General features: G+C 71.0%; 46 protein-coding genes and 1 pseudogene (2 of these 47 running past the window's edge). 28 read left to right on the top strand and 19 right to left on the bottom strand.

Annotation, left to right across the window (positions count from 1 at the left end):
* From ACWD35_RS13560 to ACWD35_RS13575, 4 genes are all read left to right on the top strand, one after another.
* Positions 1-45, top strand: the 3' end of a protein-coding gene (locus ACWD35_RS13560) for a YtxH domain-containing protein (RefSeq protein ID WP_451351355.1). 261 nt of this gene lie to the left of the window's left edge; only the last 45 of its 306 coding nucleotides appear in the window; its start codon lies beyond the left edge, outside the window; the stop codon is at positions 43-45.
* A gap of 61 nt (positions 46-106) precedes the next feature.
* Positions 107-1,561: an FGGY family carbohydrate kinase gene (locus tag ACWD35_RS13565; RefSeq protein WP_451351356.1), complete on the top strand. Its 1,455-nt coding sequence runs from the start codon at positions 107-109 to the stop codon at positions 1,559-1,561.
* 129 nt (positions 1,562-1,690) lie between these two features.
* Complete coding sequence (locus tag ACWD35_RS13570; protein WP_451351357.1) at positions 1,691-3,424, top strand: ABC transporter ATP-binding protein; 1,734 nt, start codon at positions 1,691-1,693, stop codon at positions 3,422-3,424.
* Positions 3,424-5,352 (top strand): ABC transporter ATP-binding protein, encoded by a 1,929-nt coding sequence (locus ACWD35_RS13575; protein ID WP_451351358.1) that lies wholly within the window; start codon positions 3,424-3,426, stop codon positions 5,350-5,352. Before ACWD35_RS13570 ends, ACWD35_RS13575 begins: the two co-directional genes overlap by 1 nt.
* A 64-nt stretch (positions 5,353-5,416) precedes the next feature.
* On the opposite strand, the pseudogene ACWD35_RS13580 reads toward ACWD35_RS13575, so the two are convergent.
* From ACWD35_RS13580 to ACWD35_RS13600, 5 genes and pseudogenes are all read right to left on the bottom strand, one after another.
* Positions 5,417-6,611 (bottom strand): annotated as a pseudogene (locus ACWD35_RS13580) (RNA polymerase sigma factor).
* Positions 6,612-6,753: 142 nt separating this feature from the next.
* On the bottom strand, positions 6,754-8,658 hold the full coding sequence (dnaG, locus tag ACWD35_RS13585; RefSeq protein ID WP_451351359.1) for a DNA primase: 1,905 nt from the start codon (positions 8,656-8,658) through the stop codon (positions 6,754-6,756).
* 38 nt (positions 8,659-8,696) lie between these two features.
* Complete coding sequence (locus ACWD35_RS13590; protein WP_451351360.1) at positions 8,697-9,959, bottom strand: NAD(P)/FAD-dependent oxidoreductase; 1,263 nt, start codon at positions 9,957-9,959, stop codon at positions 8,697-8,699.
* 104 nt (positions 9,960-10,063) lie between these two features.
* Positions 10,064-11,338 (bottom strand): deoxyguanosinetriphosphate triphosphohydrolase, encoded by a 1,275-nt coding sequence (locus tag ACWD35_RS13595; RefSeq protein WP_451351361.1) that lies wholly within the window; start codon positions 11,336-11,338, stop codon positions 10,064-10,066.
* A 93-nt stretch (positions 11,339-11,431) separates the two neighbouring features.
* Positions 11,432-12,286, bottom strand: coding sequence for a sirohydrochlorin chelatase (locus ACWD35_RS13600; RefSeq protein WP_451351362.1), 855 nt, complete (start codon positions 12,284-12,286; stop codon positions 11,432-11,434).
* Positions 12,287-12,461: 175 nt separating this feature from the next.
* Here ACWD35_RS13600 and ACWD35_RS13605 point away from each other — a divergent pair, with 175 nt between their 5' ends.
* The 7 genes from ACWD35_RS13605 to ACWD35_RS13635 all read left to right on the top strand — a co-directional run bounded on the left by ACWD35_RS13605 (position 12,462) and on the right by ACWD35_RS13635 (position 21,374).
* Positions 12,462-13,142, top strand: a complete 681-nt coding sequence (locus ACWD35_RS13605) for a SanA/YdcF family protein (RefSeq protein WP_451351363.1) — start codon at positions 12,462-12,464, stop codon at positions 13,140-13,142.
* A 481-nt stretch (positions 13,143-13,623) separates the two neighbouring features.
* The gene (locus ACWD35_RS13610) at positions 13,624-14,559 is read left to right on the top strand and encodes a hypothetical protein (protein WP_451351364.1); all 936 of its coding nucleotides are present in this window, start codon (positions 13,624-13,626) and stop codon (positions 14,557-14,559) included.
* A gap of 110 nt (positions 14,560-14,669) precedes the next feature.
* Complete coding sequence (locus ACWD35_RS13615) at positions 14,670-16,790, top strand: molybdopterin oxidoreductase family protein (protein WP_451351365.1); 2,121 nt, start codon at positions 14,670-14,672, stop codon at positions 16,788-16,790.
* 109 nt (positions 16,791-16,899) lie between these two features.
* Positions 16,900-17,352: a hypothetical protein gene (locus ACWD35_RS13620; protein ID WP_451351366.1), complete on the top strand. Its 453-nt coding sequence runs from the start codon at positions 16,900-16,902 to the stop codon at positions 17,350-17,352.
* On the top strand, positions 17,352-19,568 hold the full coding sequence (locus ACWD35_RS13625; RefSeq protein ID WP_451351367.1) for a DUF6571 family protein: 2,217 nt from the start codon (positions 17,352-17,354) through the stop codon (positions 19,566-19,568). The genes ACWD35_RS13620 and ACWD35_RS13625 overlap by 1 nt, the downstream gene beginning before the upstream one ends.
* Entirely contained in the window at positions 19,565-20,515 is a 951-nt protein-coding gene (locus ACWD35_RS13630; protein ID WP_451351368.1) for a hypothetical protein, read from the top strand. Before ACWD35_RS13625 ends, ACWD35_RS13630 begins: the two co-directional genes overlap by 4 nt.
* Positions 20,516-20,543: 28 nt before the next feature.
* Positions 20,544-21,374, top strand: coding sequence for an arylamine N-acetyltransferase family protein (locus tag ACWD35_RS13635; RefSeq protein ID WP_451351369.1), 831 nt, complete (start codon positions 20,544-20,546; stop codon positions 21,372-21,374).
* A gap of 3 nt (positions 21,375-21,377) precedes the next feature.
* On the opposite strand, the gene ACWD35_RS13640 is transcribed toward ACWD35_RS13635, so the two are convergent.
* Positions 21,378-21,812, bottom strand: a complete 435-nt coding sequence (locus tag ACWD35_RS13640; protein WP_451351370.1) for a gamma-glutamylcyclotransferase family protein — start codon at positions 21,810-21,812, stop codon at positions 21,378-21,380.
* Between the two features lie 141 nt (positions 21,813-21,953).
* Between ACWD35_RS13640 and ACWD35_RS13645 the strand changes: the two genes are divergently transcribed.
* Positions 21,954-23,603, top strand: coding sequence for a M4 family metallopeptidase (locus ACWD35_RS13645; RefSeq protein WP_451351371.1), 1,650 nt, complete (start codon positions 21,954-21,956; stop codon positions 23,601-23,603).
* A gap of 11 nt (positions 23,604-23,614) precedes the next feature.
* Entirely contained in the window at positions 23,615-23,908 is a 294-nt protein-coding gene (locus ACWD35_RS13650; protein ID WP_451351430.1) for a transposase, read from the top strand.
* Here ACWD35_RS13650 and ACWD35_RS13655 read toward each other — a convergent pair.
* The gene (locus ACWD35_RS13655) at positions 23,835-25,337 is read right to left on the bottom strand and encodes an MFS transporter (RefSeq protein WP_451351372.1); all 1,503 of its coding nucleotides are present in this window, start codon (positions 25,335-25,337) and stop codon (positions 23,835-23,837) included. The genes ACWD35_RS13650 and ACWD35_RS13655 overlap by 74 nt on opposite strands.
* Positions 25,338-25,488: 151 nt before the next feature.
* On the opposite strand from ACWD35_RS13655, the gene ACWD35_RS13660 reads away from it, so the two are divergent.
* From ACWD35_RS13660 to ACWD35_RS13670, 3 genes are all read left to right on the top strand, one after another.
* Complete coding sequence (locus ACWD35_RS13660) at positions 25,489-26,217, top strand: TetR/AcrR family transcriptional regulator C-terminal domain-containing protein (protein WP_451351373.1); 729 nt, start codon at positions 25,489-25,491, stop codon at positions 26,215-26,217.
* A gap of 265 nt (positions 26,218-26,482) precedes the next feature.
* Positions 26,483-27,010 carry a hypothetical protein gene (locus tag ACWD35_RS13665; RefSeq protein ID WP_451351374.1) on the top strand — a complete coding sequence of 176 codons (528 nt, stop codon included), beginning with the start codon at positions 26,483-26,485 and terminating at the stop codon, positions 27,008-27,010.
* Between the two features lie 111 nt (positions 27,011-27,121).
* Entirely contained in the window at positions 27,122-27,742 is a 621-nt protein-coding gene (locus ACWD35_RS13670) for a class F sortase (protein WP_451351375.1), read from the top strand.
* 3 nt (positions 27,743-27,745) lie between these two features.
* Here ACWD35_RS13670 and ACWD35_RS13675 read toward each other — a convergent pair whose 3' ends face one another.
* Complete coding sequence (locus ACWD35_RS13675) at positions 27,746-28,090, bottom strand: winged helix-turn-helix transcriptional regulator (protein WP_451351376.1); 345 nt, start codon at positions 28,088-28,090, stop codon at positions 27,746-27,748.
* Between the two features lie 98 nt (positions 28,091-28,188).
* On the opposite strand from ACWD35_RS13675, the gene ACWD35_RS13680 reads away from it, so the two are divergent.
* The 6 genes from ACWD35_RS13680 (at position 28,189) to ACWD35_RS13705 (ending at position 34,937) form a co-directional block, all read left to right on the top strand.
* Entirely contained in the window at positions 28,189-29,073 is an 885-nt protein-coding gene (locus ACWD35_RS13680) for an NAD(P)-dependent oxidoreductase (protein WP_451351377.1), read from the top strand.
* A 142-nt stretch (positions 29,074-29,215) separates the two neighbouring features.
* Positions 29,216-30,430: an NAD(P)/FAD-dependent oxidoreductase gene (locus tag ACWD35_RS13685; RefSeq protein ID WP_451351378.1), complete on the top strand. Its 1,215-nt coding sequence runs from the start codon at positions 29,216-29,218 to the stop codon at positions 30,428-30,430.
* Positions 30,430-33,051, top strand: coding sequence for a nitrite reductase large subunit NirB (gene nirB / locus ACWD35_RS13690; RefSeq protein ID WP_451351379.1), 2,622 nt, complete (start codon positions 30,430-30,432; stop codon positions 33,049-33,051). Before ACWD35_RS13685 ends, nirB begins: the two co-directional genes overlap by 1 nt.
* The gene (gene nirD / locus ACWD35_RS13695) at positions 33,048-33,419 is read left to right on the top strand and encodes a nitrite reductase small subunit NirD (protein WP_451351380.1); all 372 of its coding nucleotides are present in this window, start codon (positions 33,048-33,050) and stop codon (positions 33,417-33,419) included. The genes nirB and nirD overlap by 4 nt, the downstream gene beginning before the upstream one ends.
* Before the next feature lie 55 nt (positions 33,420-33,474).
* A complete protein-coding gene (locus ACWD35_RS13700; RefSeq protein WP_451351381.1) occupies positions 33,475-34,059 on the top strand; it encodes a TetR/AcrR family transcriptional regulator in 585 nt (194 codons plus the stop codon).
* Positions 34,060-34,133: 74 nt separating this feature from the next.
* On the top strand, positions 34,134-34,937 hold the full coding sequence (locus ACWD35_RS13705; RefSeq protein ID WP_451351382.1) for an SDR family NAD(P)-dependent oxidoreductase: 804 nt from the start codon (positions 34,134-34,136) through the stop codon (positions 34,935-34,937).
* 10 nt (positions 34,938-34,947) lie between these two features.
* Here the strand turns inward: ACWD35_RS13705 and ACWD35_RS13710 are convergent, their stop codons facing one another.
* From ACWD35_RS13710 to ACWD35_RS13730, 5 genes are all read right to left on the bottom strand, one after another.
* The gene (locus tag ACWD35_RS13710) at positions 34,948-35,235 is read right to left on the bottom strand and encodes a hypothetical protein (protein ID WP_451351383.1); all 288 of its coding nucleotides are present in this window, start codon (positions 35,233-35,235) and stop codon (positions 34,948-34,950) included.
* 19 nt (positions 35,236-35,254) lie between these two features.
* Positions 35,255-36,088: a carbohydrate ABC transporter permease gene (locus ACWD35_RS13715; protein WP_451351384.1), complete on the bottom strand. Its 834-nt coding sequence runs from the start codon at positions 36,086-36,088 to the stop codon at positions 35,255-35,257.
* A complete protein-coding gene (locus ACWD35_RS13720) occupies positions 36,081-36,986 on the bottom strand; it encodes a carbohydrate ABC transporter permease (protein ID WP_451351385.1) in 906 nt (301 codons plus the stop codon). Before ACWD35_RS13720 ends, ACWD35_RS13715 begins: the two co-directional genes overlap by 8 nt.
* A complete protein-coding gene (locus ACWD35_RS13725; protein WP_451351386.1) occupies positions 36,983-38,263 on the bottom strand; it encodes an ABC transporter substrate-binding protein in 1,281 nt (426 codons plus the stop codon). Before ACWD35_RS13725 ends, ACWD35_RS13720 begins: the two co-directional genes overlap by 4 nt.
* Before the next feature lie 86 nt (positions 38,264-38,349).
* Positions 38,350-39,276: an oxidoreductase gene (locus ACWD35_RS13730; protein WP_451351387.1), complete on the bottom strand. Its 927-nt coding sequence runs from the start codon at positions 39,274-39,276 to the stop codon at positions 38,350-38,352.
* Between the two features lie 118 nt (positions 39,277-39,394).
* On the opposite strand from ACWD35_RS13730, the gene ACWD35_RS13735 reads away from it, so the two are divergent.
* A complete protein-coding gene (locus ACWD35_RS13735; RefSeq protein WP_451351388.1) occupies positions 39,395-39,961 on the top strand; it encodes a DUF4232 domain-containing protein in 567 nt (188 codons plus the stop codon).
* A 27-nt stretch (positions 39,962-39,988) separates the two neighbouring features.
* Here the strand turns inward: ACWD35_RS13735 and ACWD35_RS13740 are convergent, their stop codons facing one another.
* Positions 39,989-41,617, bottom strand: coding sequence for an IS200/IS605 family accessory protein TnpB-related protein (locus tag ACWD35_RS13740; RefSeq protein ID WP_451351389.1), 1,629 nt, complete (start codon positions 41,615-41,617; stop codon positions 39,989-39,991).
* Positions 41,618-41,792: 175 nt separating this feature from the next.
* Positions 41,793-42,494 (bottom strand): tyrosine-type recombinase/integrase, encoded by a 702-nt coding sequence (locus ACWD35_RS13745; RefSeq protein WP_451351390.1) that lies wholly within the window; start codon positions 42,492-42,494, stop codon positions 41,793-41,795.
* A 214-nt stretch (positions 42,495-42,708) separates the two neighbouring features.
* On the opposite strand from ACWD35_RS13745, the gene ACWD35_RS13750 reads away from it, so the two are divergent.
* Positions 42,709-43,329, top strand: a complete 621-nt coding sequence (locus ACWD35_RS13750) for a hypothetical protein (protein WP_451351391.1) — start codon at positions 42,709-42,711, stop codon at positions 43,327-43,329.
* A 1,265-nt stretch (positions 43,330-44,594) separates the two neighbouring features.
* Here ACWD35_RS13750 and ppdK read toward each other — a convergent pair.
* The gene (gene ppdK, locus ACWD35_RS13755; RefSeq protein WP_451351392.1) at positions 44,595-47,315 is read right to left on the bottom strand and encodes a pyruvate, phosphate dikinase; all 2,721 of its coding nucleotides are present in this window, start codon (positions 47,313-47,315) and stop codon (positions 44,595-44,597) included.
* Positions 47,316-47,756: 441 nt separating this feature from the next.
* Positions 47,757-48,977 (bottom strand): ROK family protein, encoded by a 1,221-nt coding sequence (locus tag ACWD35_RS13760; RefSeq protein WP_451351393.1) that lies wholly within the window; start codon positions 48,975-48,977, stop codon positions 47,757-47,759.
* Positions 48,978-49,097: 120 nt separating this feature from the next.
* Between ACWD35_RS13760 and ACWD35_RS13765 the strand changes: the two genes are divergently transcribed.
* The 3 genes from ACWD35_RS13765 (at position 49,098) to ACWD35_RS13775 (ending at position 54,679) form a co-directional block, all read left to right on the top strand.
* Positions 49,098-50,600 (top strand): MGH1-like glycoside hydrolase domain-containing protein, encoded by a 1,503-nt coding sequence (locus tag ACWD35_RS13765; protein WP_451351431.1) that lies wholly within the window; start codon positions 49,098-49,100, stop codon positions 50,598-50,600.
* Complete coding sequence (locus tag ACWD35_RS13770; protein ID WP_451351394.1) at positions 50,597-52,534, top strand: amylo-alpha-1,6-glucosidase; 1,938 nt, start codon at positions 50,597-50,599, stop codon at positions 52,532-52,534. The genes ACWD35_RS13765 and ACWD35_RS13770 overlap by 4 nt, the downstream gene beginning before the upstream one ends.
* A gap of 177 nt (positions 52,535-52,711) precedes the next feature.
* Entirely contained in the window at positions 52,712-54,679 is a 1,968-nt protein-coding gene (locus ACWD35_RS13775; protein ID WP_451351395.1) for a sulfatase-like hydrolase/transferase, read from the top strand.
* Positions 54,680-54,691: 12 nt separating this feature from the next.
* On the opposite strand, the gene dusB is transcribed toward ACWD35_RS13775, so the two are convergent.
* Entirely contained in the window at positions 54,692-55,858 is a 1,167-nt protein-coding gene (dusB, locus tag ACWD35_RS13780; RefSeq protein WP_451351396.1) for a tRNA dihydrouridine synthase DusB, read from the bottom strand.
* A gap of 98 nt (positions 55,859-55,956) precedes the next feature.
* Here dusB and ACWD35_RS13785 point away from each other — a divergent pair, with 98 nt between their 5' ends.
* On the top strand, positions 55,957-57,405 hold the full coding sequence (locus ACWD35_RS13785) for an MFS transporter (protein ID WP_451351397.1): 1,449 nt from the start codon (positions 55,957-55,959) through the stop codon (positions 57,403-57,405).
* A gap of 22 nt (positions 57,406-57,427) precedes the next feature.
* On the opposite strand, the gene ACWD35_RS13790 is transcribed toward ACWD35_RS13785, so the two are convergent.
* Positions 57,428-57,671 carry the final stretch of a helix-turn-helix transcriptional regulator gene (locus ACWD35_RS13790; RefSeq protein WP_451351398.1) on the bottom strand. Its footprint extends 653 nt past the window's final position, so 244 of the gene's 897 nt are visible here — the last part of the coding sequence; its start codon lies off the right edge, out of view — the gene reads right to left on this strand; the stop codon is at positions 57,428-57,430.

The raw sequence follows: 57,671 nt of genomic DNA on the forward strand, positions 1-57,671 counted from the left end.
CTCGACGGCACCCCCGAGGACGACTGGGGCACCAGCAACACCTGACACCGGACCCACACCCGCCCAAGGGCAAGAAACCCCACGACGATGCTGCAAAATTCTCGTTATGGGGATAGTCGCCGGGTTGGACAGCTCGCCCGATTTCACTCGCATCGTGGTCTGTGACACGGACACCGGTGCCGTCATACGGCAGGGATACGCGCCGCATCCGCTCGAGGCGCCGGACAGCGAGAAGCGTCCCAGCGACGTGGATCCGCAGGCCTGGCTGCTGTCCTTGGGCGAGGCCGCCGGCGGCGGACTGCTGGAGGGCGTGCAGGCCATCGGCGTCTCCGCGCAGCAGAACGCGCTGATCCCGCTCGACGCCCAGGGCGCCACCGTGCGCCCGGCGCTCGTCGGCGGTGACAAGCGGGCGCAGGTCGCCGCGGCCGACCTGGTCGAGGCGCTCGGCGGGCGGGAAGCCTGGGCGCAGGCCGTGGGCTGTGTACCGCAGGCCGCGCAGCCCGTGACCAAGCTGCGCTGGCTCGCCAAGAACGAGCCCGAGAACGCGCTGCGCACCGCGACCCTGCTCCAGGCCCACGACTGGCTGGTCTGGCAGCTGCTGGGCCGGCCCGTGCGCCGGACCACCGACCGCGGCGGCGCCTCCGGCACCGGGTACTGGTCCGCGGCCACCGGCTCCTACCGGCCCGACCTGGTCGAGCTGGCGCTCGGGCACCAGACGCTGCTGCCGGAGGTGATCGGCCCGTCGGAGGCGGCCGGTACGACCCCGGAGGGGCTGCTGATCTCGGCCGGGACCGGGGAGACCATGGCCGCAGCCTTCGGGCTCGGGCTCGGGCTGGGCGACGCGGTCGTGTCCCTCGGCGCCTCGGGCTCCGTGATGGCCGTCCACCCGGAGGCGCTGGCCGACCAGTCCGGGATGATCACGTCCCTCGCCGACGCCACCGGCATGCACCTGCCGGTCGTGACGACCCTCAACGCCGTACGGACCCTGCGCGGCACCGCCGAACTGCTCGGGCTGCCCGATCTGGAGAGCCTGTCCGAGCTGGCGATGAAGTCCACGCCGGGCGCCCACGGGCTCGTCCTCCTCCCCTATCTGGAGGGTGAGCGGACGCCGAACCTGCCGCACACCGCCGGGACGATCGCCGGGCTGCGGCGCGAGTCGATGAAGCCGGAGCATCTGGCGCGGGCCGCGTTCGAGGGCATGCTGTGCGGGCTCGCGGACGCGCTGGACGTGCTGCGCGGGCGGGGTGTGGAGGTGCGGCGGATCTTCCTGCTGGGCCCGGCCGCCGAGCTGTCCGCCGTGCAGGCCGCGGCGCCCTCGCTGTTCGGCGCCCAGGTCGTCGTACCGCAGCCCGCGGACTACGCGGCGATCGGCGCGGCCCGGCAGGCGGCGTGGGCGCTCGGGGTGTCGCAGGGCACCCTCGACCCGCGTACCCCGCCGGCCTGGCAGGGCGCGGCGGCGCAGGTCCTGGAGCCGGGCGACGACCTGCCCGTGGGGCAGGCGGTGCGGCAGCAGTACGTCTCGGTGCGCGAGCAGACCCACCCGGGGGCGTTTCGTCTCTGAAGCCCCTGATCACCCGGGGGTTGGGTGCACCGATTGGGTTAATCGGTTGAGGTAACGCCGGTGGAGTGTTCGACGATAGGGGCCAGGGGCAGTCGACCAGCCCCTACCGCCGACTCCGAGAGACGTAGCGTGCTCATACGACTTCTGCGGACCTATCTCAGGCCCTACAAGAAACCCATAGCCGCCCTGGTGGCGCTGCAGTTCCTGCAGACCTGCGCCACCCTCTACCTGCCCACCCTCAATGCCGACATCATCGACAACGGTGTCGTGAAGGGCGACACGGGTTACATCCTGTCCTTCGGCGCCCTGATGATCGGCATCTCGCTGGCCCAGGTCGTGTGCAACATCGGCGCCGTCTACTACGGCGCCCGGACCGCCTCGGCGCTCGGCCGGGACGTGCGCAGGGCCGTCTTCGACCGGGTCCAGGCCTTCTCCGCACGTGAAATCGGTCACTTCGGGGCGCCCTCCCTCATCACCCGTACGACGAACGACGTACAGCAGGTCCAGATGCTGGCCCTGATGACGTTCACACTGATGGTGTCGGCGCCCATCATGTGTGTGGGCGGCATCGTGCTGGCCCTCGGCCTGGATGTGCCGCTGTCGACGGTGCTCGTCGCCGTCGTCCCCGTGCTCGGCATCTCGGTGACGCTGATCGTGCGCCGGCTGCGCCCGCTGTTCCGGTCCATGCAGGTCCGCCTGGACACCGTGAACCGGGTGCTGCGCGAGCAGATCACCGGCAACCGGGTGATCCGCGCCTTCGTCCGGGACGAGTACGAGCAGGGGCGGTTCAGGAAGGCCAACGCCGACCTGACCGAGATGCAGCTGGCCACCGGCCGGATGCTCGCGCTGATGTTCCCGATCGTGATGACGGTGGTGAACCTGTCGTCCGTCGCGGTGGTGTGGTTCGGCGCGCACCGCATCGACAGCGGCGGGATGCAGATCGGTGACCTGACCGCGTTCCTCGCCTATCTGATGCAGATCGTCATGTCCGTGATGATGGCCACCTTCATGTTCATGATGGTGCCGCGCGCCGAGGTGTGCGCCGAGCGCATCCAGGAGGTCCTGGAGACCGATTCGAGCGTCGTACCGCCGCTCGCGCCCGTCACGGAGCTGGGCCGGCACGGGCACCTGGAGATCCGGGGCGCGGGCTTCCGCTATCCGGGCGCCGAGGAGCCGGTGCTGAAGTCCATCGACCTGGCCGCCCGGCCGGGCGAGACGACCGCCGTGATCGGCTCCACGGGCAGCGGCAAGTCGACGCTGCTGGGCCTCGTCCCGCGGCTGTTCGACGCCACCGAGGGCCAGGTGCTGGTGGACGGCGTCGACGTCTCGGAGGTCGACCCGAAGCTGCTGGCCAGGACCGTCGGGATGGTGCCGCAGAAGCCGTACCTGTTCGCGGGCACGGTGGCCACCAACCTGCGCTACGGCAACCCGGACGCCACCGACGAGGAGCTGTGGCACGCGCTGGAGGTGGCGCAGGCCAAGGACTTCGTGAGCAAGCTGGAGGGCGGGCTGAACGCGCCCATCGCGCAGGGCGGCACCAACGTCTCCGGCGGCCAGCGGCAGCGGCTCGCCATCGCCCGCACGCTGGTGCAGCGCCCGGAGATCTACCTCTTCGACGACTCCTTCTCCGCGCTCGACTACGCGACGGACGCGGCACTGCGCGCGGCCCTCACCGAGGAGACCGCCGAGGCGACCGTCGTCATCGTCGCGCAGCGCGTGGCGACCATCCGGGACGCCGACCGGATCATCGTGCTGGACGAGGGCCTCGTGGTCGGCTCCGGCCGGCACCACGAGCTGATGACGACGAACGAGACCTACCGGGAGATCGTGCTCTCCCAGCTGACGGAAGCGGAGGCCGCCTGATGGCCGGGCCCATGGGACGCATGATGGCCGGCGGCGGCCCGGACCAGCGCTCGATGGACTTCAAGGGGTCGGGCAAGCGGCTCCTCTCCCACTTCAAGCCCGAACGGCTCACCCTGTACACGCTGCTGCTGTGCGTGGTGGTCAGCGTGGCGCTGAGCGTGGTCGGCCCGAAGATCCTCGGCAAGGCCACCGACCTGGTCTTCGCCGGCATCATCGGCCGGCAGATGCCCGCCGGCGCCAGCAAGGAGCAGGTGCTCGACTCCATGCGGGCGCATGGCCGCGGCTCCATCGCGGACATGCTGCAGAGCACGGACTTCACGCCCGGCAAGGGCATCGACTTCGGTGCCGTCGGCAGCGTGCTGCTGCTCGCCACGGGAACGTTCCTGCTGGCCGGTCTGCTGATGGCAGTCGCGACCCGGCTGGTCAACCGGACCGTCAACCGCACGATGTTCCGGATGCGGGAGGACGTGCAGACGAAGCTGTCCCGGCTGCCGCTGTCGTACTTCGACAAGCGCCAGCGCGGCGAGGTGCTCTCCCGCGCGACCAACGACATCGACAACATCGGGCAGACGCTCCAGCAGTCGATGGGCCAGCTGATCAACTCGGTGCTCACCATCATCGGCGTGCTCGCGATGATGTTCTGGGTCTCCTGGATCCTCGCGCTGGTCGCGCTGGTGACCGTGCCGCTGTCGGTCTTCGTGGCCGCCCGGGTCGGCAAGCGGTCGCAGCCGCACTTCGTGCAGCAGTGGCGCACCACCGGCAAGCTGAACGCGCACGTGGAGGAGATGTACACCGGGCACACCCTGGTGAAGGTGTTCGGGCGCCAGGAGGAGTCGGCGCAGCAGTTCGCCGAGCAGAACGAGGCGCTGTACCAGGCCGCGTTCAAGGCGCAGTTCAACAGTGGCGTCATGCAGCCGCTGATGATGTTCGTGTCGAACCTGAACTACATCCTGGTGGCGGTCGTCGGCGGCCTGCGGGTGGCCTCCGGCTCGCTCTCCATCGGTGACGTGCAGGCCTTCGTCCAGTACTCGCGGCAGTTCTCGATGCCGCTGACGCAGGTCGCGTCGATGGCGAACCTGGTGCAGTCGGGTGTGGCGTCGGCGGAGCGGATCTTCGAACTCCTGGACGCGGAGGAGCAGGAGGCGGACCCGGTGCCGGGCGAGCGGCCGGCCGAGCTGCGCGGGCTGGTGGACCTGGAGCAGGTGTCGTTCCGCTACGACCCCGACAAGCCGCTGATCGAGGACCTGTCGCTGACGGTGCGGCCGGGCCAGACGGTGGCCATCGTCGGCCCGACCGGCGCGGGCAAGACCACGCTGGTCAACCTGCTGATGCGGTTCTACGACGTGTCGGGCGGCCGGATCGCTCTCGACGGGGTGGACATCCGGAAGATGTCCCGCGACGAACTGCGGTCCGGCATCGGCATGGTGCTCCAGGACACCTGGCTGTTCGGCGGCACCATCGCGGAGAACATCGCGTACGGCGCCTCGCGGGAGGTCACCCGGGGCGAGATCGAGGAGGCGGCACGGGCGGCGCACGCCGACCGGTTCATCCGCACCCTCCCCGACGGCTATGACACCGTGATCGACGACGAGGGCACCGGGGTCAGCGCCGGTGAGAAGCAGCTCATCACGATCGCGCGGGCGTTCCTGTCCGACCCGGTGATCCTGGTGCTGGACGAGGCGACCAGCTCCGTCGACACCCGTACCGAGGTGCTGATCCAGAAGGCGATGGCCAAACTCGCGCACGGCCGTACGTCGTTCGTGATCGCGCACCGGCTCTCCACCATCCGGGACGCCGACACGATCCTGGTGATGGAGAACGGCTCGATCGTGGAACAGGGCGCGCACACCGACCTGTTGGAGGCGGACGGGGCGTACGCGCGGCTGTACAAGGCCCAGTTCGCGCAGGCGCTGGCGGAGGTCGACTAGGCGCAGGGAAGCCGACCGGCAGACAGGGGGCCGCCACGCGACTGTGGCGGCCCCCTCCTGCTTTTCAGTCCAGGTAACCCCGCAGCTGGTCCGCGAAGGCGTGGTCCCGGAGCTTGTTGAGGGTCTTGGACTCGATCTGGCGTATGCGCTCCCGGGTCACGCCGAACAGACGGCCGATCTCCTCCAGGGTGCGGGGACGGCCGTCGATCAGTCCGTAGCGGAGCTGGACGACCTTGCGCTCGCGCTCGCCGAGCGTGGACAGCACCGCTTCCAGGTGCTCGCGCAGCAGCAGGAACGCGGCGGACTCGACGGGGCTGGCCGCGTCGCCGTCCTCGATGAGGTCGCCGAGGGCCACGTCGTCCTCCTCCCCCACGGGCGCGTGCAGGGAGACCGGTTCCTGGGCGAGCCGCAGGACCTCGCCGACCCGCTCGGGCGCCAGGTCGAGGTGGGCGGCGACCTCGTCCGGGGTGGGCTCGTAGCCGCGCTCCTGGAGCATCCGCCGCTGCACCCGTACGACGCGGTTGATCAGCTCGACGACGTGCACGGGGACGCGGATGGTGCGGGCCTGGTCGGCCAGCGCCCGGGACATGGCCTGCCGGATCCACCAGGTGGCGTACGTGGAGAACTTGTAGCCGCGGGCGTAGTCGAACTTCTCCACGGCCCGGATGAGCCCGAGGTTGCCCTCCTGGACGAGGTCGAGCATGGTCAGCCCGCGGCCGACGTACCGCTTGGCGACCGAGACCACGAGCCGCAGGTTGGCCTCGATGAGCCGCCGCTTGGCCATCCGGCCCAGCACGACGAGCCGGTCCAGGTCCATGGCGAGCTGGGTGTCCAGGTCGGGGGTGCTGCTCAGCTTCTCCTCGGCGAACAGGCCGGCCTCCACCCGGCGGGCGAGTTCGACCTCCTCGGCGGCGGTGAGCAGTGGGATGCGGCCGATCTCGCGCAGGTACTGGCGGAACAGGTCGGCGGAGGGACCCCCGCTCTCGGCCCGGGCGGCGACCGGCGCCTCGGCGGGCTCCTCGGCGGGCTCCTCGGCGTCCTCCGCGAGCGCGTCGGCAGGCGGCTCCGTCGGCTCCGCGGCCGTCTCGGCGGTCTCCGGGTGATGCGCGCCACGGCTCTGTGGCGGCACGGCCGCGACGACGCCGGTCTCCTCGTCCGGCTCGCCGGGGGTGGCACCGGTACTGCTGTCGGTCTGAGTGAGGGTCTGGGTCTGCACGGGGGCGACCTCCAGGATGTTCGCTGCTCAAGGAGTACGGCAGCGGTACTTCGGGAGCAGAGTCGACGGCCTGCGCTCCGAGGACTCGGACACCGACCCCAGTGTGGAGTACGACACATCCCCGCTACGAGGGGCGTGCGGTGACTTTTTGCGTCCGGTCCGTGACCCGTTGGTGACCCTGGTGCTCAGAGAGCCGAGGGACCCTCGTTCTGCAGCGCCCTGTCGTACCTGGTGAGGACCATCATCTCGTTCTGGACGGCGGCCGACTGCGCCGGATCCGTGTGCCCGAGCCGGGTCAAGCTGCCCTGGAGATCGGTGAGCCGACGGGTCACGGCCCTGCGCCGGACGGTGACGAGCTGTTCGCCGGCATAGGCCTCGTCGACCGTGCGGCGCAGGATCGCCTCCACCGCCAGCTCCGTCACCATCGCCCGGACCGTGTCGTCGGGCGCCGCGTCCCGGACGCGGACCAGGTACTCCTGCGGGTCCTGGCCGCCGTACTCGGCGCCGCCCGCCTCCGCGATCGCCTGGCGTACGGCCGCGTAGGGAGGGGCGGTGAACTCGTCGACGCCGTACGCGTCGAACGCGGGCGACACCAGCGCGGGCCGTTGCAGGGCGAGTTTGAGCAGTTCGCGCTCGGTGGCGTAGACGGGGTTGCGCAGGGTGAGCGCCGGGCCGGAGTTCGCCGGGCGGGAGGCTCCCTCCCACTGCTGCTGCGGGGCGCGGGGCTGTTGCTGCGGGCCGCCCTTGCCGCCGCGTTCGCGGGCCCAGCGGGCCAGTTGGGCCACTCGCTTGACGACGAACTGGGTGTCGAGGATGCCGAGCATGCCGGCCAGTTCGACGGCGACCTCGTGCTGGGCGCCGCTGTTCTTGATGCGGGCGACCACGGGTGCCGCCTCGTCCAGGGCCGCCGCGCGGCCCGCCGGGGTGTCCAGGTCGTAGCGGCCGACGATCTGGCGGAGCGCGAACTCGAACAGCGGGGTGCGGGGTTCGACCAGGTCGGCGACCGCCTCGTCGCCCTTGGCCAGGCGCAGCTCGCAGGGGTCCATGCCGTCCGGGGCGATGGCGATGTAGGTCTCGGCGGCGAACTTCTGGTCGTCCTCGAAGGCGCGCAGGGCGGCCTTCTGGCCGGCCGCGTCGCCGTCGAAGGTGAAGATCACGCGGGCTGATCCGTTGTCCATCAGCAGGCGGCGCAGGATCTTGATGTGCTCGCCGCCGAAGGCCGTACCGCAGGTCGCGATGGCCGTCGGGACGCCCGCGAGGTGGCAGGCCATCACGTCGGTGTAGCCCTCGACCACCACCGCGCGGCTCGCCTTCGCGATCTCCTTCTTCGCCAGGTCGATGCCGTACAGCACCTGGCTCTTCTTGTAGATCGCCGTCTCGGGCGTGTTCAGGTACTTCGGGCCGTTGTCCGCCTCGTACAGCTTGCGGGCGCCGAAGCCGACAACCTCGCCGCCGATGTCCCGGATGGGCCACATCAGGCGGCCCCGGAAGCGGTCGATGGGTCCGCGGCGGCCCTCCTGGGAGAGGCCGGAGAGGATCAGTTCCTTGTCGGTGAAGCCCTTCCCGCGCAGGTAGCGGGTGAGGTGGTCCCAGCCCTGGGGGCTGTAGCCGACGCTGAAGTGGACGGCGGCTGCCTGGTCGAAGCCGCGCTCGGCGAGGAAGAGCCGGCCGGTCTCGGCCTCCGGGCTGGTGGCGAGCTGCTCGGCGTACCACTGGGCGGCGATCTTGTGCGCCTCGACCAGGCGGATGCGCTCGCCGCGCTGGTGGGCGGGGTTGTACCCGCCCTCCTCGTAGCGCAGCGTGATGCCGGCCTGGGCGGCCAGCCGCTCGACCGCCTCCGAGAAGGAGAGGTGGTCCACCTTCATGACGAAGGTGATGGTGTCGCCGCCCTCCTGGCAGCCGAAGCAGTGGAAGAGTCCCTTGCTCGGGCTGACCTGGAAGGACGGCGACTTCTCGTCGTGGAAGGGGCAGAGGCCCTTGAGGTTGCCGCCGCCCGCGTTGCGCAGCTGGAGGTACTCGGAGACCACGGCGTCGATCGGGACCGCGTCCCGTACCGCCTTCACGTCCTCGTCGTTGATCCGTCCTGCCACGCGTGAATTCTACGGGGCTGGACCGACACCCCCGGTCTTCAGGAAGCCAGGCTGTCGAGGGGTACGCCCGGGTCGGCCAGGGCTTCCGGGTTCACCTCTGCCCCGGAACGGATCAGTGTCTGGATCTGCTCTGTGACATCCCACACGTTCACGTTCATCCCGGCCAGGACGCGTCCCTCCTTGAGCCAGAACGCGATGAACTCCCGCCTGGCCATGTCACCGCGCGCGACCACCTGGTCGTACGACCCCGGCGGCGCCCAGCCGCTGTACTCCATCCCCAGGTCGTACTGGTCGGTGAAGAAGTAGGGCACCCGGTCGTAGACGACGTCCTGGCCCAGCATCGAGCGCGCCGCCGCCGGTCCGCCGTTCAGGGCGTTGGCCCAGTGCTCCACGCGGATCCTGGTGCCGAAGAGGCCGAGCGGGAAGGCCGCGACGTCACCGGCCGCGTAGATGTCGGGGTCGGAGGTGCGCAGCCGTTCGTCGACCGCGACGCCGCCGCCGTGCGCCCGGTCGGCCAGCTCCAGGCCCGCCGCCTCGGCCAGGCCGGTGCGCGGTGCCGCGCCGATCGCCGCGAGGACCTCGTGCGCCGGGTGCTCCTCGCCGTCGTCGGTGCGGACCGCGAAGACCATGCCGTCCTGGCCGACGATCTCGGTGAGCCGCGCGCCGAAGCGGAAGCGCACGCCGTGCTCGCGGTGCAGCTGCTCGAAGACGTTGCCCAGCTCGGGGCCGAGGACGCTGTGCAGCGGGGTGGGCAGCGGCTCGATCACCGTCACCTCGGCGCCGTACTCGCGGGCCGCCGCCGCGACCTCCAGGCCGATCCAGCCGGCGCCCGCGATCACGAGGTGCCCGTTGTCCCGGCCGAGGGCGGCTAGGACGTGTTTGAGCCGCTCGGCGTGGGCGAGGCGGCGCAGATGGTGGACGCCCACCAGGTCGGTGCCGGGGATGTCGAGGCGGCGCGGCTCGGCGCCGGTCGCGAGGAGCAGCTTGTCGTAGCGGATGACGGTGCCGTCGCCCAGGCGGACGGTCTTCGCGGAGCGGTCGATCGCGACGACGGTCTGGCCGAGGTGCAGTTCGACGTCGTGCTGCGCGTACCAGCCGGGCTCGTGCACGAAGACGCTGTCCCGCTCCTCCTTGCCGAGCAGGAAGCCCTTGGACAGCGGCGGCCGTTCGTAGGGGTGGTCGCGTTCGTCGCTGATCAGTATCACCCGGCCGGTGAAGCCCTCCGCGCGGAGCGTCTCGGCCGCCTTCGCTCCGGCGAGGCCGCCTCCGACGATGACGAATGTCTGATCCGCGTCGACCACTTGATGCCTCCTCTTAAGGGTGCCGCCACATGCGAGCGTCCCGCACGCAGCGTGATGCGGGAAGAGGGAGTGACCCGATCAGGCCACGGTCGGGCACGTTCCTCTCACATATGCCCTGTAAGTCTCGCGTGCAGCGAGCGGGCCGAGGCGTCGGTGAGGGATGCGATCTGGTCGACGATCACCCGCTTGCGCGCGTGGTCGTCGCCTGCCCCGTCGAACAGCGCCCGAAACTGCGGATCCAGACCGTCGGGCGCGCGGGCCGTGAGCGCCTCCGCCAGCTCCGCCACGACCACCCGCTGGTCGGCGCGCAGCCGCTCCTGCTCGGCGCGCTGCATCACATACCGGTCCGCGACCGCCTTGAGCACCGCGCACTCCATCCGCGTCTCGCGGGGTACGACGAGTTCGGCGTCGTAGCGGGTGAGCCGGCCGCTGCCGTACGCGGCGCGCGTGGCGCCCTCGGCGGCCAGACAGAACCGGCCGATGAGCTGGCTGGTGGCGTCCTTCAGGCGGGCCTGGGCGACCGCCGTGCCGTCGTAGCCGTGCGGCCACCACTCCTGGTCCTGGAGGCGGTCGAGGGCAGCGGCCAGTTCTTCGGGGTCCGTGTCCGCGGGGACGTAGCGGCCGACGGCCACCTCGAACACCGCCTGCCGTTCGGGCTCGGCGTGCAGGCAGTTGGGGTCGATGTGGCCGGCGTGCAGGCCGTCCTCGACGTCGTGCACCGAGTAGGCCACATCGTCCGCCCAGTCCATGACCTGCGCCTCGAAGCAGGTGCGGGTGCCGGGGGCGGTCTTGCGGACCCAGTCGAACACCGGGCGGTCGTCCTCGTACACGCCGAACTTCTTCGACGCCGGGTCGGTGGGGTGCGCGCCGCGCGGCCAGGGGTACTTGGTGGCGGCGTCCAGGGCGGCGCGGGTGAGGTTGAGGCCGACGGAGCCCTCCGGGGTGAACCGCTTGGGCTCGATGCGGGTGAGGAGTCTGAGGGACTGGGCGTTGCCCTCGAAACCACCGCAGTCGTCGGCGAACTCGTTCAGCGCCTGTTCGCCGTTGTGCCCGAAGGGCGGGTGGCCGAGGTCGTGGGAGAGGCAGGCGGCTTCGACCAGGTCGGGGTCGCAGCCGAGCGCTGCGCCCAGCTCCCGGCCGACCTGGGCGCACTCCAGGGAGTGGGTCAGGCGGGTGCGGGGGCTCGCGTCCCAGGCGAGGCTGCGTGTACCGGGCGTGACCACTTGGGTTTTGCCGGCCAGGCGGCGGAGCGCTGCGCTGTGCAGGATGCGGGCGCGGTCGCGTTGGAAGGCGGTGCGCCCTGGGCGCTTGTCGGGTTCGGGAGCCCAGCGTTCGACTGACGCCGGGTCGTAAGCGTTCTCGGGTGCGGTGCCTTCCATGCTCTGACAGTAAGCGGCGGCAGTGACAATTGGATGGTGCCGGGCGCCTGGTGATCTGCCGGGTGCGGAATTCGGGCGACTGCGGATGGTCCCTCAGGCAGCCGCAATCGACCGTGCCGCCAAGGCCTCCTCATAGCGGTGCACCACCAAGCGGGCCATCGCCTCGTGCGCCCCCAATGGAGCCGCCGCTGTCCATGGCGCCTGGTCCGCGCACTGTGTCGCGAAGCGGCCCGGGGCAGTGAAGTACGACGCGATCGCCACCCGGTGGCGGCCCCGGGCCGTCAGGGCGCGTACCGCTGACCGGACCGTGGGGGTCGCCGCCGAGGCGTACGCAGGGACGACCGGGACTCCGAGGCGGTCGGCGAGGAGGCGGGCCGTGCGGCAGGTGTCCGTCGCCGAGTCGGGGTCGCGCGAGCCTGCCGCGGCGAGGACCACCGCGGTCGAGCGGCGGGCGATGTCGTCCTTGGGCGTGTGCCAGCCGGCCTCGACCAGGCGGTCGTAGAGGGTCTCCACGAGGAGCGGGTGCGGGCCGAGCGGGGCGGCCAGGCGGGCCCGGACGGACGCGGCGGCGGCCATCTCGGGGATGTCCTGCTTGACGTGGTAGCCGCGGCCGAGCAGGAGCGGTACGAGGACGGCGGGGGTGTCGCCGAGGGCGGCGAGGGTGTCGGACAGCAGCGGCTCGTTCAGCTCGATGTGGCCCAGCCGGACGGGCAGCGCGGGGCGCAGCTCGCGTACCCGCTCCATGAGCGTGCGTACGGTGTCCAGCGCGCGCGGGTCGCGGCTGCCGTGGGCCACCAGGACGAGGGCGGGCTCGTCGGGGCGGCGCGCGCCGCTCGGCGAGACGAGCCTGAGCCGGTCGGCGAGCCGACTGCTGATGGCGCTCATGAGGTCCGCCGTGCTGTCCAGGTGGACGCTGGGCCCGTCGGGGAGAGGATGCGACGCCGTCATACGGAGATCCTGACGGCCGGAGGTTGCGTCGCCGTTGCACGGTCGTCACGAGTGTTTTCCATGGGTTCACGGCGCACGGCGGCGAGGTGTGAGGCGAACCGGAGCGCCGTCCCGCGCGTCCTCCATGGTCGGAACCGATCAACTGTTCACATGGGACCGGATCAATGGGGGACGCATGAAGATCCGTCGACCGCGGCTGCCGCGCACCCGCCGGGGGCAGCGGCGGCTGGTGCAGGCCGTGATGGCCGTGTGCGTGCTGGCGCTGCTGCCGGCGGCCTGGCTGTTCCTGTCGACGGCGGACCGGCTGCGGACGACCGCGGACGCCCCGCGCGCCGAGGTCGCCATGGTCTTCGGGGCCGGCCTGTGGAAGGGCGAACCCTCGCCGTACCTGGCGCACCGGCTGGACGCGGCGGCGCAGCTGTACCGGGCGGGCCGGGTCGAGGTGGTGCTGGTCACCGGGGACAACAGCCGCAAGGACTACGACGAGCCGGACGCCATGCGCGCGTACCTGAAGAAGCACGGCGTGCCGGACCGGCGGATCGTCAGCGACTACGCCGGTTTCGACACCTGGGACTCGTGCGTGCGGGCCAAGAAGATCTTCGGGGTGGACCGGGCGGTGCTCATCAGCCAGGACTTCCACATCCGGCGGGCGGTCGCGCTGTGCGAGGCGGCGGGGGTCGACTCGTACGGCGTCGGGGTCCAGGACAAGCACGACGCGACCTGGTACTACGGCGGCACCCGGGAGATCTTCGCGGCGGGCAAGGCGGCGCTGGACGCGGTGTTCCATCCGGATCCGACCTTCCTGGGGCCGCGGGAGCAGGGGGTCACGAAGGCGCTGGCGGGGGCGCGGGGCTGAGGATGGAGATCACGGACCTGACACCGGCCGAGCGCCGCGTCCGGAACGCCTTCCCGCTCGGCGAGGGGAGTTTAGCTCGATCGTGTGAAGGTCGGCTTGCTGGCTTGCGATGTCTTGGGCCGTTCGGGCTACGGTGATTGTGTGATCTGGGACGCCGGGTATGGCGTCGGCGTGCGGGGCCCCCGCTCCACCGGAGTGATGGTTCGGGGCCTCCCCGTCGCCACTGGCCTTACCCACTGGCCAGGTCACATAGGGAACTGGCCTCCCGAGACCGGACCACGGACAGGATCCGTGTCGCTGCCTCGGGGTCGAGTACGCCGGGGACCAGTGCGCCCAAGACCGTTCGGGGCGTGCGGCTGAACAGGACTCACTTCTGCTCAGTCCACAGGAACGGTCGTGCGGATCACCCGTTGTTCGCCGACGGGGCGCGGCTCGGCAGCTCCGGGGCCCACACGTCCGTGCCCAGCTCAACCACGCCGAGGTGGGCACGGACGTGTGGGCCCCGGACCTGGTCGTGCACGGCAAGGTCCACTTGAACGGGGCGGTCGTCCGCAATCAGGTGAACCTCAACGACGCGGAGCTGAACGCCCCCGGAGAGACCGCGTTGCACGCCGAGGTGCTGACGGTCGGCACCGACCTGAACGCCATGCGGCTGCGGGCCCGTGGCCGGGTGAATCTGGGCGGTGCCCGGATTCCCCGTCAGCTCAATCTCGCCTATGCCCGGCTGTCCAACCCGGACGGCCAGGCCCTGCGCGCCAGCAGCTGTGCCGTCGGCGAGCTGTGGCTGCGGGAGGCCGCGCCCATCGAGGGAGCTGTCAATCTGCGCCGTGCCCAGCTCGACCTGTTGCACGTGCCGCCCGAGGTGTGGCCCCGGCAGGTGCAGACCGACGGGCTCAGCTACCGCGTCCTGACCCCGCACCTCCCGGCCGAGCAGCGTCTTCCGCTGCTGGAAGGCGAGCCGGCCGGGTACCTTCCCCACCCGTACGAGCAGCTGACCACGGCGTACCGCACGGTGGGCGACGACGCCGCCGCGCGCACCGTCCAGCTGGCCAAGCTCCGTCGCCACCGCCGCACCCTGCCGCCGTACGCCCGGCTGTGGGGCTACCTCCAGGACGCGGCCGTCGGCTACGGCTTCCGCCCGATGCGGGCCGCGGGCTGGCTGCTGTTGCTGCTGTGCACCGGCACGCTCGCCTTCGCCCTGCACCATCCGCCCGCGCTCCAGCCGGCCGAGGCGCCCGTGTTCAACCCGCTCTTCTACACCCTGGACCTGCTGCTGCCGATCATCGACTTCGGCCAGGAGGCGGCGTTCGCGCCGCGCGACGGGTACCAGTGGCTGTCGTATCTGCTGATCGCCACCGGCTGGGTGCTGGCGACGACGATCGCGGCGGGCGTCACCCGCTCCCTGAACCGGCAGTAGACACGGAACCGCGACCTCACGCCCCGCCCGGCCCGGCGGGGAGGTCGCCGTCCCGGCGGCTTAACAGGAGCAGCCCGGGGCCGTAACACGCCCGACGCACGCTGGGCTGCATGGACTCCACCTCGACGCCCACCCACTGCCCGTACTGCGCTCTGCAATGCGGGATGAACATCCTGTCCCTGCCACAGGGGGGCGTCGAGGTGGCCGAGCGTGCGGACTTCCCGGTGAACCGGGGCGCGCTGTGCGGCAAGGGCCGTACGGCCGCCGAGGTGCTGTCGCCGGGGGCGCGGCTGACCTCGCCGCTCGTGCGGTCCGGGGGCCGGCTGGTGCCCGCGTCCTGGACACAGGCGCTGGACCTGGTCGCCGAGCGGCTCGGGGCGACGCGGGAGCGGTACGGGGCCGATGCGCTGGGGGTGTTCGGCGGGGGCGGGCTGACGAACGAGAAGGCGTACGCGCTCGGCAAGTTCGCGCGGGTGGTGCTGGGCACCTCGCAGATCGACTACAACGGCCGCTTCTGCATGTCGTCGGCCGCCGCCGCCGGGACGAAGGCGTTCGGGCTGGACCGGGGGCTGCCGTTCCCGCTGGAGGACGTCCCGAGGACCGGGTGCGTGATCCTGGTCGGCTCGAACCTCGCCGAGACGATGCCGCCGTCGCTGCGCTACTTCCGTGAACTGCGGGAGAACGGCGGCACGTTGATCGTGATCGATCCGCGCCGGACGAAGACCGCGGAGCAGGCCGACCTGCACCTCGCGCCCCGACCCGGCACCGATCTCGCCCTGGCGCTCGGCCTGTTGCACCTGGTGGTGGCCGAGGGGCGGACGGACGAGGAGTACATCCGGGAGCGCACGACGGGCTGGGAGGAGGCGCGCGCGGCGGCGATGGCGCACTGGCCGGAGTACGTGGAACGGATCACAGGGGTGTCCGTTCCCCAACTCCGCGAGACCGTGAGGATGTTCTGCGAGCCGGAGGCCGCGATGGTGCTGACGGCCCGCGGGCCGGAGCAGCACTCCAAGGGCACGGACACGGTGGGCGCGTGGATCAACCTGTGCCTGGCGACGGGCCGGGCGGGCCGCCCACTGTCCGGGTACGGCTGTCTGACCGGGCAGGGCAACGGCCAGGGCGGACGCGAACACGGCCAGAAAGCAGACCAGTTGCCCGGATACCGCAAGCTGGACGACCCGGCGGCCCGGCGCCACGTGGCCGAGGTGTGGGGCGTGGACCCGGACAGCCTGCCCGGCCCCGGGCGCAGCGCGTACGAGCTGCTGGACGCGCTCGGCACGGACATCCGCGCGCTGCTGCTGATGGGCTCCAACCCGGTGGTGTCGGCCCCGCGCGCCGCGCATGTGGAGGAGCGCGTCAAGGCGCTGGACTTCCTGACCGTCTGCGATGTCGTCCTGTCGGAGACGGCGGAGCTCGCGGACGTCGTCCTGCCGGTGACGCAGTGGGCCGAGGAGGCGGGTACGACGACGAACCTGGAGGGCAGGGTGCTGCTGCGCCGCCGGGCGCTCCCCCCGCCCTCCGGCGTCCGCAGCGACCTGGACGTCCTGCACGGTCTGGCGGCCCGCCTGGGCGTGGAGAAGGGCTTCCCGACCGACCCCGAGGAGGTCTTCGGCGAACTCCGCCGGGCCAGCGCCGGCGGCCCTGCGGACTACTCCGGCATCACCTACCGGCGGCTCGCGGAGGAGAACGGCGTGTTCTGGCCGTGCCCGCAGACCGCGGAGGAGACGGCACAGGGCGGCGACGAGGCGGTCCACCCGGGCACGCCCCGCCTCTTCCTGGACCGGTTCGCCACCGAGGACGGGCGGGCGCGGTTCGCGGCCGTGGCGCACCGGGCGACGGCGGAGGAGCCGGACGAGGAGTACCCGCTGCTGCTGACCACCGGTCGGGTGGTGTCGCAGTACCAGTCGGGCGCGCAGACCCGGCGGGTCGCCGAGCTGAACGCCGCCGCGCCCGGCCCGTTCGTGGAGCTGCACCCGCGGCTCGCGGCCCGTATCGGCGCGGGCGAGGGCGACCCGGTGACGGTCGTCTCCCGGCGCGGCCGGGCCGTGGCGCCCGCCCGCATCACCGACGGCATCCGCCCGGACACCGTCTTCATGCCCTTCCACTGGCCGGGCGAGGGCCGCGCCAACAACCTCACCAACCCGGCCCTCGACCCGACCTCCCGGATGCCGGAGTTCAAGTCGTGCGCGGTGCGGGTGGAGGTGGTGAAGTCCGTAGCGGTTCCGTCATGAGTTGGGTTCAACTCCTGGACACCATCCCCACCGTTGACCGTAGTCTCGCTAGTCTCGCTAAGGTCGCCGGATCACCAGTCACGGTGACATTCGTACGGGGGAGATCCGCATGGCATGGGACGAATGGGAGCAGCTCAAGGCTCAGGCGCAGCAACGCGGCGCGGCCGGGATGCAGCTCAACCACGTCGACGACCCGGGAGGCGGCGGGGGTGACGTCCCGCACGGCGACCTGACGGTCGACCACCAGGACCTGAAGGCCGTGGGCGATGCCGCGAACTCGCTGTACAAGGACTTCAACCAGGCGGGCGACCTCGCGCGCATGTCCTCGCTGAAGGCCGCCGGCGGGCTCACGGACCAGGGGTTCCTGATCGGTGAGGCCCTCGACCACGTGGCCGTGCGGTGGGTGGACCAGACGCAGAACCTGCTCGACGCGTGTGTGCACATCTACACGCACCTCGACTTCACGCAGGCCGTCCACAAGGGCGACGACGCCCGGGTCTACGCCACGCTCAGCAGCATCTCCATGCTGGACGAGGGCTTCGACCAGCACCGGGGGTACTGATGGACCTGAACGTGCTGCTGAAGGGCGACTTCTCCCAACTCGGCCAGGCGATCACCGACTGGGAGACCATGACGAAGCGCCTGGAGACGCTCGAACGGGACGCCCGGGACAACCTCAAGGCCAAGGCCATGACAGCCCGCTGGGCGGGCATCAACGCGACCGTCACCCGGGAGTTCGTGTCGAAGACGGCCGACGAGTTCACGGACGCGCACACCCAGGCGCAGAGCATCGCCAACATCCTGAGCGACACCCGCGAGGAACTGATCTCCTACCGCCAGCACCTCCAGGAGACCATCGACGACGCGCGGAAGAAGAACCTGACGGTCGTGGACGACGGCTGCGGGCAGTTCCACGTGCAGATGATCATCCACCCCGACCGTGCCGCGAAGGGCACGACGGTGCCCGAGCACACCGTGACCGACGAGGAGTTGCTCCGCGACGAGGTGCAGCGGACCCTCAGCAAGGCGACGGAGAGCGACAGCTCCGCGGCCCGGGTGCTCAAGTCCCTCGTGGACAGCGTCAAGGAGGGCTTCGCGGACTCCGTCTACGGTGACCGCGACCAGGCCGTCGGCGCGGAGAAGAAGGCCGCCCAGGACACGAAGGACGCCAAGGAGGCCGCGGGGCTGTACTCCCGGCTCGACGGGCTCAGCGACACGGAGATGAAGCGTCTCCTGGAGCTCACGGAGAACGGCAAGAACTCCCCTGTCTTCTCCAGCGAGTTGATGAAGGACCTGAACTTCCGCGGCCGGGACGGGCAGGAGGGCCTGCTGCTGCTCGCGGAGAACCTGCAGGGCGGCGGCCGGGACGGGCAGCTGTCGGACACCGAGCGCAAGCTGCGCGACGCCCTGTCCGTCAACCTCGCCACCGCGACCCGCGCCGGCTCGCCCCTCGGCCCGAGCGGCGGCGACCCCTCGGACTGGACCAAGCAGCTCCTCAAGATCGCCCGCGAGGGCAACGACCTGCCTCAGCAGCATCCGGGCATGCTGCCGGGCGGCGGCACGGGCCTGAGCATGCTCACCAAGCTCATGGCGGACGGGGACGCGGTCTACGACGGCAGCATCCTGTCGGCCACCGGCGACACGATCCGCGACTACGAGACGCACACCAAGCATCCGTACGAGGGGATCTCCGACAACTGGCAGGGCACCCAGGAAGACCCCATGGGCGGCCTGATGAAGGCCATGAGCCGCAACCCGGAGGCGGCGGAGTCCTACTTCGACCCGCACCAGAACGACAACCTCCACTACTTCCTCAAGGACCGGCACTGGCCGGGAGGCGACGTCGAGAACAAGATGCCGCAGGACCTGATCGACTCCTCCGCGCGGCACTACTTCGGCGACGCTCTGGAGGCGGCCAGCACGGGACACCCGCCGGGTGTCCAGACCCCGGTGATCCCGGCCCACCACGACCCGGCCCAGGCGGCGATCTTCTCCGACGTCGTCAACGCGTACGGCCAGGGCATCGCGGGCGACCCGGTGGGCGGCATGCCGGCGGGACTGCGCCACTCGATGGGCGGCATGATGTCCGACTACATCGGTGACATCCACCAGATCCTCGGCCAGGAACGCAACCAGCCCACCGACTACAGCGGCCTCACCATCAAGAACGAGGACCTCGTCCCCGTCATGCGGGCGATGGCGGAGGACGGACACGCGTTCGCGCAGGTGCACGACGCCGAGACGTCATACGTCGCCCAGGAGCTCAACAAGTACGACGGCCAGGCGTTCGTGGACGAGAACGCGCCCGGTGCCAAGGACGTGAAGGCGTTCGTCGGGCAGTCCAACATGGCGCTCGGCCAGATGGACGCGGTGCGCGCGGACGTCATCTACCAGATGGGCGAGGACAAGAAGAGCATCAACGGCTGGAACAAGATGATGCAGTACCACCTCATCGGCGCCCCGGTCACCGGCATACCGCTCGCGGGAGACACCATCCAGCGCCTGGTCGACGTCGGAACGGCCGAGTACCAGAACAACCTCAACGCCGAGGTAGACAAGGAGACCCGTAACAATCTCGCCGGGCACTTCTCCGCCGGGCACCAGCAGATCAACAAGATGCTGGAGCAGGTGGTGCACTCCAAGGTGCCGCAGAGCCAGTGGAACCTGATGGACAAGGACCCCGGTCAGTTCGAGACCAACCTTCAGGACGGGGGCCTGACGCGCTACAACGACGGCCTCACCACTGGCGTGGGTCGCATGGGAAAGCCTGCGGGATGACGAACCGGCGAAAGACAGCGATCCTCGCGGCCGTGGCCGTGGCGGTGCTCGTGACGGCCGTCGGTGTCACCGTCTCCGTCCTGCGGGGCGGCGGTGACGACGGCCCGGCGGCGGAGCAGCACGCCTTCTGCTGGGGCACGCTGAAGCACGGTGATGTCGCCGCGCTGAGTGTTCACCCGCTTGAGCGGTACGCATCCGACGAGCGGGACCTCAAGGGGAGCGTGCTCGCCGACTGCCAGGTGGGGGCGGGTCTCAACGCCCACGGTGCGATGCGGCAGCCTCAGTTCCGGCTGACCGTCGACGGTTCGGCGAACGCGGACGATGTCTGGAACCTGGCGGACGAGGTGGCAGGGGTCTCCCCCTTCCGGGGGCCGATCGCGGGCGTGCCCGGCTGGGTCAACAAGACAATGGCGGGGGTGCTGCTGCCCGCGCGGTGCGCCGGCAAGCTCGCGTTCGGCAGTCCGGCGTACGTCCGGCTGGAGGCGGAGGGCGACCAGGAAGGGGCCTGGCGCGACGGCAAGCTCCAGCAGCGGATGACGGACGTGCTCATGACGGCAGCGACCGGACTCGCGCATCGACTCGGCTGCTCGGAGGCGTCGTTCAAGGCACCGGCCACGGCTCCGCGGCTGCTCGCCCGGCATGCCCCGGCCGCCGGGAAGGCGTGCGGTCTGCCGGGCTTTCGCGTACCCGCGAAGTACACCGAGGAGTACGTGACCGAGGACGGCTTCCGGCTCTGGAGCTGCTCGCTCGGCACCGGAAGCGACGCGCCGCACTTCACCGTCACGCAGGACCCGTATCTGGTCCGGCTGAACAGCTCAGGGGCCGACCCCTGGTCGACGACCCTGAAGTGCGCGGGCAAGCAGACCCTCGTCCAGGCCGGCACGGACGACAAGGCCCTGGCCCGGGACTTTCGGGCGGCGGTGGCCCGCAAGGGGAACTGCACGTGACAGCGTTCCGCTGACGTACGTTGGCCGTATGGCTGATACCGAACAGTTCGACCTCGACGGCTACCTGGAGCGGATCGGGTGGGAGGGCGGCCGGCAGGCCGACCTCGCGACGCTGCGGGGTGTGCATCTGGCGCACGCCCGGAGCATCCCCTTCGAGAACCTGGACGCCCTGCGCGGCACGGTCCCGTCGCTGGCTCCGGGCGACCTTTCGGCCAAGATCGTCCACGGTGGCCGGGGCGGCTACTGCTACGAGCACAACACGCTCATGTGGCTGGCCCTGGAGGCGCTCGGGTTCCGGGTGAGCGGGCTGGCCGCGCGGGTGGTGATCGGGGCCGAGACGCCGATGAGCCGGCCGCGTACGCACATGATGCTGCGGGTCGAGGTGCCGGGCGAGCCGGAGTCGTATCTGGCGGACGTGGGCTTCGGCGCCGCCGGTGCGCTGCTGGCACCGTTGCCCCTGGTGACCGGCGCCGAGTCCGAGGGCGGCGGGCGACGGCACCGGCTGGTGTCCGTCCCGCACGACGGGCCGCTGAAGCTGCGGGTCCTGGAGCTGTACGACCGGGCGGCAGACGCGTGGGTCGGGCAGTACGCGTTCACGCTGGAGCCGTTCACCGCGGGCGACTACGCGGTCTACAACTGGCACATGGCGACCAACCCCCGGTCCCCCTTCTCCCGGCGGCTCTACGTCCAGCGGACCGTCGGCGAGCGTCATCTCGCCCTGGACGGCGACCGGTTGACCCAGACCCTGGCCGACGGCACCGCCACCGAGCGCAAGCTCACGGACGAGGCGGAGGCGCGGCGCGTGGTCGAGGAGGAGTTCGGCATCAGCCTGCCCGAGGGGGTCACGCTGCTGGGCTGAGCGTCAACGCCGGCCGCGGGTCCGCCAGTCGCCGCTCTCGATGCGCGCGCCGCGCACCCGCAGCCGGGCGGCGACGGCGGGGGCGGCCAGGTACACCCAGGCGCGGACCGGGGTGCCGTCGGCGGTCAGGACGTCCCGGGCGTGCCGTTCGTAGAGGCTGCGGGGATCGCCCGGCGCGTACTCCTCCAGGCGGTCCAGCTCGGCCAGCAGCCGCTCGTACTCCGCGGGGAGCGGGGTGATCAGGTCTCCGGCGACGGCACCGCCGGGTTCCGGCACGGCGTAGGGGTAGCCGGGGCCGCCGTAGAGCACGGCGTCCGGGAGGCGGCCGGGCCGCTCCGACTCGGTCCGGCCGCGCAGGAACGCGTCGTGGTTGGGTTCGCCGGGGCGGAGGGTGCCGTAGACGAAGAAGGGGAGGCGCTGCGGGTCCGGAGTGATCACAGAAACGATTCTGTACCTGCCACGGCTCGTCACACATCTCCATGAACCGGCTATGGACATGACATGTCAGGGCCTTTTAAATCTCTGTCAACAGCCGCGCCACCCCCCACGCCTCGCAGGCGTCTCCCTCAAGGAGAGCAGATGAGTCGGATACGGCCGCACGTCCGAGGTTCCCGTCGCCTCGCCACCGCCGGCATCGCCGTCACCACCGCGACCCTGATGGCCGCCGCCCTCTCCCCCGCCGCGCACGCCGACGCCAGACCGACCCGGGCCACCGCGATCCAGAACGCGGCGTCCGCGCTCCTGGCGCACGCCGCGAACCTGGGCCTGACCTCCGCGCAGGACACCAGCGTCCGGGACGTCATCGTCGACAAGGACGGCACCCAGCACGTACGTTACGACCGCACGTACCACCAACTCCCGGTGCTCGGCGGTGACTTCGTCGTCCACCTGGCCAAGAACGGCAGCTACCGCAGCACCGACCGGGCGACCCGGCAGGCGATCTCGCTCACCTCGATCGTGCCGAAGCTGTCGGCCCCCCAGGCCGCCGACCTCGCGGTGAACGCGCTGCGCGCCGCCAACCTCGGCGAGAAGCTGAGCGGGCTCAAGGCCAAGCCGGAGCTGGTCGTCGACGCCCTGCACGGCGCCCCCAGGCTGGCCTGGCGCACCAACGCCGTCGGCAAGGACTCGCTCGGCAACCCGGTCGCCCGCACGGTGCTGACCGACGCCCGCACCGGCGCCCAGATCGACGCCTGGGACAGCATCGAGACGGCCACCGGCGACGGCAAGTCGCTGTACGGCGGGACCGTGCCGCTGGAGACGACCCTGTCCGGCTCGACGTACCAGCTCAAGGACCCGACCCGCGGCAACACCTACACCGGTGACGCGCAGAACAAGACCGACCTGTGCTTCTTCGGCATCTGCTTCAGCCGGGCCCCCGCAGTGCTGTTCACCGACGCCGACAACCACTGGGGCACGGGCAGCAACAGCGACCGATCCTCGGCCGCCGTGGACGCCCAGTACGGCACCAACGAGACCTGGGACTACTACAAGAACGTCCAGGGCCGCAACGGTATCGGCAACGACGGCAAGGGCTCGTACAACCGCGTCCACTACGGCAGCAGCTACAACAACGCCTTCTGGGACGACAGTTGCTTCTGCATGACGTACGGCGACGGTGACGGCAGCACCTTCGGGCCGCTGGTGGCGCTCGATGTCGCCGGGCACGAGATGACCCACGGCGTCACCTCCAAGACCGCCGCGCTGACCTACTCGGGCGAGTCCGGCGGCCTGAACGAGGCGACCTCCGACATCCTCGGCACGATGGTCGAGTGGTACGCCAACAACCCCTCCGACCCCGGTGACTACCTCATCGGCGAGAAGATCGTGAAGTCCGGCTTCGGCAAGCCGGCCCTGCGCTTCATGGACAAGCCGTCCAAGGACGGCAACTCGGCGGATTACTGGAGCAGTTCGGTCGGCAACCTCGACGTCCACTACTCCTCGGGCGTCGCCAACCACTTCGCGTACCTGCTCGCCGAGGGCAGCGGCGCGAAGACCATCAACGGCGTCAGCTACAACTCGCCGACATCCAACGGCTCGACGGTCACCGGCATCGGCCGGGACAAGGTCGGCAAGATCTGGTACCGCGCGCTGACGGTCTACATGACGTCCTCCACGAACTACAAGGGCGCCCGCACGGCCACCCTCAACGCGGCCAAGGACCTCTACGGCGCGGGGAGCACGGAGTACAACGCGGTGGCGGCGGCGTGGAGCGCCGTGAACGTCAACTGACGTACCTGTAGCTGCGTGACAGCGGGCCGCCTCGGCTTCAGGCCGGGGCGGCCGTTTCGTGCCGCGCAGGCCACGCCGACCGCTGGTGGCCCGAGATCGCCGCGTTCATCGACACCGGACACAGCAACGCCGAGAGCGAAGGGATAAACCGAGTGATCAAGCTCGTCGCCCGCAACGCGTCAGAAGGCCGGGGCCCGTCGTTCGGGCACCGGCCTTCTGCATGTGCTCCGGTCAGGCGGCCAGCTCGGCCTCCTGCTCCTGGGCCGGGGTCCCGGCCTGCCCCGCCGGCTTCGTGTCCCGCATGACCGCCGTCGCGACGACCGCCGCCGCCAGGACGCCGAGGGCGCTGAGCGTGAACGTCGTCGCCATCGAGGAGGTGAAGGCCTCGCGGGCCGTGTGCAGCAGGCCCGGCCGGCCTGCGAGGAAGGCTCCGGCGATGGAGTGGCGGGCCTCGACGGGGGCGTCGGCCGGCATCTTGTCGGTGTAGCCGCTGGAGAGCAGGGAGCCGAGGATCGCGATGCCGAGGGCGGTGCCCGCCTGCTGGATGGTGTCGTTCAGGGCCGAGCCGACGCCCGCCTTGTCCGCCGGGATGGTCGCCATCAGGGCGCCCACCGCGGCCGGCATGGCCAGACCCGCACCCAGGCCGAGCAGGCCGAGGGCGATGGCCGGGACGGTGAAGCCGGAGCCGGCGTCGACCGTGGTGAGCAGGGCGAAGCAGGCGACCATGACCAGCATCCCGGAGAGGATCACGAAGCGGTTGCCGATCTTCGCGGCCAGCTTCACGCCCGCCGTGTTGCCGATCAGCGCGGTGACGGCCAGCGGCAGGAAGGCCAGGCCCGCCTTGATGGGCGAGTAGCCGAGGACGAACTGCAGGTACTGGGTGAGGACCAGCAGCAGACCGCCGTTGCCGATCTGGACCAGCGCCAGGGAGAGCGAACCGCCGCTGAAGTTGCGGTGCTTGAACAGGACCAGCGGGACCATCGGGGACTTGGTGACGTTCTCCCAGACCACGAACCCGGCGAGGGTGAGCACCGCGGCGGCGACCACGACCAGCTGGCGGCCCGCGAAGGCGCCGTGCTGCGGGATCTCGATGATCCACCAGATCAGCGCGGTCATCCCGGCCGCCGACAGCACCGCGCCGAGCGGGTCGGCCTTCTGCCAGGGCGCCTTGGACTCCGGCATCAGGGTCAGGCCCGCGACGACGGCCAGCGCGACCACGGGGACGTTGAGGAAGAAGATCGAGTGCCAGGAGAAGTGGTCGATCAGCAGACCGCCCAGAACCGGGCTGCCCACCAGGCCGAGCATCGACACCGAGCCCCAGGCCGCCATCGCCTTGCCGCGCTCCTCCTCGTCGAAGACGGTGATGAGGATGGAGAGGGTGGAGGGCATGATCAGCGCTCCGCCGACGCCCATCGCGATCCGCAGGGCGATGACCTGGCCCGGATTATCGGCGTACGTCCCCGCCAGCGACGCGGCGCCGAAGAGGAGCAGGCCGATCAGCATCACCTTCCGGCGGCCGAAGCGGTCTCCGAGGCTGCCGGAGGTGAGCAGCAGGCCGGCGAAGACCAGGACGTAGGAGTCGAGGATCCACTGGACGTCCTGGGCGCTCGCGCCGAGGTCCTCGGTCATGGAGGGCACCGCCACGGTGAGCGCCATGCTGTCGATCACCAGGACCAGCGTGCTCAGGCAGAGCACGACGAGGATCCACCAGCGTCGGGGATTGCGGCTTTCCATGGGGGTTCCCTCCCTGTTGCGCACAGCGTTCCGGCTGTGCGTACACCGTTCCGGTGCGATGCGAACACTGTACGCAGGCCGGAACGGTGTGCGCAACCTTTTAACGCTGTACGCTGGACGCGAACGATGTACGCCCACACAGGAGTCCGCCATGGCAGCCAGGACCGAGCAGAACCGGATCCCCTCCGTCTGGGCCCGGCAGCGCAGTGAGCCCGACCAGCCCGCGCTGAGCCGAGAGACGATCGTGCGCGAGGCCATCGCCATGCTGGACGCGGACGGCGTCGAGGCGCTCAGCATGCGCAAGCTGGGCGCCCGGCTGAACGCCGGTGCGACCTCCCTGTACCGGCACGTGGCCACCAAGGACGAGCTGATGGAGCTGGCCGTGGACGAGGTCGCCGCCGAGATCCACGTGCCGCCCTCCGACAGCCCGGACTGGCGTGCCGCCGTCACCGAGGCCGCGCACTCCTTCCGCGCGACTGCCCTGCGGCACCCCTGGCTGTCGGCCGTCCTCGGGCAGGCCGGCCTCGCCTATCTCGGCCCCAACCTCATGGCCTTCTCCGAGCGGCTCGCCGCGCTGTTCACCGCCATCGGCTTCCCCGACCCCAGGGGCGCGATCGACGCAGTGCTGTCGTTCACGATCGGCACGAGCACCACGGAGACCGCCTGGCTCACCACGGTCGCCCGCTCCGGGCAGACCGAGGCCGAGTTCATCGCCCGTCTGCTACCCGCCGCTCAGCAGGCCGCGTCCGGCCACGCCCACCTCGTCGACTCCTACGCGGAGGCCGTCGCGTCGACCGAGGATCCCGCCAAGATCCGCGACGACAGGTTCGCGTACGCCCTGGAGGTCGTCCTCGACGGCCTGGCCGGGCGACTGGCGTGACGGCCCGCGTGAGGCCGTAGGACCGTCTCACCCGTTCACAGGTGCCGACCGCTCCATTCGTGTGCTCTTCCCCTCGCGTTCTCGCGCGCCCGCCCGCACGCCCACGACCTGCCGAAACCTCCCGCCCTCTAGCCCGTGTGGGGGTCGCGGACGACACCCGTTCACCGCATTCCTGACAGATCTTCAGGAAGCGGTCCGGGCCCGGAGCCACTTACCTCGGTAGAGCACGAGTCGGACAAGCTTCGGACCAGCTCTGGGGAGCACCATGCGACGCACCACCCGTCTGCTGACCGGTACCGCGCTCGCCATGGCGGCGGCAGGTCTCACCGTCGCGCCGGCGTACGGCGCCGGCAGCGACGCGGGCAGCCTGCAGGTGTACCCCTCCACCGTGGTGCCGGGCAGCCAGGTCACCGTGAACACCGCCGCGTGCGGGGACAGGGGCACGGCGGCCGGGGACGCGGGCGCGGTCGGCGCCGGGACCTTCACGCTGGCGCCCAGCACCCACGAGGGCGAGGCGATCGGGCAGTTCCGGGTGCCGCCGAGTGCGCAGCCGGGGACGTACGAGATCGTCGCGAAGTGCGCGGCAGGCGACCGGCAGGTGAAGGGCGACCTGGTGGTGGCCCTGAGCGTGGCGCACGAGCAGGTGCAGCCGCGGGGAAGCGTGAAGACGGGGGTCGGTGGCGCACTCGGCACCGACCCCGTGAAGACCGCGGCGGGTGTGGCGGCTCTGGCCGTCGCCGCCGTGGGCGGTACCTGGCTCCTGCATCGCCGGGCGAGAGGCGACGGGATCTGACGGACGCCCTCCGCTGTCCGTCCGCCGGTACCGCAAGTCCCGCCCCCTCCGGGTCCGATGCCCCTCGTGGCCCGGAGGGGGCAGGGTGTCCACCTCGACGAGGGGGTACGCATGCGCAGCATCGGGGACACCGCCATAGCCGCCGTCACCGTCGTCGCCGTCGGTTCGGGGGTGTGGCTGCTCGGCGGCGCCGCGGGGACGCACGCGCCACCGCAGCCGCCGGCCGCCGAGGGCCGGTTCGAACCGGGCGGGCAGAAGCTCTCGGCCCCCGCGCTGCCGCCCTCCCCGCCCACCCGCATCCGCATACCCACGATCCGGGTGAACGCCCCCCTGATGGGCCTGGCCCTCACCCGCACCGGCAGCCTGGATGCGCCGCCGGCCGGCAACAAGAACCTCGCCGGCTGGTACGAGGCCGGCACCACCCCCGGCGAGACGGGCACCGCGATCGTCGCGGGCCACGTCGACAACACGGACGGCCCCGCCGTCTTCTACGACCTGGGCGCGCTGAAGCGGGGCGCCGTCATAGAGGTGGACCGCCGGGACCGCTCGGTGGCCTACTTCACCGTGGACGCCGTCGAGGTCTACGCGGCCCGCAACTTCCCCGACCAGAAGGTCTACGGCGCCGCCCCCCGCCCCGAACTCCGGGTCATCACCTGCGGCGGCGGCTACTCGCGCTCCACCGGCTACCAGGGCAACGTGGTCGTCTTCGCCCACCTGACGGGCAGCCGCTGAGGCTCAGTGCGCCGGCACCTCGCCGCCCAGGACGTGCTCCTTCCCCCACGCGCCCAGCGGTGCCAGCGCCTCGTTCAGCAGCGCGCCCCGCTCGGTGAGCGAGTACTCGACGCGGGGCGGCACCTCGTCGTACTCCTCGCGGTGCACGATGCCGTCGGTCTCCAGTTCCCGCAGCTGTGCGGCGAGCACCTTCTCGGTGATGCCCGGCAGCTGCCTGCGCAGCTCGCCGAAGCGGTGCGGGCGCACATACAGCTCCCACAGGATCAGCACCTTCCACTTGCCGCCGATCACGTCCATCGCCGCGTCGACCCCGCAGACGTACGATCCCGGCCGTCGTCCGATCGGCATGTCCTCCCCCTTCGCCACCTGCACCCTTCCCTGCGGGTAACCACCCACTTCGAAGTAGGTACTTACGCCGGAGGGCTCCCCGGGCGAGCCTAGTCGTCATGACCGACAACTCCCTTTCCCGCAACCCCCGTACGTCTCTCACTCTCCTCGGCACCGGTGCCATGGGCACCGCGCTCGGCCGGGCCTGGATCGCCGCCGGGCATCCGCTGACCGTCTGGAACCGCACGCCCGAGCGGACGCGGGCGCTGGCCGCCGAGGGTGCGGTGGTCGCCGGGAGCGCGGCGGAGGCGGTGGCGGCGAACCGGCTGACCGTGGCGTGCCTGCTGGACGACGCCTCGGTGGGCGAAGCACTGGCGGCGGCCGAGCTCACCGGCCGGGATCTCGTGAACCTCACCACCGGCACCCCGGCCGAGGCCCGGGCGCGGGCCGCCTGGGCCGAGGAGCGCGGCGCCCGTTTCCTGGACGGCGGGATCATGGCCGTACCGCCGATGATCGGCGCACCCGGCGCGTATGTGCTCTACAGCGGCGACGGCGGCCTGTTCGAGGAGTACCGGGAGACGCTCGCCGTCCCGGCCGGCACGGAGTACGTCGGCGCCGACGCGGGGCTGGCCGCGCTGCACGACGTGGCCCTGCTGAGCGGGATGTACGGCATGTTCGCCGGGATCACGCACGCCTTCGCGCTGGTGCGCGGGGAGGCGGTCGTACCGAAGGAGTTCGCCGGGCTGCTGGTGCCGTGGCTGCAGGCGATGGCGTCCATGGCGCACTCGGCGGCCGAGCGGCTGGAGAGCGGGGACCTGACCACCGGGGTGGTCTCGAACCTGGCCATGCAGGTCGCGGGCACCGGCACCCTGCTGCGTACGGCCGAGGAGCAGGGCGTGAGCGCCGGGCTGCTCACCCCGTTCCTGGAGCTGATGGCCCGCCGTCTGGCCGACGGGCACGGGGACGAGGACACAACTGGGCTGGTGGACCTGGTGCGCGGCTAGTCGGTGCCGCCTCTCCTCACAGCGCCCCCTCGCGCCCGTTCGGGACCCTCACACCCGGGGTGTGCCCCCGCTGAGGGCAGCGTTCCTCGCGGGAAACAGAGGTGATGCGGCCGGGTAACCTCGGCGAAGCACGCTGCGTTGCATGACCTCGAATACGCGTGTGGTGGTGATCGGCGCCGGCCTCGCGGGCGTGCGGCTCGCCCGGCGGCTCGGCGAGCTGGGCACGCCCGCGCTGCTCGTCGGCGAGGAGGAGCACCCGCCGTACAACCGGGTGCTGCTCGCCGAGGTGCTGGCCGGGCGGTACGCCCCGGAGGTGATCGCCCTTCCGGCGCCCGCCGGGCTCGTACGCGCCCGGGTCACCGGCATCGACCGGGCCGCGCGGACGATCGGCTGTGCCGACGGCTCGTCGATCGCATACGACAGGCTGGTCCTGGCCACCGGCTCCAACCCCGTGCTCCCGCCGCTGCGCGGCCTGTTCCCCCGCGGGTGCGAACTCCCCGAGGGCGTCCACGCGTTCCGCACCATGGACGACTGCCTGGGCCTGGCCAAGGCGGTACGGCCGGGGGTGCGGGCGGTGGTCGTCGGCGGCGGGCTGCTCGGCGTGTCCGCGGCCCGCGCGCTCGCCGTGCGCGGGGCGCAGGTGGTGCTGGCCCAGCAGTCCGAGCGGCTCATGGAGCGCCAGCTCGACCCGGACGCCTCCGGGCTGGTGCTGCGGCACCTGCGGGACCTGGGCGTCGAGGTGCACACCGAGTGCCATGTGCGGGACGTGCGCTGTGTCGGCGGCGCGGTGCGCTCGGTGGAGATGGCCGACGGCTACGCCCTCGACGCCGACCTCGTGGTCATCGCCTGCGGGGTGCGCCCGCGCGCGGGCCTCGCCGAGGAGGCGGGGCTCGCCGTCCGCAAGGGCATCCTCGTCGACGACGAGCTGCGCACCTCCGACCCGTACATCCACGCCATCGGCGACTGCGCCCAGCACGACGGCACGGTGTACGGCCTCGCCGCACCCGCCCTCGAACAGGCCGATGTCCTCGCCGAGTTGCTGGCCGGACGGGCCGACGCCCGCTACACCGGCACCCGTTCCCTGACCCGGCTGACGCTCGCCGGTCCGCAGTCCCCCTTCGACCTCGCCGCGTTCGGCGAGCCGGAGGCCCGGCCCGGTGACGACGTCGTGCGGATCACCGACGCCACCCGGGGCACCTATCGCAAGGTCGTCGTGCGCGGCGACCGCCTCGTCGGCGGGGTCCTCGTCGGCGAACTCGGCACCGTCGGCGCCCTCGCCCGCGCCTGGGAGGGAGCAGAGCCGCTCCTCGACGACGGTCCGCTGCTTCACCTGCTCACCACTGACGGAGGCTCCTGATGTCCACGACCGCCCTCACCGGGGACAGCCCCCGCCCCACGATCGTGCTCGTCGGCCACGGCATGATCGGCCAGCGCTTCCTCGAAGCGCTCGCCGAACGCGGCCTGACCGGCACGCACCGCGTGGTCGTGCTGTGCGAAGAGCCCCGCCCGGCCTACGACCGGATGCACCTCACCTCGTACTTCTCGGGCACCTCGCCCGAGGAACTCTCCATGACCGACATGGAGTTCATCGAGCAGCACGGCATCGAGCTGCACACCGGCGACCCGGCGGAGAGCGTCGACCGCGAGGCGCGCACGGTGACGGCCCGCTCCGGTCTGACCGTCGGCTACGACATCCTCGTCCTCGCCACCGGCTCCTACCCGTTCGTGCCGCCGGTGCCCGGCAAGGATGCCGAGGGCTGCTTCGTGTACCGCACCATCGAGGACGTCCTCGCCATCGAGGCGTACGCGAAGAGCGGGGCGACCACGGGCGCCGTGGTCGGCGGCGGCCTGCTCGGCCTGGAGGCGGCGGGCGCCCTGCAGGGCCTCGGGCTGACCACGCACATCGTGGAGTTCGCGCCGCGCCTGATGCCGGTGCAGGTGGACGACGGCGGTGGCGCGGCCCTGCTGCGCACCATCCAGGGCATGGGGATGAGCGTGCACACGGGCACCGGCACCCAGGAGATCCTCGCCGGTTCCGACGGTGCCGTGACCGGCATGAAGCTGTCCGACGGCTCCGAACTCGCCGTCGACCTGGTGGTGTTCAGCGCCGGCGTCCGCCCGCGCGACCAGCTGGCCCGCGACTGCGGGCTGGCGGTCGGCGAGCGCGGCGGCATCACCGTGGACGAGCAGTGCCGTTCGGTCACCGACCCGCACGTCTTCGCGATCGGCGAGTGCGCGCTGGCGGCGGACGGCCGGGTGTACGGCCTGGTGGCCCCCGGCAACGAGCAGGCGGTGACGGCCGCCGCGACCATCGCCGCGGACGAGGCCGCCTTCACGGGCGCCGACCTGTCCACCAAGCTCAAGCTGCTCGGCGTGGACGTGGCCTCCTTCGGCGACGCGCACGGCACCGCCGAGGACTGCCTCGACGTGGTCTACTCGGACTCCCGCTCCGGCCTGTACAAGAAGCTGGTCATCGGCCGGGACGGCACGCTGCTCGGCGGCGTCCTGGTCGGCGACGCGGAGGAGTACGGCACGCTGCGCGCGCTGACCGGCTCGGTGCCGCCCGTCGCGCCGGAGGCGCTGGTGCTGCCCGCCGGGGTCGGCGGCCCGACCCAGCTCGGCCCGGGGGCGCTGCCGGACGACGCGATCATCTGCTCCTGCAACAACGTCACCAAGGCCACCATCCGGGGCGCCGTCACCGAGCACAGCTGCACCAGCGTGCCCGAGGTGAAGAAGTGCACCAAGGCCGGTACGAGCTGCGGCAGTTGCGAGAAGGTGCTGGGCCAGCTGCTCAAGCTCGAACTGGAGGCGAGCGGCGTCGAGGTCGACAAGGGCATGTGCGGCTGCTTCGCGCAGACCCGCGAGGAGCTGTACGAGATCATCTCCGCGCTGCGCATCACGTCGTACCAGGAGCTGCTGGACCGCCACGGCCGCGAGGCGGCGCGGGGCGGCGAGGGCTGCGAGACCTGCAAGCCGGCCGTGGCCTCGATCTTCGCCTCCCTCGCCCCGGCGATCGGCGCGAGCGGCTACGTCCTCGACGGCGAGCAGGCGGCCCTGCAGGACACCAACGACCACTTCCTCGCCAACCTCCAGAAGAACGGCTCGTACTCGGTGGTGCCGCGCATCCCCGGCGGCGAGATCTCGCCCGAGAAGCTGATCGTGATCGGCGAGATCGCCCGCGACTTCGGCCTCTACACGAAGATCACCGGCGGCCAGCGGATCGACCTGTTCGGCGCCCGCGTCGAACAACTCCCCATGATCTGGACCCGGTTGGTGGACGCCGGCTTCGAGTCCGGGCATGCCTACGGCAAGTCGCTGCGCACGGTGAAGTCCTGCGTCGGGCAGACCTGGTGCCGCTACGGCGTCCAGGACTCGGTCCGGATGGCGATCGACCTGGAGCTGCGCTACCGGGGGCTGCGCTCGCCGCACAAGCTCAAGGCCGCCGTCTCCGGCTGCGCGCGCGAGTGCGCGGAGGCCCAGTCGAAGGACTTCGGGGTGATCGCCACCTCGAACGGCTGGAATCTGTACGTCGGCGGCAACGGCGGCGCCACCCCGCGCCACGCGGACCTGCTGGCACAGGACCTGTCCGACGCCGAACTGGTCCGCCTGATCGACCGGTTCCTGATGTTCTACATCCGTACGGCCGACCGCCTGGAGCGCACGAGCGTCTGGCTGGACCGGATCCCGGGCGGCCTGGGGCACGTCCAGGACGTCGTGGTGCACGACTCGCTCGGCATCTGCGACGAGCTGGAGGCGCTGATGGCGGCCCACGTCTCGAACTACCGGGACGAGTGGGCGGAGACCGTCAACGACCCGGAGAAGCTGGCCCGGTTCGTGTCCTTCGTGAACGCGCCGGACACCCCGGACCCGGTCGTCGCCTTCGTCCCCGAGCGGGACCAGATGAAGCCCGACCTGCCCCTGCTCAACATCGGCCCCCGTCCCCTGGAAGACGCACTGGAAGGAAGCGCGCAGCGATGACCCTGGCACCCGAGACGACCGACCTGAAGGTCCAGGTCCAGCTGGACCCGGAAGCGGACACCTGGTTCACGATCTGCGACCTGCACCGGCTGGTACCCGGCCGCGGCGTCGCGGCCCTGCTGCCGGACGGCCGCCAGGTGGCCCTGTTCCGGGACCGGGCGGGCCGGCTCTACGCCATCGACAACCGCGACCCCTTCGCCGGCGCGGCCGTCCTCTCCCGCGGCCTGACCGGCACCCACCAGGGCCGCCCCTTCGTCTCCTCCCCGCTCCTCAAGCAGCGCTTCGACCTGGCCACCGGGGAGTGCCTGGACGACGAGACGGTGCGGGTGGCGACATATGAGGTGCGAAGCACCGGGCAGCATCGGTGAGGACTGCCTAGACCTTTCTTGACCGATCGTTCCGGAAACTTCTAGGCTGCACCACGTGGCCAGAACCAAGGAATTCGACCCGGAAGCCGCACTGCAGGCAGCCCTGGAGCTGTTCTGGCGGCGCGGCTACGAGGCCACGTCGATGGCCGACCTGGTCGAACACCTGGGGATCGGCCGGGCGAGCCTGTACGCGACGTTCGGCAGCAAGCATGAGCTGTATCTGCGGGCCATGGACCGGTACGGCCGGACGCAGCACCCCCGGATCACCCGGGAGCTGTCCGCACCGGGGCCGGTCCTGCCCGCCGTACGGGCGCTGGTCCGGCGGTTCGCCACGGAGGCCGCGGGGGCGGAGACCCGCGAGTACGGCTGCCTGGTGACCAACACGGCGGTCGAACTGGCCCCGCACGACACGTCGGCGGCCCGCCGGGTCGAGCACAGCTGGGACAGCCTGGAGACCCTGCTGCACTCCGCGCTGGTCCGCGCACAGGCGCAGGGCGAGCTGGCCGGGGACCGGGATCCACAGGCCCTCGCGCGCATGCTGCTCGTCCTGCTCCAGGGCGTGCGGGTGGTGGGCAAGGCGTCCCCGGACCCGGCCCGGGTCCGGGACGCGGCGGAGCAGGCACTGGCACTTCTGGACTGACAACGCGCACCTCTGCGGAGGTGCGTTTTGCACACCCTCATACTGAACCGATTGGTCAAGAAAAAGGGGAGATCATGACCAGCACTCGTTTCACCGGCAGGACCGCCCTCGTCACCGGCGCCGGCTCCGGCATCGGACGTGCCATCGCGCTCGCCTTCGCGGCGGAAGGCGCCCAGGTGGTCGTGGCCGGGCGCCGGCCGGAGCCGCTGGACGAGACGGTCCGGCTGATCGAGGAGCAGGGCGGCAAGGGCCTCGCGGTGACCGCCGACGTCTCACGGGCCGCCGACGCCGAGACGCTGGTCCGGGCCGCCGTCGAAGTCCCCCACCCTCGGCTTCGCTCGGGCGGGGGGACCCCCATCGGCTCGCTCGACGTGGCCGTCAACAACGCCGGTGTCTTCCGGGGCGGGCAGCCGCTCGCGGAACTGCCGGAGGACGACTGGCACACCCAGCTCGCCATCAACGTCACCGGCGTACACCTGGCCCTCCAGGCCCAGATCCGCCAGATGCGCACCCAGCCCGCGGGCGGCGCGATCGTCAACGTGTCCTCCACGTTCGGCCGGCACACCACCTCCGCCGGAGCCGCCGCCTACTCCGCCACCAAGGCGGCCGTGACCGCCCTCAGCCGGGGCGCCGCCCTGGACCACATCGCCGACGGCGTCCGTATCAACGTGGTCAGCCCCGGCGCCACCGCGACCTCGATGTCGCTCCGGCCGGGCGAGTCGGAGAACGACCGGGCGGCACGCGCGAAGACCACGCTCCCGCTCGGCCGGGTCTCCGCCACCGAGGAGGTCGCCGCCGCCGTCCTCTACCTGGCTTCCGACGACGCGGCCTCGCTCGTCGGCACCGACCTGGTGGTGGACAGCGGCGGCTCGCTGTGAGCACGCGGGTTCACGGGCCGGAGCTGTCGGACACCCCGTAGTGGTGCGACTGGGCCCCTTCGACATCGGCCAGGTCATCGGCCACCGCGTCCAGCTGCTGCCGGTCGTACTCGTCGAGGAACGGAAACAGGGCTCCGCAGTCCCGGCAGGCCCGCGCGAGTACGGCGTCGAACACCGGCCGGGGCTTCAGGATTCCCGGGCGGCGGAACTTGAGCTGAAGGCGTTCGCCCCATCGTTCACCCGAGGTGAGCTCCCCGACCGGACTCAGCCGGTCCGAGCCGCATATCCAGCAACGCATGCCCAGAACCATACTGGCCCTAGTCGATCCCCGACCGCTCCGCGCCCGCCACGATCCACCGCTGGAAACACAGGAAGACGAGCAGCAGCGGCAGGACCGAGAACGCGGCGGCCACGAAAAGCTCGTGCAGCCGCACGACCTGGGACGTGGTGAACGAGGACAGCGCCACCTGCACGGTCCAGGCGCTGCGGTCCTGCCCGATCACCAGGGGCCACAGGAAAGAGTTCCACGCGCCGAGGAACACGATCGTCCCGACGGCCGCGAACACCGGCCGCGCGTTCGGCACGACCACCAGCCAGTACGTGCGCCCGTACCCGAGCCCGTCGACCTGGGCCGCATCCTCCAGCTCCCTCGGGAAGCCGAGGAAGTACTGCCGGAAGACGAAACAGGCGAAGGCCGGGAAGAGCGTCGGGACGATCAGCCCCCGGAGCGTGGAGATCCAGCCCAGCGACGACACGAGCACGAAGCTCGGCACGAACGTGACGGCGGCCGGGACCAGCAGGGTGCCCAGGATGCCGTAGAAGACCTTGTCCGCGTGCCGGTAGGGGATGCGGGCGAGGCCGTAGCCCGCGAGGGAGGCGAACAGGAGCGTACCGAGCGTCGCCGCGACCGCGATCAGCGCGGAGTTGAGGAGGGAGCGGGCGAAGGGGACTGAGGAGTCGTCGAACAGTTCCCGGACATTCCCCCACCTCACCTCCCCTGGCAGGAAGGTCCATTCGGGCGAGGTCAGCTCCTGCTCGCTCGACAGCCCGTTGCGGACCAGCAGATAGAAGGGGATCAGGAACAGCAGGGCGAGCGCGATCAGCAGCACCAGCCGGAGCGCCCGCCCGGCCCGCACCAGGGCGTCAGCCACCGGCGACCGCCTTCCCCAGCCGCAGCCACCGCGTCTGTGCGACGGTGACGACGGCGATGACCAGCGCGAGGATCACGGCGCCCGCGCTGCCCAGCCCGAGGTTCTGCCCCTGCCCGAGGGCGGTGTAGTAGAGGTAGACGAGCGGCGGGCGGGCGTAGGGCGGGTATCCCCTGGCGTCGGACAGCAGGTTGTAGAACTCGTCGAAGGCCTGGAAGGCGTTGACGACGAGCAGCAGCACCACCGCGACCGAGGTGGCCCGCAGCTGGGGCAGGGTGATGTGCCGCAGCACGGTCCAGCCGGGCCGGGCCCCGTCCACGGCCGCCGCCTCGTACAGCACCGGGTCGATCCGCTGGAGCCCGGCGAGGAACAGGATCATGTAGAAACCGGCCTGGAGCCAGAGCCGTACGGTGCCGACGACCAGCCAGTACCAGGGCGGATCGGTGGTGGCCAGCCAGGCGACGGAGTCCCCGCCGAACCACCCCAGCACGGTGTTGGCCAGCCCGAACCGCACCCCGTTGAAAAGAGACATCTTCCAGATCAGGGCGGCTACGACGTAACTGCACGCCGCGGGCAGGAAGAACACGGACCGGAAGAAGGCCCGGGCGCGTCCGAGGCGGTTGACCATCAGGGCCAGGGAGAGGGAGAGGACGTAGGTGGCGGGGACGATGAACGCGGTGAAGACGAGAAAGGTCCGCAGGCTGCCGGTGAACGCGCCGTCCTCCAGCATCGCCGTGTAGTTGTCGAGGCCGACGAAGCGCGTGGGCGTGACGGTGTTGTGCGCGTCGAAGAAGCTCAGGCCGAGGCTCCACAGCAGCGGGACGTACGTGAACAGGGCGAGGCCGAGGACGAAGGGCCCGACGAAGCCCCAGAACCAGAGGGCCGTTCGTCTGCGCCTCACGGCTTCACCCGCTTCACCCGCTTCACGCGCTTCACGCGCTTCACGCGGTCGAGTTCGGCCGACACCTTTCGTACGACCGCCCGCAGCTCGCTCTCCGGAGGGGCACCGTCCTTGATGATCCGGCTGAGCGCGTCCTGGTAGGCGGTCCGGCTCGCGGGGGTCCACAGCAGGGGTTGCGCATGCCCGTGGTCGGTGGCGAGGCGGACGGCCTCGGCGGCGGGACCCGACCCGAGCTGGCCGGCCTTCTGGGCGAGGGACCTCCGGGCGGGCAGGTGGAAGCCGTAGGAGAGGGCGAAGTCCCGCTGATAGTCGGTGCGTCGGACCCAGAGCCACTTCACGTACTCCTTGGCGGCACCCTTGTTCCGGCTGCGCGCGCTGACGGCGGCACCGAACGCGCCCACAGGGACGGACGGTTGGCCGTGCGCACCGTCCTTCGGGAAGGGAAGGACCCCGAAGTCGTCCCCGAGTTCGTTCCGCACCTGGGGCAGCGCCCACAGCCCGGACCACTGCATGGCGGTCAGCCCCTGAAGGAAGGCGGACGGGGCGGACCAGTCGGCCGGGGCGCCGAGCAGGAGGGAGTCATCGGCGTACAGCCGGTGCAGCTTGCCGAGGGTGCGGGCGGCGGCGGGGTCGTCGAAGCCGACCTTGCCGTCATCCGTGACGAGCTGAAGTCCGGCCGCGTGGAGTGGAGTTCCGCCGAGGACACCGGCACCGCCGTCGTTTCCGAGGAAGAGGCCTTTGACGTCGCCGCTGGTGAGCTTCCGGGCAGCGTCGACCAGGGCGTCGAGGGTGCCGGGCGGCTCGACGCCGGCGTCTTCCAGCAGACTCTTCCGGTAGTAGAGGAGCTGCGTGTCGACGACCTGCGGGATGCCCCAGACCCTCCCGTCGTAGGTCTTCGACCCGAGGACGGCGGAATCGAAGTCGTCCGTCACCCCGTCGAGCAGCTCGGTGAGGTCGACGACCTGACCGCCCTGGATCTGGTCGAGGGTAGGCCCGTCGACCTCGAAGACGTCCGGTCCGGAGTCGGTGAGCAGGGCGGCGGCGGTCTGCTGGTCGTAGTTCCCGGGCCGCCACTGCACGCTGACGTCGGCCTTGCCGTACGCGGCGGCATACCGCTCGACGGCCTGCTCGGCACCGGCCTCGCCGTACTGGTGGTACCACTGCGACAGCGCGACCCGGGAAGAACCGCCGCCGCGTCCGGTGTTGTTCCCGCACGCCGTGAGCAGACCGGCACCCACGCCCGCCGCCAGCACAGTCCTACGGTTGATGCTCCTCATCGTGTGCCCCTCGACGTTGGTCATCGACGCACGGCCCAACGATCAACAACACGTCTGGATTACGAAGGGGCCGCTGTGGCGGCGTGTCACACCTTGAGCGCGCCGTATTCCACGCCGCTGAGCTGCACGGAGGCATCCCAGAGCCGCTCGGCCACCGCGTCGTCGACGGTCCAGGGGGCCCGCCAGGACGGCGCCGGCGCACCGCGCCACATCGCGAACGACGGCCCGAAGAAGGAGTCGGGGCGCACGCCGTGCGCGGTGGCGGCGTACAACGAGGGCAGCGCGCCCGCCTCGGCGCTCTGCGCGAAGACCCGGTTGGCGGCCTCCATCAGCCGCTCGGCACCCCGCCGCCCCTCGGCACGCGGACCGGCGGTCTGGAGGTTGGTCGCGGCGTACCCGGGGTGCGCGGCGGCAGCGACGACGGCGGAGCCGTGCACGCCCAGCCGACGGGCCAGCTCGTGCGTGAACAGCAGATTGGCGGTCTTGGACCGGGAGTAGGCGATCCAACGCCGGTATTTCTGCCGGCTGTTGAGGTCCCGGAGATCGATGTTGGCCAGGGCGTGCATCAGGCTGGAGACGGTGACGATCCGGGCGCCCGGAGTCGCGAGCAGCCTGGGCAGGAGCAGCCCGGTGAGCGCGAAGTGCCCGAGGTGATTGACGCCGAACTGCGTCTCGAATCCGTCGGCGGTGACCCCGTACGGCAAGGCCATCACGCCGGCGTTGTTCACGAGCAGGTCGAGCCGGTCGTACGACAGCCCGTCCGCGAACTCCCGCACGGACGCCAGGTCCCCGAGATCCAGCCGCCCGAACTCGACCGCCGCCTGCGCCACCTCCTCCCGCAGCCGCCGGACGGCCTCGCTCCCCCGCGCCTCACTGCGGCACGCGAGCACCACCCGCGCCCCCTTTCGGGCGAGCTCCCGCGCGGTGACGTACCCGAGGCCGCTGTTGGCACCGGTGACGACGGCGGTGCGGCCGGTGAGGTCGGGCATGTCGGCGGTGTTCCAGCCGGGCATGGGAACGCCCCCTTTCTTGGCGGATCTCTCCTGAAGCAGAGCGCAACTTTTCCGGTCCGGGAGGCATCCAACCATGTGACTTTCATTTACCCATTCGTCCTATGGAGGGGGATGCACCATGTCCTTGCACACTCGATTCTTCTCCCGGCGCGGCGCGGCTGCCGCGCTGACCGCCTGCGCGGCGGCACTCGCGACGGCCGGGGTCGCCTGGAGCGCCACCAACCCGACGACGGCCACCGCGACGGCATCGGCCACGAAGGTGAGCCGGGCGTCGGCCGCCCCGCGCACCTGTGGCGTGCATGACCTGTATCTGTCCCTGGGGCACAAGGGCGTTGCGGCGGGGTCGGCGTACTGGGAGATCCGGTTCACGAACACCAGCACGACCAGCTGTGTCCTGCGCGGCTACCCGGGCGTCAGCGCGCTGGACACCGCGCACCACCAGATCGGCCCGGCCGCCAAACACAGCGGACGGTCGTACTCCACGGTCACGCTCACCCCGGCCCACTCCGCCTCCGCGATGATCCGTACGACGAACGGCCCGCTCGGCGGCCCTTGCCTGCGCACCGGCTCCTACCTGCGGGTCTACCCGCCGGCCTCGTACGACGCCGTCCTCGTCCCGGCTTCCTGGAAGATCTGCTCGAACCAGTTCGACGTCGGCCCGGTCAACACCGAGGGCGCCTTCTGAGAACAGCGCGAGAGGGCGGCACCGTTCCTAGAGGCTGAGCGGGAGTGAGCCCTGTTGCCAGGACCGATGCTCAGCCGAACACCCCGAACGGTGTTGGGTGTTCTGGTCCACCGCGTTCGCTCCGCGTCCGGCGCCAACGGATCGTGTCCGTGGTCCCGGGATGCGGGGGCGGTTTCCCTCACGCCCCGGAGCCACCGATTCGGCCTGGACGGTCCGATGCCCCGCACGATCACTCCGGTCGTGCGGGGGCGGTGCCGTCCGTCGCCGGATCGGGTGCCCCAGGGCGCGCCTGCCGATCGCCACGGCGGCAGCGTCGTGGCGGGTGGTCTTGCGGTTGGTGCTGGTGAGGGGCTTCTGCCAGTGCTGGGCACCCCACTTGGAGGTGTAGGCCGGGTCTACGGCGACGACGGGGATGCCGAGTTCGGCGGCCATCGACGCCAGCCGGGCCCGCAGCCTGCTGACGGGCATGCCGGAGATGAGGTTGCGGAAGCGTTTGCGGCGGCCGTGTTTCTCGCGGGTCTTCTCGGCGGTGAAGTCCAGGTCTTCGATGGCGATGGCCAGGCCGTGACGTTTGGCCCAGTGCAGGAGTCGGATCAGCGCGTGGCGGACCTGCGCGTCGCGGTGGTCGGCGGTGCCAGTCAGGTCGTAGCCGAACCGGAGCGGCTGGCCGACGGGGTTGCCGTGTTCGTCGAGGCGCCAGGCTGCGAGGTGGTCGGCGTTGGTGTCGACGCCGACCAGTCCGTTCGCGCGGGCTGCCTCCAGTGGCACGGTCTTGACCGGTGGGATCGTCCACGATGCGGTCAGGTACCAGCGGCCACGGTCGGTGTCTTCGTGGATGCGGTAGGCGACGGCCCGGTTGGTGGTGACGCGGTCGCGCCACTGCTCGCCCCGGTGCGGGAAGCTCACCCTGGTGGTGAGCACGTATCGGCCGTGCGGGGCGTTCGCCAGGTGTGCCAGCGGCGCGGGGAGCTTGAGGGAGACCTCGCCGTCGGGGGTGACACGGATGGTCTCGTTGCCGTGCCGTTTGCCGGATTCGCCGTCGGCCTGGAGGAACCGGCGCTCTGCCTGCCACCGATGCCGCCATTCCTGCTCGGTGAGCTGCGCTGCCTGGAGGTGGTGGCGGGTGTTCAGCAGCCGCTTCCCGCCGCGCACCACGCGCACGACACCGGCCTCAAAGTCCGCCCGTGCCGCATCCAGCCGGTCGGCAAGCAGGTGCAGGCGGCGGGACTTGGCGAACCACTCCTGCCGGGTGCGGTAACCGCCCGGAGCCTTCCTGGTGGCCTTCTCGCCCACGGGCAGAGACAGCCGGTGCGTGATCGTCCGCACGCCCGCCTCCAGGCTCTGGATGTACGCGAGCCGGCCGCGCCGCGCGAGCGCCCACTGATCGTGGGTGGCCTTCGTAATCGATCCGGCCCAGCGCGATGAGGACTCTTTCGTCAGGGCACGCTTGCGCTCCGCCCATGCCTCACTGTCATGGTCCAGGCCAGCTGTGCACCTCGCCTTAAGATCACGGGAGGCCAGCGTGCCCAGATGGTCGCCGACGAGGCGCAGCACCTTCTCGTCCGCGGCGGTGAGGGCCTTGAGCCGGTCGCGGATCGCGACACCCGAGGGGCCGGGCACCACGAACGGTGCCGCCAACTCCCGCAGCCCGCCCACCCCGTCACCTCCATCCGCAGACCGAAGTCCCTTCCACTGCATCCAACGGCCGCCACGCGTAAAGGTCACGCATTCGACAGGCGAACATCCGCTCCCTTCGGAGATTCGCGCACAGGGTGTACGGCTGACTTCCTGAGCTGGGAAGTCAGCCGTCTCCCATACCTGGAGGGCACTCTCAAGACACATCGCTCAGCGCGGCTTCCATCATGTCGCCGGTCCGGTCTTCCTCCGCCTCCCACAAGTGCGTGTAGACGTACAGCGTGATCGATGGCTTAGCGTGACCAAGCCTCATCTGTACCTGCTTCGGGGTCGCCCCATTCTTGATCAGGACTGAGGCGTAGAAGTGCCGCAGATCGTGAAGCGTCGTGTCCTCGGGCACACGGACCTTGCTGCCCAACTTCTTCAGGTGGGCGTTCGCCCGCTTGACGTTCCTGGCCCACACTTTCGCCCACCTGCCACGCCGGATCGCTCCGCCAGTCTCGCTGGTGTACAGCAACCGAGCATGGCGCCATACGGGCTTCCTGGGGTTCGTCCAATCCTCGATGTACACGACCTGCGGCGGGAACTCGTCGCGGTGCCGTGCGATCTCATCTACGACCGAACGTCCTTGAGGGACGGACCGATAGCTCTGCCTGGTCTTCGGTTCCCCGAGGTACGGCACCCCCTTGTCGGGACCTGTCAGCTGCTGCTTGACCGTGACGGTCTCGGCCAGCTCCTCGTCTTCCAGGCCGACTGCCTGTGCCCGAACTGCCACGTGATGCTCGACGCCGGCGCCATCGTCATCGAAGACGACCTCACGGTGATCCGCGGCGGCCAGCCTGCCGGCACCCTGAGGATCGACCCTCGGCACACGATCGACCTGGAGTGCGTCCGCCACCACCGCGAATGCTGGCGCCAGTAGGCCACGATCGCGCCCCCGGCGGGCAGGCTGTTCTCCGTCACAACCGATCCACCGTGGACGGCGACGCTCGGGCCACGGCCGTCTTCCGGCCCTTCCTGCCTGTCCGGCAGCTCGGTCAGACCATGTCTCAGTCTTGTATTACTCCCGCCGTAGGCACCCCGTTGACCTGGGAACCCGGCATTATCCCGCCATGCAACCTGAACTGATCAGTGCGCTGGTCGGCGCGGGGGCCGCGACCTTCGTCGGCGGCCTTGCCCTGTACGGCGCCTTACGTCAGGCGCACGCCGCCCGTCGTTCCGCCGAAGTTGCCGCAGAGGCCTCCCAGCAGGCGGCTGAGCAGGCGTCCCATGCCACGTACGAGCAGTGGCGCCGTGCCAGTCAGCGCGATGCCGCCTTGGCCTTTGCGCTGGCCGCCGACGAGGCCGCAGTCGCCGCCAGCGACCTGCTGAATGGCTGGAACTCGGTCACCATGAGCGAGGAAGAATCGGCCTTCCGCGCCATGTTCCGGGCCTTTGCCGTCGTTCGCTCCGAAGGCCCGCAAGCGCTGATCGACTACGGCGAGGAGGTCACCAGCATCGTGGCCGTCCTCTCGGAGTCAGCCGCGCTGTACCGCGTGGAGGTCGACGAAGGTAGGGCCAATCCGGACGGTGGGTGGACGCCGGACTACGGCGGCTGCGAGAACGATTACCGGCAGAAGATGGAGGAGTTCCGGCAAGCGCTGCGCGCGTTCCTGGATACGCCGCCCACCGACCGCCCCGAGGGCGGCGACCAGCAGGGGCCCCTTCCCGCACCCCGTCGCGCTTCCGCGTGACGCCGACCACGAGCGGGCGAGTTCGTTGTGGAGTCGCGTAGCGCCCTGCTCTCGGCATGACTCATCGGGTTCGGAAGCTAGGGGGCAGTCGCAGACGCTGCTTCCCCCAGGTGCCCCCCAGTGGTGTCGGGGTCAAGGAAACCCGCAGGTCACGCGTGGGTGGATAGGGCCCGCTGTAAATCTCCTTGGGAATCCTCTGGGCATTTCTCTAATTCGAACAAATGATTGGTTTGATGGTTCGTGTGACGGGCTCTGCGCCTGCGGGGGTGTCGGGTGATGCGTTACCCCACTGGCGCGTCGACTGAAGGGTGACTGCGGGCCCACGGCCGGCGGTACGCTCACCCATCGGCCGTGCTGACACCTGTAGACATCCTGGATCGACTGATTCTTGGGAAGCGGTGGCGCAGTACACGTGTTGCAAGCAAGCTGATCGGCGTGTCGAGATCTGATTCCGCAGCCAGCTCTGAGCGTGGTCCCGTCCGCCGCATCGCAACAGGGGTACTGGCAACCTTCGTTGGCCTACTCGTTTTCGCTGTAGTGGCGCTTGATCCCTTCGGGATCATAGATTCGCTCTCGAAGTTGGCCGTCCTGGTTGCCTCTTGCGTGGGTCTCTTCGGTGGTAGCTACTCAGACCTCTTCGTCCCGAAGCAACATGAGTGGGCGATCGACCTCGGGCTGGCGCCTTTCTCACCCCCTGCGATGGTCCGCAGACGTCCGTAACGTCGCTTGTCTTGGGGTAGGTGGCCTGGGCTGGGATGAAACGAGAAGAGGCAGTGCGACGCCTGTGGGTTCGTCCCCCAGGCGTCCCCTGACCGGACGGCGGCTTCGCCTTTGGCCAGGTCAGCGGGAGCCCAGCGGGCCCGCTGTAAATCTGCCGGCTTCGCCTTCCCAGGTTCGAATGCTGGCGCCGCCACACGGGCCGTTTGTCGTGCGGTCCGGCGATCGGAGCGTTGCCTTCCGCTGGCCCCGTCTCGATGCGGACGGGCCGTGAACGGAACCCAGCCGCACCCGGAGGGCACAACAAGGGCACAACGGCTTCGGGCGGGGTCAACGGCAACCAACGCAAGCAAACACCATTTTGCCTGGTCAGCGGCTTAGCTTGACAGTCTCCGCAGATAATGCAGGAAAGGGCGGCACCCCCGCACGGGTGCCGCCCTCTCTTTCGTGGGCCGGGGCCGTCGCCGATCGGTCTTGAGGGTCGGGGACCGACGACGGCTCCGGGGTCGGGGGAGGCCAGGCGTCACCGGCCAGGGCCTCCGCGGGGGTCAGCGGTGGTCGCTGCCCTCCGACTGGGTGGCCGCGCGGCCGGCCTCGAGGCGGGCGACCGGGATGCGGAACGGGGAGCAGGAGACGTAGTCCAGGCCGACCTCGTGGAAGAAGTGCACGGACTCCGGGTCGCCGCCGTGCTCGCCGCAGACGCCGAGCTTGAGGTCGGGACGGGTCTCGCGGCCCGCCTTCGCCGCCGCCTTCACCAGGGAGCCGACGCCGTCCTTGTCGATCGTCTCGAACGGGGAGACTCCGAAGATGCCCTTCTCCAGGTAGGCCGTGAAGAACGAGGCCTCGACGTCGTCGCGGGAGAAGCCCCACACCGTCTGGGTCAGGTCGTTGGTGCCGAAGGAGAAGAACTCCGCGGCCTCGGCGATCTGGCCGGCCGTGAGGGCGGCGCGCGGCAGCTCGATCATCGTGCCGATCGCCAGCTTCAGCTCGGTGCCGGTGGCCGCCTGGACCTCCGCGATGACCTGGTCGGCCTCCTCGCGGACGATCTCCAGCTCCTGGACGGTGCCGACGAGCGGGATCATGATCTCGGCGCGCGGGTCGCCCTTGGCGTTCTTGCGCTCGGCCGCGGCCTCGGCGATCGCCCGGACCTGCATGGTGAACAGGCCGGGGATGACCAGGCCGAGGCGGACGCCGCGCAGACCCAGCATCGGGTTCTGCTCGTGCAGGCGGTGGACCGCCTGGAGCAGGCGCAGGTCGTTCTCGTGCGGCTCCTGGCGGGACTCCGCGAGGGCCACGCGGACCGACAGCTCCGTGATGTCGGGCAGGAACTCGTGCAGCGGCGGGTCGAGGAGGCGGATCGTGACCGGCAGGCCGTCCATCGCCTCGAACAGCTCGACGAAGTCCTTCTTCTGCAGCGGCAGCAGCTCGCGCAGAGCGGCCTCGCGCTCCTCCTCGGTGTCCGCGAGGATCAGCTTCTCGACCATCTCACGGCGCTCGCCGAGGAACATGTGCTCCGTGCGGCACAGGCCGATGCCCTGGGCGCCGAAGCGGCGGGCACGCAGCGCGTCCTCGGCGTTGTCGGCGTTGGCGCGCACCCGCAGGCGGCGCTTGCGGTCGGCGAAGGCCATCATGCGGTGCACGGCCTCGACCAGCTCGTCGGCGTCGTCCGCACCCGGGTGCATGCGGCCCTCGAAGTACTCCACGACGGGGGACGGGACGACCGGGACCTCACCGAGGTACACCTTGCCGCTCGAACCGTCGATGGAGATCAGGTCGCCCTCTTCGACGACGTGGCCGCCGGGGACCGTCATACGGCGGCGCTTGGTGTCGACCTCCAGCTCCTCGGCGCCGCAGACACAGGTCTTGCCCATGCCGCGCGCGACCACGGCCGCGTGGGAGGTCTTGCCGCCGCGCGAGGTCAGGATGCCCTCGGCCGCGATCATGCCGTCGAGGTCGTCGGGGTTGGTCTCACGGCGGACGAGGATGACCTTCTCGCCCGAGCGGGACCACTTCACGGCGGTGTACGAGTCGAAGACGGCCTTGCCGACTGCCGCGCCCGGCGAAGCGGCGATGCCCCGGCCGACCTGCTCGACCTTCGCGCTGTCGTCGAAGCGCGGGAACATCAGCTGCGCGAGCTGGGCGCCGGAGACGCGCTGGAGCGCCTCGGTCTCGTCGATCAGGCCCTGGTCCACCAGCTGGGTCGCGATACGGAAGGCCGCGCCCGCCGTGCGCTTGCCGACACGCGTCTGGAGCATCCAGAGCTGGCCGCGCTCGATGGTGAACTCGATGTCGCAGAGATCCTTGTAGTGGTTCTCCAGGGTCTCCATGATCTGCATGAGCTGGTCGTACGACTTCTTGTCGATCGACTCCAGCTCCGCGAGCGGGACCGTGTTGCGGATACCCGCGACGACGTCCTCGCCCTGCGCGTTCTGCAGGTAGTCGCCGTAGACGCCCTGGTGGCCGGAGGCAGGGTCACGGGTGAAGGCGACGCCGGTGCCGGAGTCCGGGCCCAGGTTGCCGAAGACCATCGAGCAGATGTTGACGGCGGTGCCGAGGTCGTGCGGGATGCGCTCCTGGCGGCGGTACAGCTTGGCTCGGTCGGTGTTCCACGAGTTGAAGACCGCCTCGATGGCGAGGTCCATCTGCTCGCGCGGGTCCTGCGGGAAGTCCCGGCCGGCCTCCGCCTTGACGATCTTCTTGAACTTGGTGACCAGCTTCTTCAGGTCGGCCGCTTCGAGGTCCGTGTCGACGGTGACCTTCTTGGCCTCCTTGGCGGCCTCGAGGGCCTCCTCGAAGAGGTCGCCCTCGACGCCGAGGACGGTCTTGCCGAACATCTGGATCAGACGGCGGTAGGAGTCCCAGGCGAAGCGGTCGTCGCCGGCCTGCTTGGCGAGGCCCTGCACCGACTTGTCGGAGAGGCCGATGTTCAGGACGGTGTCCATCATGCCGGGCATGGAGAACTTGGCACCGGAACGGACCGACACGAGGAGGGGGTTGTCGGCCTGGCCGAGCTTCTTGCCCATCCGCTGCTCGAGGGCGTCGAGGTGCGCACTCACCTCGTCACGCAGTGCCACCGGCTCCTCGCCGCTCTCCAGGTAGACCTTGCAGGCCTCCGTGGTGATGGTGAAGCCCGGAGGGACCGGGAGACCCAGGTTGGTCATCTCGGCGAGGTTGGCACCCTTGCCGCCGAGGAGGTCCTTGAGGTCCTTGTTGCCCTCGGTGAAGTCGTAAACGAACTTCGCTACGTGGGGTTCTTTGTTTTCCGACACGGGTCTCGACTCCTTGAGGCCGCGGTGGCTGCCCTGACGGCCAGGAACATACCCAGATCGAAGGCCAATGGGTACGTCCACTTGTGCGTCATGAGCCTGTAACCGGTCGTCTGCCAGCAGATCGAAAGTCAAAGCTTGGCAAGCCGCAACCGCCAGATGTGTTCACTTCTTGAACGCACACCCGCCCACAGGGGCTGTTTTTCGCTCAGATGAGCGGCTAGTAAGCACATCTGAGTTCGATCGATGAACGATCAAGGGGTGGCACCCAGTGCCACCCCTTGGAGAAGTGCAGCCGCGCCTGAATCGCTCATCTGAGCGCAGCCCCTATCAAGGGTGGCGAGAATCACGCTGCCACAGGGAGTCGGATTTCACCATGCGGACGTCCCTTCGGGACAGAAACGGCACAGAAACACCGACGTCACACCCACATCAACACCGGCCTCACACCCCCAGCGCGAGCAGCCGCTCCTCCACCCGCTCCGGCGCGTACAGGTGCTCCACCACCAGCGCCGCTGCCCCCAGCAGTCCCGCCCGCTCGCCGAGCCGCGAGGTGACGACGTCCAGGTGGGCCGTGGAGCGGGGCAGCGCCCGCTGGTAGAGCAGCTCGCGCACGCCGGTCAAGAAAGGGGTTCCGGCCAGATCCCCGGCGATCATCAGCACGCCCGGATTGAGCAGGGTCACCACCGTCGCCAGTACGTCCCCGACCCGGCGCCCGGCCTCCCGGGCCAGCGCGGCGGCCTCCGGGTGCCCGGCGGCCAGCAGGTCCCGCACGTCCGAACCGGAGGCGGCCGGCACCCCGGACTCGGCCAGCCGCCGGGCCACGGCGCCGCCGCTGGCGACGGCTGCGAGACAGCCGTAGGACCCGCACCGGCACAGCGCGTCCGCGCCCACCCGGATGTGCCCGATGTCGCCCGCGCCGCCGTCGACGCCCCGGTAGATCGAGCCGCCGACCACGACCCCGGCGCCGATGCCCGTGGACACCTTGACCAGGACGAAGGCCGCGCAGTCGGGGTGGCCGGTGCGCTGCTCGCCGTAGGCCATCAGGTTGGCGTCGTTGTCGACCAGGACCGGGACCGCCGGGGCGCCGGTGTGCTCGGTGAAGGCGCGGGCGAGGCGGCCGGTTATGTCGTAGCCGTCCCAGCCCGGCATGATCGGCGGCTGCACCACCCGGCCGGTCGCGCTGTCCACCGGGCCCGGCACGGCGAGCCCGATCCCGCAGACCTCCTCGGCCCGGTGCCCGGCCTTGGTCAGCAACTCGGCGAACCAGCGGCCGAGTTCGCCGAGCACGGCCTCGGGTCCGTCCTCCACGACCAGCGTGCCGGCGTGCTCCGCGAGGAGGTCGCCGGTCAGAGTGAGGACGGCCGCCCGGGCGTGCCGGGTGTCGAGGTCGGCGGCGAGGACCACCGCGTGGGAGTCGTCGAACTCCAGGGTGATGGAGGGGCGTCCGCCGAGCGGCGAGTCGACCGGGCCGCCGGCACCCTCGCGCAGCCAGCCGGCCCGGAACAGCCGGTCGAGGCGCTGGCCGACGGTGGCCCGGGACAGACCGGTGGCCTGCTGAAGCGCGCCGCGCGTCACGGCCCGCCCGCTGCGCACCAGTTCGAGCAGTTCGCCGGCGCTCGCCTGGCTCGTGCCCTTTCCCGTCCTGCCGGGCCGTCCGGTCATGCGCACCCCCTTGTGTTTCTCAAGCTTGCCTTACATATTGGGTTTTGCGTGTTAAATAGACGTAACCTCATGGACGTCACAACCAAACCGGGTCGGCCGTACGTCTTCTGGGAGCCCCGAGTGGACCGCACCGCCCAGCTCACCGCCCGTCTCGCGGAGCGCGAGATCGTATACGATCCGCCGCCTCCGGAGACGCCCCTGCACGTCAGAGCGGCCCAGGTGCTGGACGCCAACTGGACGGGCGCCTCGACGGTCCCCTCCCGCAGCCTGTATCCCCACCAGTGGTCCTGGGACTCGGCGTTCATCGCGATCGGCCTGCGGCACCTCTCGCCGCTGCGGGCGCAGACGGAGCTGGAGACCCTGTTCGGCGCCCAGTGGGCCGACGGGCGCGTCCCGCACATCGTCTTCAACCCCTCCGTACCGCTCGACGCGTACTTCCCGAGCCCCGACTTCTGGCGCTCCTCGACCGCCGGGCGCGCCGCGGGCGCCCCGCGCACCGTACAGACCTCCGGCATCGTGCAGCCACCGGTGCACGCGCTCGCGGCCTGGCTGGTGCACCGCGCCGACCCGGGCCTTTCGCGGGCACGCGGCTTCCTGGCCCGGATGTACCCGCGGCTGGCCGCCTGGCACCGGTATCTGCTGCACCGGCGGGACCTGGGCGGGGGCGGTCTGGTGTCCGTCGTGCACCCCTGGGAACAGGGTATGGACAACAGCCCCTGCTGGGACGCCCCGCTCGCCCGGATCACCCCGGCCCCGGCCCGCTCCTTCCGCCGCGCCGACCTCGACCACGGCGCGGCGGAGGACCGCCCGACGGATCTGGACTACGGGCGGTACGTGCGGCTGGCCGCCGACTACCGGGACTTGGGGTACGCCGACGGAGAGGGAGAGTTCGCCGTCGAGGACCCGGCGTTCAACGCCCTGCTGATCGCCTCCGAGCACGCGCTGGCCCGGATCGCCGGGGAGCTGGGCGCGCCCGGCACCGCCCGGCACGCGCGCGCCGAGCGGCTGACGGCCGCCCTGGTGGAGCGGTTGTGGGACCCGGCGAGCGGGATGTTCCTCTGCCGGGACCTGCGCGGCAGCGGGCACGGCGCGCCGATCGAGGAGCGCGGCGTCTCCGGCCTGGTCCCGCTGCTGCTGCCGGACCTGCCCCGGGAGACCGCCGCCGCCCTCGTGCGCACGCTGTGCGGCCCGCACTTCGGCCTCGGGGACAGCACGGCGCTGGTGCCGAGCTACGACCTGCTCGGCGAGGCCTTCGACCCGCACCGGTACTGGCGCGGCCCGGCCTGGTTCAACACGAACTGGCTGCTGGAGCGGGGGCTGCGCACGCACGGCGAGCCGGCGCGGGCCGACGCGCTGCGGGAGGCGGTCCTGCGCACCGCCGACACCTCCGGCTTCGCCGAGTACGTCGACCCGTACACCGGCGAAGCCTGCGGTGCGACCGGCTTCGGCTGGACCGCCGCGCTCGCGCTGGACCTGCTCCATGAACGCCCCGCGGCCACCGTGTCCCGCACGGCCAGCGGCGCGTTCGACACGAGAGACAGCGAAACCAAGGGCACACAGGGCACGAAGAGCAAGAGCACCAACGACATGGGCACGAGTGACACGGGAGGGGACCGGGCATGACGGACCGGCATCATCTGCTCGTGCACGGGGCGACGTTCGCCGCCGTGGGCGACCGGGGCGACATCAGCGGGGTGCGGGGCGGCAGTTCCCCGGACGGTTTATTCGTACGGGACGCCCGGCATCTGAGCCGCTGGCAGCTCACCGTCGACGGTGCGCTGCCCGAGGTGCTCACCCCGGTCGCGGACGGGGACGCGGCGCGCTGCGTGCTCGTGCCGCGCGGCGGCCGGCAGGAGCCGCCCGCGCACACGCTCTTCCGTGAACAGGCCGTCGGCGACAGCTCGTTCGTGGAGTCGCTGCGCATCACCAGCAACCGCCCGGTACCCACGACGGTCCGGCTCGCCATCACCGCCGACGCCGACTTCACCGACCAGTTCGAACTCCGCTCCGACCACCGCACCTACGGCAAGCCCGGCGCCGTACGCACCCGCCAAGTCCTGGACCACGGCATCGAGTTCACCTACCAGCGGGCCGACTGGCGGTCCCGTACGACCATCACGGCCGACCCCGCTCCGGACGGCGTCGAGGAGACCGGCACCGGCGCCCGCCGCCTGGTCTGGAAGCTGGAGCTGGACCCGCACGGCACGACCGAGCTGGTGCTGCGCGTGATCGCCCGCCCGCACGGCGAGAAGCGCGCCCTGCGCGTGCCCCGCGACCCGGCCGCCGTGCACGACCAACTCCTCGCGCTGGAAGGCAGGTTCGTGGAGGGCGTGGCCTTCCCGACGGGCTGGCCGGAGCTGGCGGCGGCCTGTGCCCGGGGGCTCGCGGACCTCGCCTCGTTCCAGGTCCCGGCGACCGGGCCGGACGGCGAGGAACTGCGCGTCCCGGCGGGCGGCGCCCCCTGGTTCCTCACCCTGCTCGGCCGGGACGCCCTGCTCACCTCCCTGTTCGCGCTGCCGTACCGCCCGCAGCTGGCCGCCGCCACGCTCCCCGCGCTCGCCGCCACCCAGGCCACGGACACCGGCGCCTCCCCGGCCGCCCAGCCCGGCAAGATCGTGCACGAGGTACGGCACGGGGAGCTGGCGCACTTCGGGCAGGTGCCGTTCGCCCGCTACTACGGCTCGGTCGACGCCACCCCGCTGTTCCTGATCCTGCTCGGCGCATACGTCGAGCGGACCGGGGACACCGGCCTGGCCCGCCGCCTGGAGCCGCACGCCCGCGCGGCGATCCACTGGATGCTCGACCACGGCGGGCTCACCTCCCGCGGCTACCTCGTCTACCGCGCCGACGAGGGCGGCCTCGCCAACCAGAACTGGAAGGACTCCCCCGGCGCGATCTGCGGCGCCGACGGCACCCGGCCCACCGGCGCGGTGATGGCGGCGGGCGCCCAGGGCTACGCCTACGACGCGCTGCGCCGCACGGCGTGGGTGGCGCGCACGGCGTGGGCCGACGACACGTACGCCGCCCTGCTGGAACAGGCGGCGGCCGACCTCCGCGACCGCTTCCAGCGGGACTTCTGGATGCGCGAGCACTCCTTCCCGGCGCTCGCGCTGGACGGGGAGGGCCGCCAGGTCGACGCGCTGGCGTCGGACGCCGGGCACCTGCTCTGGTCCGGCCTGCTGGACAAGGAGTACGGGGAGGTCGTCGGCCGGCGGCTGCTGGAGCCGGACTTCTTCTCGGGCTGGGGCGTACGCACCCTGGCCTCGGGCCAGTCGGCGTACCACCCGCTCTCCTACCACCGGGGCTCGGTCTGGCCGCACGACAACGCGCTGATCACGCTGGGCCTGGCCCGCTACGGCCTGCACGACGAGGCCCGTACGGTCGCCCACGCCCTGGTCGACGCGGCGCGGGCCACCGGGCACCGGCTGCCGGAGGTGCTGGCGGGCTACGGCCGCGACACCCACCCCGAGCCGGTCCCCTACCCGCACGCATGCGTCCGCGAGTCCCGCTCGGCGGCGGCCCCGCTCGCCCTGCTCACGGCGGTCGGGGGCGCCTGACGGGAGCTGTGACAAGGGGTTTGCCCGGTGTTTGCCGACGGCCGTGAACAGTGGCCGTCGGCGAGCCGTACGTGATGAAGGCGGGCCAGGCGGACCGCAGTCCGGGTCCGCCCAGCCACCCCCGCAGGGCCCGCCGGTCCCGTCATGGGTCTCGTACGGAACGGAAGGACCTCCGGCTTGCCTCAGCACACGAGCACGCGCCCGTCACCGGACACAGGTGAGGAGACAGCGGCGACAGCGACGGAGGCCGAGGTCCTTGAGGTCGCGGAAGCCGAGGTCCCTGAGGCCGGGGAAGCCGAAGCCCGTGAGACCACGGAGGCCGCGGAGGCCGCGGAGGCCGAGGCCGGGATACCTGAGCCCCGTACGCCCGAGGCCGAAGCCCCCGAGGCCGAAGCCCCTGACGCCGAAGTCCCCGAGGCCGAAGTCCCCGAGCCCCGCGTCCCCGCGGCCCTGCGCCCCTGGCTCTCGCTGCGGGCCCTCGTCCGGCGCTGGCGGGAGGCGCACCCCGTCGCCGCTCGGTCCCTGTCCTGGACCGTGACCGCTCTCGCCACCGTCCTCGTCCTCGGCGCGATGGTGCTGCCCAACACGGTCGTCGGGCTCGGCCCCGCGCAGTTCCTGCGCATACCGGCGGAGGCCGTCATCGGGGCCGCGGTGCTGCTCGCGCTGCCGCGCCGGCCGCGGGTGGCGCTGGCGGCCGTGTTCGGGGTCGTCCTCGCCGCGATGACCGTGCTGAACCTGCTCGACATGGGCTTCAAGCAGTACCTCGGCCGCGGCTTCAACCCCGTCCTCGACTGGATGCTGCTCAGCGACGCCCAGTCGTACCTGGAGGACTCGCTGGGCCGTACGACCACCCTCGTCGCCACGGCCGCGGTCATCGTCCTCGTCCTGCTGCTGTTCGTGCTGCTGGCCCTGTCCACGGTCCGGCTGGGCAACCTGCTCGCCCGGCACAAGGGCCCGGCGACCCGGGGCACGCTGGTCGCCGGGGTCGTGTGGATCACCTGCTCCGCCCTCGGCCTCCAGGTCTCCGGCGCGCCGCTCGCCTCCACCCGCACCACCGACGCGCTGAAGTTGCAGGTCCAGCAGGTGCGGAACACCCTGCGGGACGAGGCGGAGTTCGCGAAGGTGGCCAAGGTGGACGCCTTCGGGAACACCCCGGGCAGCGAGCTGGTCCCCGACCTGCGCGGCAAGGACATGATCTTCACGTTCATCGAGAGCTACGGCCGCAGCGCCGTCGAGGACCCGATCGAGGCGCCCGGCGTGGACAGCACGCTGGCCGCGCGCACCAAGGCCCTCGCGAAGGCGGGCTACCACGCCAAGAGCGGCTGGCTGACGTCCGCCACCTACGGCGGCGGCAGCTGGCTCGGCCACTCCACCACCATGTCGGGCCTGTGGATCAGCAACCAGCAGCGCTACCGCACCGTCATGGCCAGCGACCACCTCAGCCTGACCGAGGCGTTCAAGAAGACCGGCGCCTGGGACACGGTCGGTGTGATGCCGGGCGTGCAGAAGGGCTGGCCGGAGCAGAAGTACTACGGCCTGGACAAGGTCTACAACGCCTTCCAAGTCGGCTACAAGGGCCCGAAGTTCAGCTGGTCGACCATGCCGGACCAGTACGCCCTCGAACAGTTCCAGCAGCGGGTGCACAGCAAGAAGCGCGCCGACGGCAAGGACCTGATGTCGTTCGTGATCCTGACCTCGAGTCACCAGCCCTGGGCGCCCATTCCGAAGATGGTCGACTGGGACCGGCTCGGCGACGGATCGGGCTTCAAGAGCATGGAGGAGGCGGGCAACAAGCCCGCCGACGTCATCGCCGACACCACCAAGTCCCGCCAGGAGTACGGCAAGTCGATCCAGTACTCGGTGACGGCCCTCACCGAGTGGCTGACCCGCTACGGCAACGACAACACCGTGCTCGTCTTCCTCGGCGACCACCAGCCCAACGCCCGGGTCAGCGGCAACCACGCGAGCCGTGACGTGCCGATCTCGATCGTCGCCAAGGACCCGAAGGTCCTGGACAGGATCGACAGTTGGGGCTGGACCGACGGTCTGCGCCCGGCCCACGACGCCCCGGTGTGGAAGATGAACTGGTTCCGCGACCGCTTCCTGCGGGCGTACGGCTCGACACCGCACCCGAAGAAGGGCTGACGCGCCCGGAGCTCAGCCGCCCGAGGTGTCGAGCTCCGCGTCCTCGCTCACGCCCGCGCAGTCGTACGGGTCCTTCAGCCAGCCGTCCGGCAGCACCACCCGGTTGTTGCCGGACGTACGGCCACGGGGGCCGTCGGCGCCCGCCGGCCACGGCTGGTCGAGGTCCAACTCGTCCAGCCCGGCCCGGAGTTCCTCCAGCGAGGACGTGATCGCGAGCCGCTTGCGCATCTCGGAGCCGACCGCGAAGCCCTTCAGGTACCAGGCCACGTGCTTGCGGAAGTCGACCACGCCCTTGGACTCGTCGCCGATCCACTCGCCGAGCAGGCGGGCGTGGCGGACCATGATCTCGGCCACCTCGCGCAGAGACGGCCGGGCACTGAATCCATCAGCGCCTCCGGCGCGGGCCTCCAGGCGCCCCTCGAACGCCGCCACCAGGTCCGCGAACAGCCACGGCCGCCCCAGGCAGCCGCGCCCCACGACCACCCCGTCGCAGCCGGTCTCGCGCACCATCCGCAGCGCGTCCTCGGCCGACCAGATGTCGCCGTTGCCGAGCACCGGGATCTCCGGGACGTGCTCCTTCAGCCGGGCGATGGCGTCCCAGTCGGCGGTGCCGCCGTAGTGCTGGGCGGCCGTGCGGCCGTGCAGCGCGATCGCGGTAACGCCCTCCTCGACGGCGATGCGGCCGGCGTCGAGGTAGGTGATGTGGTCGTCGTCGATGCCCTTGCGCATCTTCATCGTCACCGGGAGATCACCGGCGCCGGTGACCGCCTCGCGCAGGATGGCCCGCAGCAGGTTGCGCTTGTACGGCAGCGCGGAGCCGCCGCCCTTCCTGGTCACCTTCGGGACCGGGCAGCCGAAGTTCAGGTCGATGTGGTCGGCCAGGCCCTCCTCCGCGATCATGCGGACGGCCTTGCCGACGGTGGCCGGGTCGACGCCGTACAGCTGGATCGAGCGCGGCTGCTCGCTGGCGTCGAACTTGATGAGCTGCATGGTCTTGTCGTTGCGCTCGACCAGCGCCCGGGTCGTGATCATCTCGCTGACGAAGAGCCCCTTGCCCCCGCTGAACTCCCTGCACAGGGTGCGGAAGGGCGCGTTGGTGATCCCTGCCATGGGTGCGAGCACGACGGGCGGCGTCACGGCGTGCGGGCCGATCTGGAGGGGGTTCTCGGGCATGGGCATTGCCCCATTGTCACCCATGGACAATGATCATGTACCACTCATTAGTTAGGCGCACTTTTAGTTAGACGCACTATAGAAATCGTCGTACGATGGACCGCATGCCGGAGCTGAGTCACCGTCGACGCCTGCTCGTGCTCGCGATCTGCTGCCTGAGCCTGCTGATCGTGGGTCTGGACGTCACCATCCTGAACATCGCCCTGCCGTCGATCCGGCGGGAGTTCCACGCCGACACCTCCGGCATGCAGTGGACGATCGACGCCTACACCCTCGTCCTCGCCTCGCTGCTGATGCTCTCGGGCTCGACGGCCGACCGGATCGGCCGCAAGAAGGTCTTCATGGCGGGCCTGACCGCCTTCAGCGTCGGCTCGCTGCTGTGCTCCCTCGCGCCGAGCCTGGAGCTGCTCGTCGCGTTCCGGATGGTGCAGGCGGTCGGCGGTTCGATGCTCAACCCGGTCGCCATGTCGATCATCACCAACACCTTCACCGACCCCCGCGACCGGGCCCGCGCGATCGGCGTCTGGGGCGCGGTCGTCGGCATATCCATGGCCGCCGGCCCCCTGGTCGGCGGTCTGCTGGTGGAGTCGGTCGGCTGGCGCTCGATCTTCTGGATCAACCTCCCCGTCGGCCTCGCGGCCCTGCTCCTCACCCTGCGCTTCGTCCCCGAGTCCCGCGCGCCCAGGAGCCGCCGCTTCGACCCGGTCGGCCAGCTGCTGGTGATGACGCTGTTCGGCTCGCTGACGTACGCGATCATCGAGGCGCCGGACTCCGGCTTCGCGGCGGTGGCCCCCTTCGCCGCGCTCGCACTCGCGGCCCTGCTCGCCCTGCTCCGCTATGAGCCCCGGCGCCCCGAACCCCTCGTCGACCTGCGGTTCTTCCGGTCGGCGCCGTTCAGCGGGGCGACGGTGATCGCGGTCTGCGCGTTCGCCGCGCTGGGCGGCTTCCTGTTCCTGTCGACGCTGTACCTGCAGAACGTACGGGGGCTGGACGCGCTGCACGCGGGCCTGTGGATGGTGCCGATGGCCGGGTCCATGTTCGTGTGCGCCCCGCTGTCCGGCCGGCTGATCGCCGGCCGGGGCCCGCGCCTGCCGCTCCTCGTGGCCGGGGCCGGGATGGCCGCGAGCGGGCTGCTGTTCGCGGCCTTCGAGGCGGAGACGTCGAACGCCACGATGCTCCTCGGGTACGTCCTCTTCGGCATCGGCTTCGGCTTCGTCAACACGCCGATCACGAACACGGCGGTCTCGGGCATGCCGAGGGCCCAGGCCGGTGTCGCGGCGGCCGTGGCCTCCACGAGCAGGCAGGTGGGCCAGACGCTGGGGGTGGCGGTGATCGGCGCGGTGCTGTCCTCGGGGGTCGGCTCGTCGTCGTACCGGCAGGCGTTCGTGTCGGCGGCCCGGCCCGGCTGGTGGATCATCGCCGCCTGCGGCCTGGCCGTGCTCGTCCTCGGGACGGTGACCAGCGGGCGGTGGGCTCGCGGGACCGCAGACCGCACGGCCGAGCAGCTGGCACCGGCCGAGGCGCGGGAGGCCGTCGGGGCAGGACGCACCTGAGGCCTGCCCGGGACGCCCTCGGTCATACGTCGGCCGGGGCTGCCGCGCCGCGCAGCGCGAGTTCGTACAGCTTCTCCAGCCGCTCCCGCGTCTCCTCGTTCTTCGGGGTGTACGTCACCATCCGCGGACCCGCCTGGGGGCCAAGCCACAGATCGGTGTGCTCCAGGGTCAGGTGGCCCACGTACGGGTTGAGGAACTCCTTGATCTTGGAGCGGTTGCCCACCACCTCGTAGCGCTCCCAGTTCTCCCGGAACTCGGGGGACTCC

Source organism: Streptomyces sp. NPDC002671, from assembly GCF_053592475.1.

Coding starts and splice junctions, on each gene's coding strand:
- ACWD35_RS13670 (WP_451351375.1), top strand. CDS start 27,122: ATGCGCAGCATCGGGGACACCGCCATAGCCGCCGTCACCGTCGTCGCC.
- ACWD35_RS13685 (WP_451351378.1), top strand. CDS start 29,216: ATGACCTCGAATACGCGTGTGGTGGTGATCGGCGCCGGCCTCGCGGGC.
- ACWD35_RS13620 (WP_451351366.1), top strand. CDS start 16,900: ATGGCATGGGACGAATGGGAGCAGCTCAAGGCTCAGGCGCAGCAACGC.
- ACWD35_RS13770 (WP_451351394.1), top strand. CDS start 50,597: ATGACGGACCGGCATCATCTGCTCGTGCACGGGGCGACGTTCGCCGCC.
- ACWD35_RS13575 (WP_451351358.1), top strand. CDS start 3,424: ATGGCCGGGCCCATGGGACGCATGATGGCCGGCGGCGGCCCGGACCAG.
- ACWD35_RS13705 (WP_451351382.1), top strand. CDS start 34,134: ATGACCAGCACTCGTTTCACCGGCAGGACCGCCCTCGTCACCGGCGCC.
- ACWD35_RS13725 (WP_451351386.1), bottom strand. CDS start 38,263: ATGAGGAGCATCAACCGTAGGACTGTGCTGGCGGCGGGCGTGGGTGCC.
- ACWD35_RS13655 (WP_451351372.1), bottom strand. CDS start 25,337: ATGGAAAGCCGCAATCCCCGACGCTGGTGGATCCTCGTCGTGCTCTGC.
- ACWD35_RS13635 (WP_451351369.1), top strand. CDS start 20,544: ATGGCTGATACCGAACAGTTCGACCTCGACGGCTACCTGGAGCGGATC.
- nirD (WP_451351380.1), top strand. CDS start 33,048: ATGACCCTGGCACCCGAGACGACCGACCTGAAGGTCCAGGTCCAGCTG.
- ACWD35_RS13600 (WP_451351362.1), bottom strand. CDS start 12,286: ATGACGGCGTCGCATCCTCTCCCCGACGGGCCCAGCGTCCACCTGGAC.
- ACWD35_RS13760 (WP_451351393.1), bottom strand. CDS start 48,977: ATGACCGGACGGCCCGGCAGGACGGGAAAGGGCACGAGCCAGGCGAGC.
- ACWD35_RS13625 (WP_451351367.1), top strand. CDS start 17,352: ATGGACCTGAACGTGCTGCTGAAGGGCGACTTCTCCCAACTCGGCCAG.
- ACWD35_RS13710 (WP_451351383.1), bottom strand. CDS start 35,235: ATGCGTTGCTGGATATGCGGCTCGGACCGGCTGAGTCCGGTCGGGGAG.
- ACWD35_RS13660 (WP_451351373.1), top strand. CDS start 25,489: ATGGCAGCCAGGACCGAGCAGAACCGGATCCCCTCCGTCTGGGCCCGG.
- ACWD35_RS13785 (WP_451351397.1), top strand. CDS start 55,957: ATGCCGGAGCTGAGTCACCGTCGACGCCTGCTCGTGCTCGCGATCTGC.
- ACWD35_RS13595 (WP_451351361.1), bottom strand. CDS start 11,338: ATGGAAGGCACCGCACCCGAGAACGCTTACGACCCGGCGTCAGTCGAA.
- dusB (WP_451351396.1), bottom strand. CDS start 55,858: ATGCCCATGCCCGAGAACCCCCTCCAGATCGGCCCGCACGCCGTGACG.
- ACWD35_RS13565 (WP_451351356.1), top strand. CDS start 107: ATGGGGATAGTCGCCGGGTTGGACAGCTCGCCCGATTTCACTCGCATC.
- ACWD35_RS13630 (WP_451351368.1), top strand. CDS start 19,565: ATGACGAACCGGCGAAAGACAGCGATCCTCGCGGCCGTGGCCGTGGCG.
- ACWD35_RS13605 (WP_451351363.1), top strand. CDS start 12,462: ATGAAGATCCGTCGACCGCGGCTGCCGCGCACCCGCCGGGGGCAGCGG.
- ACWD35_RS13680 (WP_451351377.1), top strand. CDS start 28,189: ATGACCGACAACTCCCTTTCCCGCAACCCCCGTACGTCTCTCACTCTC.
- nirB (WP_451351379.1), top strand. CDS start 30,430: ATGTCCACGACCGCCCTCACCGGGGACAGCCCCCGCCCCACGATCGTG.
- ACWD35_RS13675 (WP_451351376.1), bottom strand. CDS start 28,090: ATGCCGATCGGACGACGGCCGGGATCGTACGTCTGCGGGGTCGACGCG.
- ACWD35_RS13645 (WP_451351371.1), top strand. CDS start 21,954: ATGAGTCGGATACGGCCGCACGTCCGAGGTTCCCGTCGCCTCGCCACC.
- ACWD35_RS13665 (WP_451351374.1), top strand. CDS start 26,483: ATGCGACGCACCACCCGTCTGCTGACCGGTACCGCGCTCGCCATGGCG.
- ACWD35_RS13615 (WP_451351365.1), top strand. CDS start 14,670: ATGGACTCCACCTCGACGCCCACCCACTGCCCGTACTGCGCTCTGCAA.
- ACWD35_RS13730 (WP_451351387.1), bottom strand. CDS start 39,276: ATGCCCGGCTGGAACACCGCCGACATGCCCGACCTCACCGGCCGCACC.
- ACWD35_RS13735 (WP_451351388.1), top strand. CDS start 39,395: ATGTCCTTGCACACTCGATTCTTCTCCCGGCGCGGCGCGGCTGCCGCG.
- ACWD35_RS13750 (WP_451351391.1), top strand. CDS start 42,709: ATGCAACCTGAACTGATCAGTGCGCTGGTCGGCGCGGGGGCCGCGACC.